Annotated in this window: 49 protein-coding genes, 1 tRNA gene and 2 rRNA genes (2 of these 52 cut by a window edge); 36 read left to right on the forward strand and 16 right to left on the reverse strand. The window is 62.3% G+C overall.

Annotated elements, in window-relative coordinates; translation table 11 throughout:
- From VZC39_RS00305 to VZC39_RS00315, 3 genes are all read left to right on the forward strand, one after another.
- Positions 1-2,882, forward strand: a 23S ribosomal RNA gene (locus VZC39_RS00305) (it extends 7 nt beyond the left edge of the window).
- Between the two features lie 119 nt (positions 2,883-3,001).
- Positions 3,002-3,116 (forward strand): 5S ribosomal RNA (gene rrf, locus VZC39_RS00310).
- A 47-nt stretch (positions 3,117-3,163) separates the two neighbouring features.
- A tRNA-Thr gene (locus VZC39_RS00315) sits at positions 3,164-3,239 on the forward strand.
- A gap of 41 nt (positions 3,240-3,280) precedes the next feature.
- Here the strand turns inward: VZC39_RS00315 and VZC39_RS00320 are convergent.
- A complete protein-coding gene (locus VZC39_RS00320) occupies positions 3,281-3,484 on the reverse strand; it encodes a hypothetical protein (RefSeq protein WP_349920496.1) in 204 nt (67 codons plus the stop codon).
- Between the two features lie 148 nt (positions 3,485-3,632).
- Between VZC39_RS00320 and VZC39_RS00325 the strand changes: the two genes are divergently transcribed.
- The 10 genes from VZC39_RS00325 (at position 3,633) to hemB (ending at position 11,999) form a co-directional block, all read left to right on the forward strand.
- Positions 3,633-4,898: a cytosine deaminase gene (locus VZC39_RS00325; protein WP_349920497.1), complete on the forward strand. Its 1,266-nt coding sequence runs from the start codon at positions 3,633-3,635 to the stop codon at positions 4,896-4,898.
- A gap of 90 nt (positions 4,899-4,988) precedes the next feature.
- Positions 4,989-5,366: a fluoride efflux transporter CrcB gene (gene crcB / locus VZC39_RS00330; protein WP_349920498.1), complete on the forward strand. Its 378-nt coding sequence runs from the start codon at positions 4,989-4,991 to the stop codon at positions 5,364-5,366.
- Between the two features lie 153 nt (positions 5,367-5,519).
- Positions 5,520-6,272 carry a bifunctional demethylmenaquinone methyltransferase/2-methoxy-6-polyprenyl-1,4-benzoquinol methylase UbiE gene (ubiE, locus tag VZC39_RS00335; RefSeq protein ID WP_434664873.1) on the forward strand — a complete coding sequence of 251 codons (753 nt, stop codon included), beginning with the start codon at positions 5,520-5,522 and terminating at the stop codon, positions 6,270-6,272.
- A gap of 8 nt (positions 6,273-6,280) precedes the next feature.
- The gene (locus tag VZC39_RS00340; RefSeq protein WP_434664875.1) at positions 6,281-6,889 is read left to right on the forward strand and encodes a ubiquinone biosynthesis accessory factor UbiJ; all 609 of its coding nucleotides are present in this window, start codon (positions 6,281-6,283) and stop codon (positions 6,887-6,889) included.
- On the forward strand, positions 6,889-8,529 hold the full coding sequence (gene ubiB, locus VZC39_RS00345; protein ID WP_434664877.1) for a ubiquinone biosynthesis regulatory protein kinase UbiB: 1,641 nt from the start codon (positions 6,889-6,891) through the stop codon (positions 8,527-8,529). The genes VZC39_RS00340 and ubiB overlap by 1 nt, the downstream gene beginning before the upstream one ends.
- A 54-nt stretch (positions 8,530-8,583) precedes the next feature.
- Entirely contained in the window at positions 8,584-8,832 is a 249-nt protein-coding gene (tatA, locus tag VZC39_RS00350; RefSeq protein ID WP_349920502.1) for a Sec-independent protein translocase subunit TatA, read from the forward strand.
- Between the two features lie 3 nt (positions 8,833-8,835).
- The gene (gene tatB, locus VZC39_RS00355) at positions 8,836-9,300 is read left to right on the forward strand and encodes a Sec-independent protein translocase protein TatB (protein ID WP_434664879.1); all 465 of its coding nucleotides are present in this window, start codon (positions 8,836-8,838) and stop codon (positions 9,298-9,300) included.
- Positions 9,297-10,052 (forward strand): twin-arginine translocase subunit TatC, encoded by a 756-nt coding sequence (gene tatC / locus VZC39_RS00360; protein WP_434664880.1) that lies wholly within the window; start codon positions 9,297-9,299, stop codon positions 10,050-10,052. Before tatB ends, tatC begins: the two co-directional genes overlap by 4 nt.
- Before the next feature lie 135 nt (positions 10,053-10,187).
- Complete coding sequence (locus VZC39_RS00365; RefSeq protein ID WP_434664881.1) at positions 10,188-10,973, forward strand: TatD family hydrolase; 786 nt, start codon at positions 10,188-10,190, stop codon at positions 10,971-10,973.
- A 3-nt stretch (positions 10,974-10,976) separates the two neighbouring features.
- Complete coding sequence (hemB, locus tag VZC39_RS00370; protein WP_434664883.1) at positions 10,977-11,999, forward strand: porphobilinogen synthase; 1,023 nt, start codon at positions 10,977-10,979, stop codon at positions 11,997-11,999.
- A gap of 52 nt (positions 12,000-12,051) precedes the next feature.
- Here the strand turns inward: hemB and VZC39_RS00375 are convergent, their stop codons facing one another.
- Positions 12,052-14,082 (reverse strand): protein-disulfide reductase DsbD family protein, encoded by a 2,031-nt coding sequence (locus tag VZC39_RS00375; RefSeq protein ID WP_434664885.1) that lies wholly within the window; start codon positions 14,080-14,082, stop codon positions 12,052-12,054.
- Between the two features lie 66 nt (positions 14,083-14,148).
- Positions 14,149-15,189, reverse strand: coding sequence for a TlpA family protein disulfide reductase (locus VZC39_RS00380; protein WP_434664886.1), 1,041 nt, complete (start codon positions 15,187-15,189; stop codon positions 14,149-14,151).
- 133 nt (positions 15,190-15,322) lie between these two features.
- On the opposite strand from VZC39_RS00380, the gene VZC39_RS00385 reads away from it, so the two are divergent.
- From VZC39_RS00385 to VZC39_RS00400, 4 genes are all read left to right on the forward strand, one after another.
- Positions 15,323-16,777 carry a PLP-dependent aminotransferase family protein gene (locus VZC39_RS00385; protein ID WP_434664888.1) on the forward strand — a complete coding sequence of 485 codons (1,455 nt, stop codon included), beginning with the start codon at positions 15,323-15,325 and terminating at the stop codon, positions 16,775-16,777.
- A 143-nt stretch (positions 16,778-16,920) separates the two neighbouring features.
- Positions 16,921-18,963, forward strand: a complete 2,043-nt coding sequence (gene prlC, locus VZC39_RS00390; protein ID WP_349920510.1) for an oligopeptidase A — start codon at positions 16,921-16,923, stop codon at positions 18,961-18,963.
- 205 nt (positions 18,964-19,168) lie between these two features.
- The gene (locus VZC39_RS00395; RefSeq protein WP_434664890.1) at positions 19,169-21,733 is read left to right on the forward strand and encodes a putative bifunctional diguanylate cyclase/phosphodiesterase; all 2,565 of its coding nucleotides are present in this window, start codon (positions 19,169-19,171) and stop codon (positions 21,731-21,733) included.
- A 51-nt stretch (positions 21,734-21,784) separates the two neighbouring features.
- Positions 21,785-22,543, forward strand: a complete 759-nt coding sequence (locus tag VZC39_RS00400; protein ID WP_434664892.1) for a class I SAM-dependent methyltransferase — start codon at positions 21,785-21,787, stop codon at positions 22,541-22,543.
- 54 nt (positions 22,544-22,597) lie between these two features.
- On the opposite strand, the gene VZC39_RS00405 is transcribed toward VZC39_RS00400, so the two are convergent.
- Genes VZC39_RS00405 through rhlB form a run of 3 tightly spaced genes read right to left on the reverse strand, consistent with a single transcriptional unit; the run spans position 22,598 to position 25,652 of the window.
- Positions 22,598-22,840, reverse strand: a complete 243-nt coding sequence (locus VZC39_RS00405) for a Rho-binding antiterminator (protein WP_434664894.1) — start codon at positions 22,838-22,840, stop codon at positions 22,598-22,600.
- A gap of 20 nt (positions 22,841-22,860) precedes the next feature.
- Entirely contained in the window at positions 22,861-24,351 is a 1,491-nt protein-coding gene (gene gppA, locus VZC39_RS00410; protein ID WP_434664896.1) for a guanosine-5'-triphosphate,3'-diphosphate diphosphatase, read from the reverse strand.
- A 14-nt stretch (positions 24,352-24,365) separates the two neighbouring features.
- Positions 24,366-25,652 (reverse strand): ATP-dependent RNA helicase RhlB, encoded by a 1,287-nt coding sequence (rhlB, locus tag VZC39_RS00415; protein WP_434664898.1) that lies wholly within the window; start codon positions 25,650-25,652, stop codon positions 24,366-24,368.
- Positions 25,653-25,765: 113 nt separating this feature from the next.
- On the opposite strand from rhlB, the gene trxA reads away from it, so the two are divergent.
- The 5 genes from trxA to fre all read left to right on the forward strand — a co-directional run bounded on the left by trxA (position 25,766) and on the right by fre (position 31,107).
- Positions 25,766-26,092, forward strand: a complete 327-nt coding sequence (trxA, locus tag VZC39_RS00420) for a thioredoxin TrxA (RefSeq protein WP_025328829.1) — start codon at positions 25,766-25,768, stop codon at positions 26,090-26,092.
- 206 nt (positions 26,093-26,298) lie between these two features.
- On the forward strand, positions 26,299-27,564 hold the full coding sequence (rho, locus tag VZC39_RS00425; protein ID WP_042079206.1) for a transcription termination factor Rho: 1,266 nt from the start codon (positions 26,299-26,301) through the stop codon (positions 27,562-27,564).
- Between the two features lie 122 nt (positions 27,565-27,686).
- Positions 27,687-28,691 carry a hypothetical protein gene (locus VZC39_RS00430; RefSeq protein ID WP_434664900.1) on the forward strand — a complete coding sequence of 335 codons (1,005 nt, stop codon included), beginning with the start codon at positions 27,687-27,689 and terminating at the stop codon, positions 28,689-28,691.
- Between the two features lie 30 nt (positions 28,692-28,721).
- The gene (ubiD, locus tag VZC39_RS00435) at positions 28,722-30,191 is read left to right on the forward strand and encodes a 4-hydroxy-3-polyprenylbenzoate decarboxylase (RefSeq protein WP_349920516.1); all 1,470 of its coding nucleotides are present in this window, start codon (positions 28,722-28,724) and stop codon (positions 30,189-30,191) included.
- Positions 30,192-30,408: 217 nt separating this feature from the next.
- Positions 30,409-31,107, forward strand: a complete 699-nt coding sequence (gene fre, locus VZC39_RS00440) for an NAD(P)H-flavin reductase (RefSeq protein WP_434664902.1) — start codon at positions 30,409-30,411, stop codon at positions 31,105-31,107.
- 224 nt (positions 31,108-31,331) lie between these two features.
- Here the strand turns inward: fre and ubiK are convergent, their stop codons facing one another.
- Positions 31,332-31,589: a ubiquinone biosynthesis accessory factor UbiK gene (ubiK, locus tag VZC39_RS00445; RefSeq protein ID WP_434664903.1), complete on the reverse strand. Its 258-nt coding sequence runs from the start codon at positions 31,587-31,589 to the stop codon at positions 31,332-31,334.
- A 303-nt stretch (positions 31,590-31,892) separates the two neighbouring features.
- On the opposite strand from ubiK, the gene VZC39_RS00450 reads away from it, so the two are divergent.
- On the forward strand, positions 31,893-34,313 hold the full coding sequence (locus VZC39_RS00450) for a VolA/Pla-1 family phospholipase (protein WP_434664904.1): 2,421 nt from the start codon (positions 31,893-31,895) through the stop codon (positions 34,311-34,313).
- An 80-nt stretch (positions 34,314-34,393) separates the two neighbouring features.
- On the opposite strand, the gene glpG is transcribed toward VZC39_RS00450, so the two are convergent.
- Positions 34,394-35,227 (reverse strand): rhomboid family intramembrane serine protease GlpG, encoded by an 834-nt coding sequence (gene glpG / locus VZC39_RS00455; protein ID WP_349922329.1) that lies wholly within the window; start codon positions 35,225-35,227, stop codon positions 34,394-34,396.
- Between the two features lie 29 nt (positions 35,228-35,256).
- Positions 35,257-35,580 (reverse strand): thiosulfate sulfurtransferase GlpE, encoded by a 324-nt coding sequence (glpE, locus tag VZC39_RS00460; protein WP_005330007.1) that lies wholly within the window; start codon positions 35,578-35,580, stop codon positions 35,257-35,259.
- Between the two features lie 267 nt (positions 35,581-35,847).
- Here glpE and VZC39_RS00465 point away from each other — a divergent pair, with 267 nt between their 5' ends.
- The 5 genes from VZC39_RS00465 (at position 35,848) to VZC39_RS00485 (ending at position 41,384) form a co-directional block, all read left to right on the forward strand.
- Positions 35,848-36,237, forward strand: a complete 390-nt coding sequence (locus tag VZC39_RS00465) for a hypothetical protein (RefSeq protein WP_349920520.1) — start codon at positions 35,848-35,850, stop codon at positions 36,235-36,237.
- A 22-nt stretch (positions 36,238-36,259) separates the two neighbouring features.
- On the forward strand, positions 36,260-37,114 hold the full coding sequence (locus VZC39_RS00470) for an AraC family transcriptional regulator (RefSeq protein ID WP_349920521.1): 855 nt from the start codon (positions 36,260-36,262) through the stop codon (positions 37,112-37,114).
- Entirely contained in the window at positions 37,101-38,906 is a 1,806-nt protein-coding gene (locus VZC39_RS00475; RefSeq protein WP_434664906.1) for an ABC transporter ATP-binding protein, read from the forward strand. The genes VZC39_RS00470 and VZC39_RS00475 overlap by 14 nt, the downstream gene beginning before the upstream one ends.
- Positions 38,907-38,908: 2 nt before the next feature.
- Complete coding sequence (locus VZC39_RS00480; RefSeq protein WP_434664908.1) at positions 38,909-40,651, forward strand: ABC transporter ATP-binding protein; 1,743 nt, start codon at positions 38,909-38,911, stop codon at positions 40,649-40,651.
- 136 nt (positions 40,652-40,787) lie between these two features.
- The gene (locus VZC39_RS00485) at positions 40,788-41,384 is read left to right on the forward strand and encodes a LysE family translocator (protein WP_434664910.1); all 597 of its coding nucleotides are present in this window, start codon (positions 40,788-40,790) and stop codon (positions 41,382-41,384) included.
- Here the strand turns inward: VZC39_RS00485 and VZC39_RS00490 are convergent.
- The 6 genes from VZC39_RS00490 to VZC39_RS00515 all read right to left on the reverse strand — a co-directional run bounded on the left by VZC39_RS00490 (position 41,350) and on the right by VZC39_RS00515 (position 47,207).
- Positions 41,350-42,201 carry a helix-turn-helix domain-containing protein gene (locus VZC39_RS00490; RefSeq protein WP_434664911.1) on the reverse strand — a complete coding sequence of 284 codons (852 nt, stop codon included), beginning with the start codon at positions 42,199-42,201 and terminating at the stop codon, positions 41,350-41,352. The genes VZC39_RS00485 and VZC39_RS00490 overlap by 35 nt on opposite strands.
- Positions 42,202-42,237: 36 nt before the next feature.
- Positions 42,238-42,939: an ABC transporter ATP-binding protein gene (locus tag VZC39_RS00495; protein ID WP_349920526.1), complete on the reverse strand. Its 702-nt coding sequence runs from the start codon at positions 42,937-42,939 to the stop codon at positions 42,238-42,240.
- Positions 42,940-42,950: 11 nt separating this feature from the next.
- Positions 42,951-43,724, reverse strand: a complete 774-nt coding sequence (gene livG, locus VZC39_RS00500; RefSeq protein WP_349920527.1) for a high-affinity branched-chain amino acid ABC transporter ATP-binding protein LivG — start codon at positions 43,722-43,724, stop codon at positions 42,951-42,953.
- A gap of 100 nt (positions 43,725-43,824) precedes the next feature.
- Positions 43,825-45,093, reverse strand: a complete 1,269-nt coding sequence (locus VZC39_RS00505; RefSeq protein WP_434668290.1) for a high-affinity branched-chain amino acid ABC transporter permease LivM — start codon at positions 45,091-45,093, stop codon at positions 43,825-43,827.
- The gene (gene livH, locus VZC39_RS00510) at positions 45,093-46,019 is read right to left on the reverse strand and encodes a high-affinity branched-chain amino acid ABC transporter permease LivH (protein ID WP_349920528.1); all 927 of its coding nucleotides are present in this window, start codon (positions 46,017-46,019) and stop codon (positions 45,093-45,095) included. The genes VZC39_RS00505 and livH overlap by 1 nt, the downstream gene beginning before the upstream one ends.
- A 66-nt stretch (positions 46,020-46,085) precedes the next feature.
- Positions 46,086-47,207: a branched-chain amino acid ABC transporter substrate-binding protein gene (locus VZC39_RS00515; RefSeq protein WP_434664912.1), complete on the reverse strand. Its 1,122-nt coding sequence runs from the start codon at positions 47,205-47,207 to the stop codon at positions 46,086-46,088.
- Between the two features lie 435 nt (positions 47,208-47,642).
- Between VZC39_RS00515 and VZC39_RS00520 the strand changes: the two genes are divergently transcribed.
- Positions 47,643-48,647 (forward strand): substrate-binding domain-containing protein, encoded by a 1,005-nt coding sequence (locus tag VZC39_RS00520; protein ID WP_349920530.1) that lies wholly within the window; start codon positions 47,643-47,645, stop codon positions 48,645-48,647.
- A 78-nt stretch (positions 48,648-48,725) separates the two neighbouring features.
- On the opposite strand, the gene norR is transcribed toward VZC39_RS00520, so the two are convergent.
- Complete coding sequence (norR, locus tag VZC39_RS00525; RefSeq protein ID WP_434664914.1) at positions 48,726-50,252, reverse strand: nitric oxide reductase transcriptional regulator NorR; 1,527 nt, start codon at positions 50,250-50,252, stop codon at positions 48,726-48,728.
- A 169-nt stretch (positions 50,253-50,421) separates the two neighbouring features.
- Between norR and norV the strand changes: the two genes are divergently transcribed.
- From norV to VZC39_RS00560, 7 genes are all read left to right on the forward strand, one after another.
- Complete coding sequence (gene norV / locus VZC39_RS00530; protein ID WP_434664916.1) at positions 50,422-51,915, forward strand: anaerobic nitric oxide reductase flavorubredoxin; 1,494 nt, start codon at positions 50,422-50,424, stop codon at positions 51,913-51,915.
- Positions 51,912-53,063: an NADH:flavorubredoxin reductase NorW gene (gene norW / locus VZC39_RS00535; protein WP_434664918.1), complete on the forward strand. Its 1,152-nt coding sequence runs from the start codon at positions 51,912-51,914 to the stop codon at positions 53,061-53,063. The genes norV and norW overlap by 4 nt, the downstream gene beginning before the upstream one ends.
- A gap of 52 nt (positions 53,064-53,115) precedes the next feature.
- Positions 53,116-53,457: a DUF1971 domain-containing protein gene (locus tag VZC39_RS00540; RefSeq protein ID WP_349920534.1), complete on the forward strand. Its 342-nt coding sequence runs from the start codon at positions 53,116-53,118 to the stop codon at positions 53,455-53,457.
- A gap of 155 nt (positions 53,458-53,612) precedes the next feature.
- Positions 53,613-54,830: a 4Fe-4S binding protein gene (locus tag VZC39_RS00545; protein WP_434664919.1), complete on the forward strand. Its 1,218-nt coding sequence runs from the start codon at positions 53,613-53,615 to the stop codon at positions 54,828-54,830.
- A gap of 128 nt (positions 54,831-54,958) precedes the next feature.
- Positions 54,959-55,066, forward strand: coding sequence for a tryptophanase leader peptide (gene tnaC, locus VZC39_RS00550; protein WP_434664921.1), 108 nt, complete (start codon positions 54,959-54,961; stop codon positions 55,064-55,066).
- Positions 55,067-55,267: 201 nt separating this feature from the next.
- Positions 55,268-56,734 (forward strand): tryptophanase, encoded by a 1,467-nt coding sequence (tnaA, locus tag VZC39_RS00555; RefSeq protein WP_434664922.1) that lies wholly within the window; start codon positions 55,268-55,270, stop codon positions 56,732-56,734.
- A gap of 70 nt (positions 56,735-56,804) precedes the next feature.
- Positions 56,805-57,671, forward strand: partial view of an aromatic amino acid transporter gene (locus VZC39_RS00560; RefSeq protein ID WP_434664923.1) — the 5' portion only. It continues 348 nt past the right edge of the window; the window shows 867 of its 1,215 coding nt (coding positions 1-867); it begins with the start codon at positions 56,805-56,807; its stop codon lies beyond the right edge, outside the window.

Genomic DNA, 57,671 nt, shown 5'->3' on the forward strand with positions numbered 1-57,671 from the left:
TGACTAAGCGTACATGGTGGATGCCTTGGCAGTCAGAGGCGATGAAGGACGTACTAACCTGCGATAAGCTGTGAGAAGTCGGTAAGAGACGCTATTACTCACAGATTTCCGAATGGGGAAACCCACCCAGCACAAGCTGGGTATCCGTTAGTGAATACATAGCTAACGGAGGCGAACCGGGAGAACTGAAACATCTAAGTACCCCGAGGAAAAGAAATCAACCGAGATTCCCTCAGTAGCGGCGAGCGAACGGGGATTAGCCCTTAAGCATCTTGGAAGTTAGTGGAACGGTCCTGGAAAGGCCGGCGATACAGGGTGATAGCCCCGTACACGAAAACAACCTTGATGTGAAATCGAGTAGGGCGGGACACGTGACATCCTGTCTGAACATGGGGGGACCATCCTCCAAGGCTAAATACTCCTGACTGACCGATAGTGAACCAGTACCGTGAGGGAAAGGCGAAAAGAACCCCTGTGAGGGGAGTGAAATAGAACCTGAAACCGTGTACGTACAAGCAGTGGGAGCCCTTCGGGGTGACTGCGTACCTTTTGTATAATGGGTCAGCGACTTACATTTTGTAGCGAGGTTAACCGTATAGGGGAGCCGTAGGGAAACCGAGTCTTAACTGGGCGTCTAGTTGCAAGGTGTAGACCCGAAACCGGGTGATCTAGCCATGGGCAGGTTGAAGGTTGAGTAACATCAACTGGAGGACCGAACCCACTAACGTTGCAAAGTTAGGGGATGACCTGTGGCTGGGGGTGAAAGGCCAATCAAACTCGGAGATAGCTGGTTCTCCCCGAAAGCTATTTAGGTAGCGCCTCGGACGAATACTACTGGGGGTAGAGCACTGTTTGGGCTAGGGGGTCATCCCGACTTACCAACCCCATGCAAACTCCGAATACCAGTAAGTAATATCCGGGAGACACACGGCGGGTGCTAACGTCCGTCGTGAAGAGGGAAACAACCCAGACCGCCGGCTAAGGTCCCAAAGTTCTGGTTAAGTGGGAAACGATGTGGGAAGGCTCAGACAGCTAGGATGTTGGCTTAGAAGCAGCCATCATTTAAAGAAAGCGTAATAGCTCACTAGTCGAGTCGGCCTGCGCGGAAGATGTAACGGGGCTCAAACCAGGCACCGAAGCCGCGGATTCACGCTAAGCGTGAGTGGTAGGGGAGCGTTCTGTAAGTCTGCGAAGGTGTATCGAGAGGTATGCTGGAGATATCAGAAGTGCGAATGCTGACGTAAGTAACGATAAAGGGGGTGAAAAGCCTCCTCGCCGGAAGACCAAGGGTTCCTGTCCAACGTTAATCGGGGCAGGGTGAGTCGACCCCTAAGGTGAGGCCGAAAGGCGTAATCGATGGGAAGCAGGTTAATATTCCTGCACGACTTGTAATTGCGATGGGGGGACGGAGAAGGCTAGGTGGGCCAGGCGACGGTTGTCCTGGTGAAAGTGCGTAGGTGGTGTTTCTAGGCAAATCCGGAGACACAACACTGAGACACGAGACGAACGCACTACGGTGCGGAAGCCATTGATGCCCTGCTTCCAGGAAAAGCCTCTAAGCTTCAGATTACAAGTCATCGTACCCCAAACCGACACAGGTGGTCGGGTAGAGAATACCAAGGCGCTTGAGAGAACTCGGGTGAAGGAACTAGGCAAAATAGAACCGTAACTTCGGGAGAAGGTTCGCTCTTGATGGTGAAGTCCCTTGCGGATGGAGCTGTCGGGAGTCGCAGTGACCAGATGGCTGGGACTGTTTATCAAAAACACAGCACTCTGCAAACACGAAAGTGGACGTATAGGGTGTGACACCTGCCCGGTGCCGGAAGGTTAATTGATGGGGTTAGCGCAAGCGAAGCTCTTGATCGAAGCCCCGGTAAACGGCGGCCGTAACTATAACGGTCCTAAGGTAGCGAAATTCCTTGTCGGGTAAGTTCCGACCTGCACGAATGGTGTAACCATGGCCATGCTGTCTCCACCCGAGACTCAGTGAAATCGAATTCGCCGTGAAGATGCGGTGTACCCGCGGCTAGACGGAAAGACCCCGTGAACCTTTACTACAGCTTGGCACTGAACATTGAACCTACATGTGTAGGATAGGTGGGAGGCTTTGAAGCGATGACGCCAGTTGTCGTGGAGCCGTCCTTGAAATACCACCCTTGTATGTTTGATGTTCTAACGCAGGGCCCTGAATCGGGCTCGCGGACAGTGCCTGGTGGGTAGTTTGACTGGGGCGGTCTCCTCCCAAAGAGTAACGGAGGAGCACGAAGGTTGGCTAATCCTGGTCGGACATCAGGAGGTTAGTGCAATGGCATAAGCCAGCTTAACTGCGAGACGGACAGGTCGAGCAGGTACGAAAGTAGGTCATAGTGATCCGGTGGTTCTGAATGGAAGGGCCATCGCTCAACGGATAAAAGGTACTCCGGGGATAACAGGCTGATACCGCCCAAGAGTTCATATCGACGGCGGTGTTTGGCACCTCGATGTCGGCTCATCACATCCTGGGGCTGAAGTCGGTCCCAAGGGTATGGCTGTTCGCCATTTAAAGTGGTACGCGAGCTGGGTTCAGAACGTCGTGAGACAGTTCGGTCCCTATCTGCCGTGGGCGTTGGATGATTGAAGGGAGTTGCTCCTAGTACGAGAGGACCGGAGTGAACGAACCTCTGGTGTTCGGGTTGTCACGCCAGTGGCACTGCCCGGTAGCTAAGTTCGGAATCGATAACCGCTGAAAGCATCTAAGCGGGAAGCGAGCCCTGAGATGAGTCATCCCTGACCCCTTGAGGGTCCTAAAGGGCCGTTGGAGACCACAACGTTGATAGGTGGGGTGTGTAAGCGCGGCGACGTGTTGAGCTAACCCATACTAATTACCCGTGAGGCTTAACCATACAACACCCAAGAAGTGTTTCTGGCCTTGTAGCAAGTGCATGAACTACTCAAATTCAGTGATAGCGACGAGCCAAGAGCGACATCGTTATTCACGTCAGCTTTCTAGATTAAGAATTTGCCTGGCGGCCATAGCGCCGTGGAACCACCTGATCCCATGCCGAACTCAGAAGTGAAACGCGGTAGCGCCGATGGTAGTGTGGCATTCGCCATGCGAGAGTAGGACACTGCCAGGCACCCATTTCAAGATTGCGCGATGAGCGTGGTCTTTACCGGTTAGTGTGCTGATATGGCTCAGTCGGTAGAGCGCATCCTTGGTAAGGATGAGGTCCCCAGTTCGATTCTGGGTATCAGCACCATTAAAAAGAAAGCCTCCCAGTCGGGAGGCTTTTTTGCATTCTCAATTCACCGATATCTTTCTGGCGTCGAGGTAGAAACGGGCTTGTCCCGACTTCTCTATCTGGATGGCCGCGACCAGCTTTTCACCGCGTTTGTATTCCCAGCTCCTTTCGATCGATGTCAAAGGGGGCTTGACGATACCCAGCGTCTGCAAGTACTCGTGAAACAGGCCGGCACTTCTTATTTCGGTCATTCCAGGTTTCATCCTCGTCACCTCTTTATTGTGTTGTTTATATATTTATCAATGGTGGCGATTTCATATGTATTCAATGTGAACGCTTTTCTAGTAAATTGATCCAAGCTAAGTTATGGGCTGAAAAAGGCGGAATTTTCCTAAAATAGGGAATAAAAACATGCTGATAAAGAATGTGAGCCTGGCCGGGCAGACGGGTTTTTGGCAGCTCCTTTGTGAAGGTGGCCATATCCGGGCCATCGAGCCCATGGGGACTCCTCTCCCCTCTGTTGCCGAACTGGACGGGGAAGGCGGTCTTGCCATCGCGCCCTTCATCGAACCTCACATTCACCTGGATACCACCCAGACGGCGGGCGAGCCGAACTGGAACCTGTCGGGCACTCTGTTCGAGGGGATCGAACGCTGGGCCGAGCGCAAGGCGCTGCTGACTCACGAGGACGTCAAGCGTCGTGCCATCCAGACGCTCAAGTGGCAGATGGCCAACGGCATCCAGTTCGTGCGCACCCATGTGGACGTCTCGGATCCTCACTTGGTGGCGCTGAAGGCCATGCTGGAGGTGCGCGAGGAGATGAAGGAGTGGATCGAGCTGCAGATAGTGGCCTTCCCGCAGGAGGGGATACTCTCCTATCCCAACGGCAAGGCCTTGCTGGAAGAGGCACTCAGGCTGGGGGCCGATGTGATCGGCGCCATTCCTCACTTCGAGTTTACTCGGGAGTACGGGGTGCAGAGCCTGCATCACATCTTCGTATTGGCGGAGCAATACGGGGTGCTGGTCGATGTGCACTGCGACGAGATCGACGACGAGCAGTCCCGCTTCATCGAGACCCTGGCCACCCTCGCATACGAGCGCGGCATGGGTCAGCGGGTCACCGCCAGCCACACCACCGCCATGCACTCCTACAACGGCGCCTATGCCTCCCGATTGTTCCGGCTGCTGCGCATGGCGGAGATCAACTTCGTGGCAAACCCTCTGGTGAATATCCATCTGCAGGGGCGGTTCGATACCTATCCCAAACGCCGGGGGATCACCCGGGTGAAGGAGATGCTGGAGGCGGGCATCAATGTCTGCTTCGGCCATGACGACGTGTTTGACCCCTGGTACCCCATGGGGACGGGCAACATGCTGCAGGTACTGCACATGGGACTGCATGTCTGTCAGATCATGGGCTACGAGCAGATCAACGATAGCCTCAAGCTCATCGGCGAGCACAGCGCCCGCACCCTGAACGTGCAGGACAGATACGGCATCCAGGTTGGCAAGCCCGCCAACCTGGTGATCCTGCCGGCGGAGAATGGCTTCGATGCGGTGCGGCGGCAGGTGCCGGTGCGCTACTCCGTCCGGGGAGGACGGGTGATCGCCCAGACCCGGCCCGCGCAGACGTCTCTGCACCTGCCGAGGGAAGAGGCGGTCGATTTTCGCCGTTAACCCTGGATGAATTGATCCTGGCCCTGTCATCCCTGACGGCGCTTTTGCATAATCCCCGAATACTGGCTTGGCACAACGGAATCCATCGATATGCAAACCTGGTTATGTGTGGCCGCCGGCGGGGCGATCGGCGCCTGTCTGCGTTTTGGCATGGGCGAGTTGATGGCATTGCTGCTGGGGCGCCATTTTCCCTACGGCACCCTGGCGGTCAACGTCATCGGCTCCTTCATCATGGGATTGGCCTATGCCCTGATAAGCCACGGCTATGTGCCGGATCACCCGATGAAACCACTGCTCATGGTGGGTATTCTGGGGGCGTTGACTACTTTTTCCTCATTCGCGCTGGATACCGTGCTGCTGGCCCAGCAGGGCGCCTATCTCAAGGCGCTGCTCAACATGGGCCTCAACCTCTTCCTCTGCCTGGCCATGGTGATGCTGGGTATGCAGTTGGTGGCAAGCCGGGGTTGAGGCATGCCTTGTCCCCTTGCCGGAAGATAAGGCTCACTCCATATCATCCGACCGGCCGCCCTCTGAGCGGGCAGTAAACAGGTTCCGAGGTGTCCGGACGCTGACTGCTCTGGTAAACTGACGGCCATTCTTTGCTCTATGGGTGTTTGAGGGATGTCGGAACAGACGAATACTACGCATTTTGGCTATAAAACCGTGGCGACGACCGAGAAGGAAACTCTGGTTGCCGGCGTCTTCCATTCGGTGGCGGCCAAGTATGATCTGATGAACGATCTGATGTCGTTCGGCATCCACCGCCTCTGGAAGCGCTTTACGATCGACTGCTCCGGTGTGCGTAAAGGACAGAAAGTGCTGGATCTGGCCGGTGGTACCGGTGATCTGACTGCCAAGTTCTCCCGCATCGTCGGTGAAACGGGCCAGGTCGTGCTGGCGGACATCAACGACTCCATGCTGAAGGTGGGCCGCGACAAGCTGCGCAACCTGGGGGTGGCGAACAACGTCTCCTACGTGCAGGCCAATGCCGAGGCGCTGCCCTTCCCGGACAATCACTTCGATGTCATCACCATTGGCTTCGGCCTGCGCAACGTCACCGACAAGGACAAGGCGCTGGCTTCCATGTACCGGGTACTCAAGCCAGGTGGACGCCTGCTGGTGCTGGAGTTCTCCAAGCCCGAGAGCGAGGTGATCGCCAAGCTCTATGACCTTTACTCCTTCAAGCTATTGCCCAAGATGGGCGAGATCGTGGCGAACGACAGCGAGAGCTACAAGTACCTGGCGGAGTCCATTCGCATGCACCCGGATCAGCAGACCCTGAAGGGGATGATGGAGAATGCCGGTTTCGATCAGGTGGACTTCTACAACCTGACCCAGGGCGTGGTCGCCCTGCACCGTGGTTACAAGTTTTAAGGTTGCCTATGCCGATGGATGCCATGGTCACCGCGGTGATCGAAACCAGCCTCAACCAGTTGCTGGCCCTCGACAAGCAGAGTTCTGAGCGGCTGCGCAAGCTGGCGGGCAAGGTGCTCAAGCTGGAGCTGCGTGAGCTCAAGCCACTCTGGTTCGTGTTCTCCGAGCGTCGCCTCGATGTGCTGGCCCGGTTTGAAGGGGAGGCCGATGCGGTGCTGAGCCTCTCCCTGACGGCCCTGGGTCTGCTCAAGGATCCCTCTTCCCTGACCCGCTATATCCGCGAGGAGCGGCTCGATCTGAGCGGCGATCCCCAGCTGGTACAGGCCTTCAGCGCTTTGCTGGGGGAGCTGGATATCGACTGGGAGGAGGAGCTCTCCCGTTACACCGGTGACGTGCTGGCCCATACCCTGTGCAGCGGTGCCCGTCAGGCGCGTCGTCTGGTGGGGCGCGAGCTGTGCCGCAGCCAGCGTCAGCTGGCGGAGTACCTGACCGAAGAGGCCAGAGTCGCGCCGGGTCCGCTGGAGGTCGCCAGTTTCAACGACGATGTCGAGTTGCTGGCCCAGCACATGAAGGCGGTCGAGTTGCGACTGGCCCGCCTCGAACAACGGGTGAGCTGATGACTCCGAAAGAGTTCAAACGCCTCTATCGCATCGTCAGCATTCTGCTGGAGCAGGGTATCGATGAGCTGGTGCCCGCCCGCTATCAACCCTGGCCGGGACGCCTGCTGCGCCGCAGCCTGTTCTGGCTCAAGAACAAGCAGCCGACCCTCAATCGCGGTGCCCGCATCCGCCTCGCCTTCGAGGCGCTGGGCCCCATCTTCATCAAGTTTGGCCAGATGCTGTCGACCCGGCGGGATCTGTTGCCGCCGGACATCGCCGAGGAGCTGGCGCTGCTGCAGGACAGGGTGCCTCCCTTCTGCGGTCAGGCCGCCCGCCGTCAGATAGAGGCGAGCCTGGGCTGCCCCATCGAGACCCTGTTCGACGACTTCGACGAGACGCCGCTGGCGTCCGCCTCTATCGCCCAGGTGCACACCGCCAGATTGAAGGAGAATGGCCGCGAGATCGTCATCAAGGTGATCCGCCCGGACATCGAACCCATCATCGAGGCGGACCTGCGCCTGATGCAGGCGGTAGCCAAACTGGCCGCGCGCTTCGTGCCCCAGAGCGCCCGACTGCGTCCGGTGGAGGTGGTGGAGGAGTATCGCAAGACCATACTCGACGAGCTGAACCTGATGCGCGAGGCGGCCAACGCCATCCAGCTGCGCCGCAACTTCACCGGCTCCGACGCCCTCTATGTGCCCGAGGTGTTCACCGAACACTGCCGCGAGCAGGTGCTGGTGATGGAGCGCATCTATGGCATCGCGGTGTCCGACATCGAGGCGCTGGCAGCCAACGGCACCAACATGAAGCTGCTGGCGGAGCGCGGGGTGGAGGTGTTCTTCACCCAGGTGTTCCGGGACAGCTTCTTCCACGCCGACATGCACCCGGGCAACATCTTCGTCTCGTATGAGCACCCGGAGAACCCCCTCTGGATCGGCATCGACTGTGGCATCGTCGGGACGCTGAACCGGGAAGACAAGCGCTACCTGGCGGAGAACTTCCTCGCCTTCTTCAACCGGGACTATCGCCGGGTGGCGGAGCTGCACGTGGAGTCCGGCTGGGTGCCTGCCGATACCAAGGTGGACGAGTTCGAGTTCGCCATCCGCACCGTGCTGGAGCCCATCTTCGAGAAGCCCCTGTCCGAGATCTCCTTCGGCCACGTGTTGCTCAACCTGTTCAACACCGCCCGCCGCTTCAACATGCAGGTGCAGCCACAGCTGGTGCTGCTGCAGAAGACCCTGCTCTACGTAGAAGGGCTGGGGCGTCAACTCTATCCCCAGCTGGATCTGTGGCAGACCGCCAAGCCCTATCTGGAGAGCTGGATGCATCAGCAGGTGGGCCCCAAGGCCGTGCTGAACGCCATCAAAGAAAAGGCGCCGTTCTGGGCCGAGAAGCTGCCGGAACTGCCTGAGCTGGTCTACGAGACCCTGCGTCAGGCGCGCCATCAGCAACACCATTTCGATCAGATGTTCGCCGATTTTCGTAAGCACAGCCGCCGCCAGGGGCAGGCGCGCTACCTCTTAGGGGTTGGAGCCAGCCTGTTGCTTGCGGGTGTATTCTTGCTGACCCAGAGACAACACATTGAGTGGGGACAAATAACGCTAGCCGGCGCCGGTGTATGCTGGGTACTCGGCTGGCTGAAGGCCCGCTCACACTAATCTTTCCGCTAAACGCTCAAATGCGCCGACTGGCGCCAATTTTGGAGAAATATCATGGGTGGTATCAGTATCTGGCAGTTGTTGATCATCGCAGTCATCGTGGTGCTGCTGTTCGGCACCAAGAAGTTGCGCGGGATCGGCGGTGATCTGGGTGCGGCGGTCAAGGGCTTCAAGAAGGCGCTGTCCGACGATCCGGCCGATGCCAAGCCCGAGCAGAAGGATGCGGAGTTTCCGCCAAAGCAACTGAACGAGACGGCCAACAGCGCCGACACCACCAAGCAGAAAGACAAAGATCAGGCCTAAGCCATGTTCGACATCGGTTTTTGGGAGCTGGTCGTCATCGCCGTGGTGGCCTTGGTGGTGCTGGGGCCGGAACGGCTGCCCGGCGCCATCCGTACGGCAGCCCACTGGATCAAGCTCATTCGCAGCACGGCCAACTCGGTGAAGTCCGAGCTGGAGCAGGAGCTCAAGTTGCAAGAGCTGCACAATGACCTGAAAAAGGCCGAAACCCTGAAGATGAGCAACCTGAGCCCCGAGCTGCAGGAGTCCATCGAGCAGTTGAAGACGGCGGCCCAGTCGGTGAATCGCCCCTACCAGCCGCAACCCGAGCCACAGAACGAGATCCGTCCCCCGGTGACGCCAGCGCCTGAGCCCATTACCGCTCCGGCGCCCCAGGCCCTGCCTGAGGCAGAAGCGGAGGCAGAGGCAGTTCCTCAGCTCGACGCCGTGCCCACTCCTCTGGTGAAAGAGAACCAGGAGGTGAAGTCATGAGTCAGGCCGAGCAACCCCTGATCAGCCACCTGGTGGAGTTGAGAACCCGGTTGATGCGCTCCATTCTGGCCATCTTGCTGGTGTTTGTCGGGCTCATCTACTTCTCCAACAACATCTATGACTTCGTGGCCCAGCCGCTGCTCAGCCAGCTGCCGGAAGGCACCAGCATGATAGCGACGGACGTGGCGACCCCCTTCATCACGCCCATCAAGCTGACCCTGATGGTCTCCTTCTTCGTGGCCATTCCCTATCTGCTGTATCAAGCCTGGGCCTTCATCGCGCCCGGGTTGTACCAGCATGAGCGGCGCATGGTCCTGCCGTTGGTCGCCTCCAGTGCCGTGCTCTTCTATGCCGGCATGGCGTTCGCCTATTACGTGGTGTTTCCGCTGGTGTTCGGCTTCTTCACCAGCACGGCTCCCGCCGGGGTCACGGTGGCAACGGACATCGCCAGCTACCTGGACTTCGTGCTGACCCTGTTCTTCGCGTTCGGGGTGGCGTTCGAGATCCCCATCGCCACCATACTGCTGTGCTGGACCGGAGTGACCACGCCCAAGAGCCTCAAGGAGAAGCGCCCCTACGTCATCGTCGGGGTCTTCGTGGTGGGCATGTTGCTGACGCCTCCCGATGTCTTCTCCCAGACCCTGCTGGCGATCCCCATGTGGGCGCTGTGGGAGCTCGGCCTCTTCTTCGCCCGTTTCTACGTGAAGAAGGACGATGCCGCCGAGCAGGCGCAGGTGGACGAAGAGCATTAATTGCCGACACAGGAGGGGAGCCCAGGCTCCCTTCCTCTTTTCATGCCCCCCGCACAAGCGTATGGTAAGGCCCCATCCTGTAGATGGTTTTCAAATGCCTGATATACAGCCTCTTTATCTGGAAATGCTCATCCCATGATCGACATCGGAATCAACCTCACCAGTCCCCAGTTTGCCGGCGAACAGGTCGAGCTGGTGAACCGCGCCCGCGCTGCCGGGGTCGAGGGGTTGATCCTCACCGGCACCTGCCTGGCGGGCAGCCGGGAGAGCGCCGCCTTGGCCGCCCGCTGGCCGGGCTACTGCTTCTCCACCGCCGGGGTGCATCCCCACGACGCGTCGAGCGTCGATGCGCAGACTCTGCCTGCCTTGCGTGAGCTGGCTGCCCTGCCCCAGGTGGTGGCCATCGGCGAGTGCGGTCTCGACTACAACCGCGACTTCTCGCCCCGGCCGGTACAGGATGCGGTATTCGACGCCCAGCTGGCGCTGGCTGCCGAGCTGAACATGCCGGTGTTCCTGCACTGCCGGGATGCTCACGGGCGTTTCATCGAGATCCTGCGGCCCTGGTTGCCGCGTCTGCCCGGCGCCGTGCTGCACTGCTTCACCGGCGCCGATGCCGAACTGGACGAGTGTCTGGCGCTGGGGCTGCATATCGGCGTGACCGGCTGGCTGTGCGACGAGCGCCGTGGTCAGCTGCTGCGCGAACAGGTGGCGCGGATCCCGGCCGGCCGGTTGATGATAGAGACCGACGCCCCCTATCTGGTGCCACGGGATCTGAAGCCCAGACCCAAACGCAACGAACCTGCTTATCTGCCGCACATCGCCAAGGTGGTGGCGGCCTGTCGTGGTGAGACGCCCGAGGCCTTGCTGGCCCACACCCGGGCCACCTCAGCCGCGTTCTTCCAACTTCCACTCCAGGAGTGACTCATGGCAACTACTCTTCCGGGCGCCTTCCCGGGCCGCCGCCTGCGCCGGGTGCGCAAGAATGACTTCAGCCGTCGTCTGGTACGTGAAAATACGCTGACCGTCGATGACCTCATCTATCCGGTGTTCGTGCTGGAGGGGGTGAACCAGCGCGAGGCCGTCGCCTCCATGCCCGGAGTGGATCGCCTCTCCATCGACCTGCTGCTGGAAGAGGCCGCGGAACTGGTGGCTCTCGGCGTGCCCGCCATCGCCCTGTTCCCGGTGACGCCGCTTCAAAGCAAGAGCCTGATGGCGGAGGAGGCTTACAGCCCCGACGGCCTGGCCCAGCGCGCCACCCGTGCCCTCAAGGCGCGCTTCCCGGAACTCGGGGTCATCACCGACGTGGCGCTGGATCCCTTCACCACCCACGGCCAGGACGGCATCATCGATGACGAAGGCTATGTGCAAAACGACATCACCACCGAGATCCTGGTGAAGCAGGCGCTCTCCCATGCCGCCGCCGGCGCCGACATAGTGGCACCGTCCGACATGATGGATGGCCGCATCGGCGCGATCCGCGCCGCACTGGAGGAGAACGGCTTCGTCAACGTGCAGATCATGGCCTACTCCGCCAAGTACGCCTCCTGCTACTACGGCCCGTTCCGCGATGCGGTGGGCTCCGCCGGCAACCTCGGCAAGAGCAACAAGGCCACCTATCAGATGGATCCGGCCAACGACAACGAGGCCCTGCACGAGGTGGCACTGGACATCCAGGAAGGGGCCGACAGCGTCATGGTCAAGCCGGGCATGCCCTATCTGGACGTGATCCGCCGGGTCAAGGACCAGTTCGGGGTGCCGACCTTCGCCTATCAGGTGAGTGGCGAGTACGCCATGCACATGGCCGCCATCCAGAACGGCTGGTTGAAGGAGAAGGAGTGCATCCTGGAATCCCTTGTCTGCTTCAAGCGGGCAGGGGCCGACGGCATCCTCACCTACTTCGCCAAGCGGGTGGCCCAGTGGCTGCAGGAAGACGCTCGCCGGAGCTGAACGGTTTGAGCGAATGAAAAAATGCCAGTCGATACGACTGGCATTTTGCTTTTCAGGGCTGGGCGCGAGCCTGATCGATCAGGCTGTCCGGGCCGAGCACCTGGGGAAGTACCCTGGGCTCGCGCTGGCCAGGTACATACCAGAGGTAGAGCGGCACACCGGAGCGACCGTGCTGTGCCAGGAAGGCGGTGATCCCGGGATCGCCTTGGGTCCAGTCCCCCCGCATCACCTCGACGCCCGCCTCGGCCAAGGCTTGTTCCGTGGCGCGGCGATCGATGGCGACCCGCTCGTTGACCTTGCAGGTCATGCACCAATCGGCGGTGAAGTAGAGGAACACCGGCTTGTCTCCCGCTCTCAGGGCTTCCAGCTTGGCTGGGTCGAAGGCGATCCTGTTTGCGGGTTGGGGCTGGGTGGCGCGCTCGCTCATCTGGCTCAGGCCGAGAGGGATGACGAGAACGGCAGCCAAGAGCGCAGGCAGCCAGGCCCGCGGCTTCATCGCTCGCTGGCGCAGGCCGGTCAGCCAGAGGCCGAACGTCAGCAGCATGGCACAGCCAAGGCTGGCGGTCAGCGCGTTGGCGGACACCTGTTGGCCGAGCACCCACGACAGCGCCAGCATGGTCAGGAACATGGGGACGGCGAGCAAGCGGCGAAGGGTCGCCATCCAGAGCCCTGGTTTCGGCATCCGGCGCTGCAGGGCCGGGACAAATCCCAGCAACAGGAAGGGCAGGGCTATGCCAAGACCCAGCCCGGCGAACACCAGCATGCCCGCCAGGGGTGGCAGGATCAGGGCTGTGCCGAGCGCCGCCGCCATGAAGGGGCCGGTGCAGGGGGTGGCGACGAAGGCGGCGAGGGCGCCGGTCCAGAACGCCCCGGCGGCGCCGTCGCGCCGGGTCAGTCCGGCTCCGGCGTCGAGAGTGCTCAGCTCAAACAGGCCGGCCATGTTGAAGGCGATGACGCAGGTCAGCAGCAGCAACAGCAGTATCATGCGTGGATCCTGCAGCTGGAAGGCCCAACCGAGCTGGGCACCGCCCGCCCGCATGACCAGCAGCACGCCACCGAGCAGCATGCAGGTCGCCATCACCCCGGCGGTGTAGGCCAGCGCCTCGCGCCGCGCGGCACGGGCGCTGGTTCCTGCCCGTGCCAGGCTCATCGCCTTGAGACTGAGGATGGGGAAGACGCAGGGCATCAGGTTCAGCAGCAGGCCACCGGCGATCGCCCCGGCCAGCGCCAGCAGCAGGGCGGTTGCACCGCTCCCACCTTTGGCCGGAGCGGCGGCAAGCCGGGCGTCCAGATCCAGCCCCAGGCCGTTGCCGAGCGTCAGGGTCGCCTCGAATGCCTCGGTCGGCTTGGCTCCTGCCCGGGTCTCGACGATGAGCAGATCGCCCCGGCGTTCAAACCGCTGGGGGGCGGCATCGACGATGGCCTGTCTGGTGGCGCTGAAGAGGTGCGGCTCGTCGACCTCTATGCTGGCGGGGAGCGGTACCTCGAGGCGCAGCCGTTGCTCATCGACAGTGAAGCCGACGGGGGAGCCGAGCGGTCTGGGCAGCGCCTGACGCCACTTGGCAAAGTCGGCGGCGAGGGCTGCGTCGGGTTCGCCGTGGCCGACGTGCAGCGTGATCTGCAGGCTGGCGCGCTCCGGGACGCAGGCGTCGTGACGGCAGGCCAGATACTGCATGTCGAGGCGGATCGGCAGTTGGGTGCCCAGGGCCATCCCCTCGGCGATGGAGAGCTCCGCCAGCAGCGCGTAGGGTTGGTCGTAGACATGGTTCATGATGCCGTCGATCAGCAGGGTCTGGGGGAGCGGATAGGCCACCTCGCCGACGCTGACGCCATCGGGCAGGTGCCAGGTCAGCCTGGGGGCCAGGCCGACATCCCCCGGCTGTTTCCAGTAGCCGTGCCATTCTCCTTGGGGGGTCATCCTGATCGCCAGGGTGGTGGTGCCGTTGGCGGCGGGGGTGGGGCTGGCGGCATGCAGGGAAGAGGCGATCAGCACCTCCTCGGCGCCGGGCATATCGGCTGCGGCCAGCATGGGGGCGCTCAGGCAGAGCCAAAGCAGCAACCGCTTCAGGGTGTCGAGTTTCATGGGTCTCTTCGTGCGGGAGAAAAAAAGACACCAGCCAGTGGGGCCGGTGTCCATGACGGCTGACGGTTACTTCAGGCCCTTGATTGCGTCGGCCAGGTCGCGATCCTGCGGGCTCAGGATGCGGGCGATACGGCCCTGGCTATCCAGCAGCACCACGCTGGGGATGTCGCGCACCCCGAAGGCACGGAACAGGGAATCATCTTCGTTCAGTGCCAGCGGCAGAGTGCTGCCCGCACTCTTCCGGTAATCCTGCAGATCGGCCACCGAGACCCAGAGTCCGGAGGAGACCCCCAGCCACTCGACGCCCTTCTCGTTCGCCATCAGCTTCTCGGCCTCTTCGCGCACGAACTGGCAGTTCTTGGCGGTCTGCGGACGGCTCTCGGCCAGGTAGGATTCGCACCAGGGGGCGAAGAAAACGATGGCGCGCGGCTTCTGGTTCGCGGCGCCTAGGTCCAGCTTGCGGCCGCCCAGCGTGGTGATGCCGAGACCGCTCACCTTGTCGCCCACGGCGAAGGTAGGGGCAGTGCTGGCGCTGGTGGCCCGGGCGATGGGCTGTGACTCTTCGGAGATAGCCTGTTGTAGCGCTGTGTGCAGTGCCTGATCCTCCAGATGGCCCACATGCATGATCTTGCCATCGCGCCCGATCACCACATGCTGGGGGGTGACCCTCAGGTTCAGCGCGGTTGCCAGGGTGCCGTCATCGATGGCGATGGGCATGGTCAGGCCCAGCTCCTTGCGGTAGGCACGGATGGCGTCGGCGTCGTCAGAGAAGCCGGTGTTGACGGCGATCACCTGGATCTGGTCGCCAAACTTCTGCTCTATGGCCTCAAAGCCCGGCATCTGCTGGCGACAAGGCACGCACCAGGTGGCCCAGAATTTCAGATAGACCGGCTTTTTCCCGTAGAGTTCGGTCAGATCGAGCTGTTTTCCGTCCAAAGTGGTCAGCTTGACCGCCGGGGCAGGTTGGCCGATCAGGGCGCTGCCTGCGCTCTTGGCGCGTCGCTCGCCTTCGGCGTCGTAGCTGTTGTCGTCCGCCCAGACTGGCTGGCTGATGCCGAGCAGGAGCAACAGGGTGGCGAGGGGTTTGGTCAGTGAGGGCAGGGGCAAGATGGACTCCTTACGACTTTCGAACATGTACCGAGGATGGTTTAATGACACATTTTAGTCAGTTTGACAGTCCATTAATAAGGACCATGAATGTCTGTTTTCACTGTACCGTCGCGGACATTGGCCAGTGCCCATGACTGAGCTGCACATAGCGCTGCGGCGCGAAGCCGGGAGCTCGCTGGCTGACCAGATCGCCACGGCCATCGGCCAGTCGATCCGCCAGGGCTCGCTCTACGCGGGGGCCAGGCTGCCCTCATGGCGGGATCTGAGTATCCAGCTCGGGGTCGCGCGGGGCACAGTCCGTGCCGCCTATGAGCGGTTGATCGATGAGCAGCTGATCGTCTCGCAGGGGGCGGCGGGCACCTTCGTCGGCCAGTGCCTGCCGATGGACTCGCCGCCCGATCTCGGGGGGCAATCCAACCCCTTGCCCGAGCTCTATCAACATCCCTTCGGCGAGCGCCCTCGGGTATTCCAGGTCGGCGTACCTGCGCAGGACGGTTTTCCCGGCAAGCTCTGGTCCCGGGTGGCGGCCCAGGCTGCCAGTCAGGCCGCCATGGCAACGGTCAGCTATCCGGATCCCCGCGGCGAGCTGACACTGCGCACCGAGATCGCCGCCTATCTGTCCGTGGCTCGCGGGATCAGCAGCTCACCAGCCCAGATCCTCATCACCTCGGGGTATAGCGGTGCCCTCGGACTGCTTGTCCACGGCCTCGGCTTGCAGGGGAAAGAGGCCTGGATTGAGGATCCTGGCTATCCACTGTCGCGGATGGCGCTCGCCATGGCGGGTGTGACGCCTGTGCCTGTCCCGGTCGATGCACAGGGGCTCGATGTTGACGAGGGGATAGCCCGTGCGGCGGACGCCGCGCTGGCCATAGTCACTGCCGGCCAGCAGGCGCCGCTGGGCATGACCCTCTCCCTCGCCCGCCGCCACCGGTTGCTGGAGTGGGCCGCCAGCCGCGGCGGCTGGATCATCGAGGATGATTACCTGAGCGAGCTGCAACTCACCGGCCGGGCGGCGCCAGCCCTGGCCTCCCTGGATCGCCATGGCCGGGTCATCTATGTCGGTACCTTCAGCAAGACTATCAGTCCGGGCCTGCGTCTCGGCTTCATGGTGGTGCCACCGGCCCTGGCCAGCAAGATGGGGGAGGTGGCCGCCGCACTCGCCCCTGCCGCCTCGGTGGCCAGCCAGTGGGCGCTCGCTGAGTTCATGCGCAAGGGACACTATCTGCGTCACTTGCGCAGGATGAAGCGTATCTACCGTGCGCGGGCGGCGGCGCTGCAACAGGCCTTGCCGGTGTCTGCCGAGACGGTCACCATGGCGGGGCTGGCACTGCTGCTTCACCTGCCTCAGGGCTGCGATGATGTCGCCATCGTGCGCCGGGCCCAGGCTGCCGGACTGGCGCCAGCCCCCCTGTCCGTCTGGTTCGCAGACCCGGCGCGAGCGAGATCGGGTCTGCTGCTGGGGATCACCAATCTGCCGCAAGAGGGGCTGGAGGCGTGCTGCACCCAGCTGATGCGACAGATCGAGCAAGGCGCAGGCCAGGAGGGTGCGCTTTCCCCGCCATCTATGCCAGATCGGACGGTTTAATAGGCAAGAGGTCGCGAAAAGTGGGTACTTGGCCCTGTTACTGGCGGCAAAGGCTTGATAAATGGGGTTTCTGCCTACATCTTAGATGGTCCAAGCAAGCTTCTGGACGGCAGGGGCTGCAGAGCATTTTAGAGGTACCGCAGATGAACAACCCTTTGCTGACCATGGACTCGCTGCCTCCCTTCAGCCAGATCCAGCCTGAACAGGTGCAGCCTGCCGTCATGCAGGCCATCGCCGACTGCAAACAGAAGATTGATGACGTGCTGGCCCGGCGCGAGCCCCACACCTGGGACAGCCTGATCGCCCCCCTGGAAGAGGTCAATGACCGGCTGGGACGCATCTGGTCGCCGGTGAGCCACCTCAACGCCGTGCAGAACAGCGAGGCACTGCGGGAGGCCCATGATGCCTGCCTGCCGCTGCTCTCCGAGTTCCAGACCTATGTCGGCCAGCATGAAGGACTCTATCAGGCGTATCGCGAGCTGGCTGAGAGCGATGACTTCCCCCTGCTGAGCGGTGCCCAGCGCAAGGAGATCCAGAATACCCTGCGTGATTTCCGCTTGTCCGGTATCGGTCTGCCTGCCGAGGCGCAGCAGCGCTATGGCGAGATCCAGGCCCGTCTTTCCGACCTGGCTTCCCGTTTCAGCAACAACGTGCTGGACGCGACCATGGGTTGGAACAAGTTGGTGACCGATGAGGCCGAACTGGCCGGTCTGCCCGCCAGCGCCCTGGCCGCCGCTCGCCAGCTGGCGGAGCACAAGGGTCAGCAGGGCTGGCTGTTCACCCTGGACATCCCCTCCTACCTGCCGGTGATGATGTATGCCGACAGCCGCACCCTGCGTGCCGAGCTGTATGAGGCCTTCACCACCCGCGCCTCGGATCAGGGCCCCAACGCCGGCAAGTGGGACAACTCCGCCATCATGACGGAACTGCTCACCCTGCGCCGGGAGCTGGCCCAGCTGCTCGGCTTTGGCAACTATGCCGAGCTCTCCTTGGCCACCAAGATGGCGGACAAGACTGAACAGGTGGTGGGATTCCTCACCGACCTCGCCGCCAAGTCCCTGCCCCAGGGCAAGGCCGAGCTGGAAGAGATCCGGACCTTCGCTGCCGAGCACTTCGGTCAGAGCGAGCTGGCGGCCTGGGACATCCCCTACTACGCGGAGAAGCTCAAGCAGCACAAGTTCTCCATCTCCGACGAGCAACTGCGCCCCTACTTCCCCGCCGGCAAGGTGGTGAAAGGGCTGTTCGAGGTGGTGCGCCGGGTATTCGGGGTCAAGGTGCGCGAGCGCCTCGGTATCGATACCTGGCATCCGGACGTGCGCTTCTACGACATCTTTGACGGAGAGGACGAGTTGCGTGGCAGCTTCTACCTCGATCTCTATGCCCGCGAGCACAAGCGAGGCGGCGCCTGGATGGATGTCTGCCTGGGTCGTCGCTATCGCCAGGATGGCTCCCTGCAAAAGCCGGTGGCCTATCTGACCTGCAACTTCAACGGCCCCGTGGATGGCAAGCCCGCCCTGTTCACCCACGACGAAGTGGTGACCCTGTTCCACGAGTTTGGCCACGGCATTCACCACATGCTGACCCAGATCGACGTGGCCGGGGTCGCTGGCATCAACGGCGTGGCCTGGGATGCGGTGGAGTTGCCGAGCCAGTTCCTGGAGAACTGGTGCTGGGAGTCCGAGGCGCTGGCCTTTATCTCCGGTCATTACGAAACAGGCGAGCCGCTGCCCGCGGATCTGCTGGAGAAGATGCTGACCGCCCGTAACTTCCAGGCGGCCATGCAGATGCTGCGCCAGCTGGAGTTCGCCCTGTTCGACTTCCGTCTGCACCAGGAGTTCGATCCGGCCAATCCCGAGCTGGTGCCGACCCTGCTGGATCAGGTGCGCAGCCAGGTCGCCGTGATGACGCCGCCGGCGTTCAACCGCTTCCAGCACAGCTTCTCCCACATCTTCGCCGGCGGTTATGCGGCGGGTTACTACAGCTACAAGTGGGCGGAAGTGCTCTCCGCCGATGCCTTCTCCCGCTTCGAGGAAGAGGGGATCTTCAACGCGGCCACCGGCCAGGCCTTCCTGAAAAATATTCTGGAGAAGGGCGGGTCGAAAGAACCCATGGAGCTGTTCCGCGCCTTCCGGGGCCGAGAGCCCCAGGTGGATGCGTTGCTGCGACACAGCGGTATCGCCGCCTGATGTGTCAGCCCTGCGCCGAGATGAGCTTCAAGCAGGTACTTGGCTTGGGCAGAGTGGGATCCCGGCATGATTTTTAAGATAAAAAGGGACCGCATGGTCCCTTTTTTCAAGGCTTTTTAATATCTTGCCGATAGCATGTTTGCACAGCCACCGCCTCTTCCAGTAGAGTCGGGTTCTAGTTTCCAAGGAGAGAAAGCCACTTGCCATGAGGCGAGCACTCGAGTCTGTCTATCAAATCATCTCCAGCTTGTCTCATCTGAGTGGCAAGGGATTTTTCGATACTTTTGTGAGTGAGATCGCCAGCTCGGTGGGGGCGGATCTCGTCCTGATTTCGGGACAGGACCAGACCGGCCTGTTCTTCACCATCCATGCCGCCTATCCCGCCTCCCTCGACATCGGCTCTTACAGTTTTCCCCTCGCCAGTACCCCGGGGGAGATCGTCATGCAGCAAGGGGAAGCCTGGTTCAACGATTGCACCTGCCAGCTGTTTCCCCATGCCGCCGTGCTGGAGTTCTGGCAGATCCGTGGCTATGCCGGCATTGCGCTGAAGAATGCCCAGGGGGAGACCCTGGGGCTGTGCAGCGTCATGTTCAAGCAGGCGATGCCGAGCATGGACAAGATCATGCAGCTGCTGAGGCTGCTGGCCCCCATCGCCGGTCGCGAGCTGGCCCTGATGTACCAGCAGCAGGCCCCTTCGCAATCCATGGGGCCGGGCGCCATGCAGGTGCTGGATACCATGATGTCCCACGCCCCCGTGGGCATCGGCAAGATGGACCTGGACGGGCGGATTCTCTGGATCAACCCGGCCATCGAGAAGATGCTGGGCTATCGTCCGGACGAGTTGCTGAACCGCACCGCCGCCGAGTTCAACCACCCGGAAGACTGGCAGGCGAGCCTCCCGCTCTACGAGGAGATCCGGCGCGGAGAACGCCCCGCTTTCACCCAGGAGAAGCGTTACCGACACCGGGATGGTTCGGTGCTGTGGGGGCGCGTGACCGTCACCCTCATTCGCAACGAGCAGTTGCACCCCGATTATCTGATGCTGGTGCTGGAGAACATCGATCCCATCAAGCGTCACAGCGAGCAGCTCAAGCTCTCCCACCGGGTCTATGACAACCTCTCCGAAGCCATCCTGGTGTGTGACGGGGAGAGCCGCATCATCTCGGTGAATCCCGCATTCGAGCGGATCACCGGTTACAGCGAGGAGGAGGCCTGCGGCCAGCGCCCCAGCCTGCTCAAATCCGGACTGCACGATCAGACTTTCTACGCCGACATGTACCACGCCCTGGAGCGGGTAGGGATCTGGCGTGGGGAGGTGTGGAACAAGCGCAAGAACGGCAAGCTCTACCCCCAGCAACTGATGGTCAGCGCCCTGCGGGAAGGGGGCCGGATCAGCCAGTACATCGCCATCTTCAGCGATCTCTCCCAGACCAAGCTGGCGGAGCAGAAAATCGCGGCCCAGGCGAACTACGACAACCTGACCGGCCTGCCCAACCGCTGGCTGTTTGGTCGCTGCCTTGCCCGTTTCTGCGAGCGGGGGGAGCGCTTCGCTCTCATGGTGCTGGACCTCAACAACTTCAAGGCGGTCAACAACAGCATGGATCACCACGTGGGTGATGCCCTGCTGCGGGAAGTGTCGGATCGGCTGGTGAGCCGGGTGCGCACCGAGGATCTGGTGGCCCGCATCGGCGGGGATGAATTTGCCTTCCTGGTGCCCGGCATCGTCAACCGCCGCCAGGCCGAGGTGTTCGCCAAACAGGTGATCGGCGGCTTCGCCAGACCCTTCATGCTGGCCAATCAGCACCTCTACGTGACGGCAACCCTGGGGATCACACTCTGTCCCTACGATGGGGCGGACAGCGACGAGCTGCTGCGCAACGCCGAACAGGCGCTGTTCGTCGCCAAGCGGCAGGGCCGAACCCTGGGCACCTACAGCGCCTCCATGCGGGAGGAGGTGAGCCAGCGCCACCAGATGCAGCAGGATCTGGCGGAGGCCATCAAGCTGTCGCAACTGACCATGGCCTATCAGCCCATCTGGGACAACCGTAGCGGCCGGGTGGCCAAGCTGGAGGCGCTGGTGCGCTGGTATCACCCCCATTGGGGCCAGGTGTCACCGGCGGACTTCATCCCGCTGGCGGAGGAGGCCGGGCTGATGCAGGGGCTGGGCGCTCTGGTGTTGTGGCAGTCGTGCCGGGATCTGGCACGACTGCAAAAATCCGGCTTCCCGGATCTGCAGATGTCCATCAACCGCTCCACCCTGGAGTTCCAGACCATAGATCCGGAGGCCAACGAATGGCTGCGGGTGATCCGTCACTTCGGCCTGGACCCCAGGGACATCATCATCGAGATCACCGAATCTCTCTTGATGGAGAGCAGCGATCAGCACAGGGTGCGGATCGACGCCCTGCGCGAGGCGGGTTGCAAGCTGGCCATCGACGACTTCGGTACCGGCTACTCGGCGCTCAATTATTTGCGTACCTTCCCGGTGGATCTGGTGAAGATAGATCGCTCCTTCGTGCGCCATATTCCCTTCAACGAGCAGGACAGGCTGCTGCTGGACGGCATCATCAACATAGTGCACAACCTCGGCATGCAGGTGGTGATCGAAGGGGTGGAAACCCGGGAGCAACTCAACTTCCTCTGTCAGAAAGGGTGCGCCTTCACCCAGGGCTATCTGCTCAGCCGGCCGCTGCCATTCGAGGATCTGACGGAGTACCTGACCCTCAACCGGCAGGGAATGAACCTGGCCAATCTCACCATCGTGAGCTGATCTTCCGCTTCTGTTATCATGCTCGGCTCCATGCCGCCATGAGTCATCGTTATGCCCCGTATTCAGGTTTTCAGTGAAGTGCCCGCCCGGGAAGGGGAGCTCGACGCCCTGCGCCAGCGCCTGGCCGACGTGGAGTTTCCCGCTCCCTTCGCCCTGGTACTGACAGAGGCGCGGCTGGAGCTGCGCAAGCTGGACGAGCCCAAGCTGGGGGCTGTCTACGTGGACTTCGTGGAAGGGGCGGTGGCACACAGGCGCAAGTTCGGTGGTGGTCGTGGCCAGTCCATTGCCAAGGCGGTAGGACTGAAGGCGGGGGCCATGCCGACCGTGGTGGATGCCACCGCCGGGCTTGGCCGTGATGCCTTCGTGCTGGCCTCTCTTGGTTGCAGGGTGACCCTGATCGAGCGCAGCCCCGTGGTGGCGGCCCTGCTGCAGGATGGGTTGACGCGGGCGGCCCGGGATCCCGAGATCGGGGGCTGGGTGAGCGAGCGGATGCAGTTGCTGCAAGGGCCGGCGGTGGACAACCTGCTGGCATTGAGCGAACGGCCGGAGGTTGTCTATCTGGATCCCATGTTCCCCCACAAGCAGAAATCCGCGCTGGTGAAAAAAGAGATGCGGGTGTTCCAGTCCCTGGTGGGGCCGGATCTCGATGCGGATGCGCTGCTGCCGGCGGCGCTCAAGATGGCGACCCGACGGGTGGTGGTAAAGCGGCCCGACTACGCGGGCTGGCTCAACGAGCACAAACCCAGCATGGCCATCGAGACCAAGAGCAACCGCTTCGACGTCTATGTGATGGCGGCGCTGGCCGGTTGACCGTGACCCCATACGAAGAGGGCCCGCAGTGCGGGCCCTCTTTACATTATCCGACTAGAAACGGACAAGTTTCTCTTCCCCCTGCCAGACGAGGGCCAGGGTCGCCAGCTCCGCCAGGCTGAGCCGCTCTCCGCTGGTCAGCAACAGGTATTCAATCCCCTCTTTCGCCACTATGGTCTGCACCTTGTCCTCCCACTGCCGGCCACTGCGGTCGGTGAGCGTCACCGGCAGTTGCCAGCGAGCGGCGATTTCGAGCCAGTCATAGAGGTCACAGCTGATGGGTTGATAATCCGTCATGGTGCTTCCTTTGGGAGTGTTCAGGCTTCCAGCAAACGGGTGGCCCAACCCATCTTCTGCTGGCGCTCCACTTCCAGGCGCAGCTCGCTGGCCCGCAGGTAGTGTTCGTCCAGCCAGCCCTTGGGCAGGGTCAGGGTCAGGGCATCCTCGCTGGCCTCCAGGGTGAAACGGGGGACCGTGCCCTGGGTGCGACGCATGCAGAGGATGAGGGCGATGCGCAGGATGCGGGCCAGCCGGATCGCCTGGCGACCGGTGACGGCCCCCTGCTTCTCCAGCTGCTCCAGCTTGAAATCATCCCGCTGGTTGAGCAGCAGGGCCGACAACAGCTTCTTCTGGGCCGGGGTGAAGCCCGGCATGTCGATGTTGTCGATGATGTAGGCCGCGTGTTGCGGGGCCTTCTTGTACTCGATGCAGAGCCCGATCTCGTGCAACAGGGCGGCATAACGGAGTATGGGGCGACCATAGCGTCGGGAGAGACGCCAGGCCGGCTGCAACTGGTTGAAGGCCTCGACGGCGGTGTCGCGTACCCGCTCGGCATGTTCCTTGTCGAGCTGATAGCGGTTGATCAGGCTGTCGGCGGTACGATCCCGGGCGTCACAGTCGTGATTGTTGCCGAGCAGGCCGTAGATCAGCCCCTCTCGCAATGCGCCACCGGCGAGGGTCATGCTCTCGATGCCGAGAGTCTCGAAGATGGCTATGAGGATGGCGAGGCCGGAGGGGAACACGGTCAGCCGTTCGGCTGCCAGCCCTTCCAGCTGAAGCTGGTCCAGCTTGCCGCAGGCGATGGCCTGACCCATCAGCTCCTGCAGCTTCGGCAGGGTGACTCGTTCGCTCTTGCCCTGGGCCAGCATGATCTCCTGCAGCGCCTGTACGGTACCGGAGGCACCGACGCAGGTGCGCCAACCGAGGGTCTTGTAATCCTCGGCCACGTTTTCCAGCACCGTCTTGGCGCTGGCGATGGCCTGGTTGAAACGGGTCTCGGAGAGCTCGCCGTCACCGAAGTGATTGTTGAGCCAGGTGACGCAACCCATGTGCAGGCTGTTGAGGAGTTTGGCCTCGCTGTGCTCGCCGATCACCAGTTCGGTGCTGGCGCCGCCGATGTCGATCACCAGCCGGTTGCCTTCCCCGGCGGAGGTCCAGGAGACCCCCTCGTAGATGGTCTTGGCCTCTTCCTCGCCCGAGATGATCTCGATGCTGTGGTTGAGCACCCGTTCCGCTTCGCTCAGGAACTCGTCGACGTTGGTGGCGAGGCGCAAGGTGGCGGTGCCCACCACCCGGATGTTGTCGGACGGAATGTCCTGCAACTGCTCTGAGAACAGGCGCAGACAGTCCCAGCCCCGCTCCATGGCGGCGCGGCTGAGGCGAAATTCCGAATCGAGACCGGCGGCGAGGCGAACCTTGCGCTTGACCTTGGTGACGGTGCGCAGAGCACCGGCGACCTCGCGCACCACCAGCATGTGAAAGCTGTTGGAGCCGAGGTCGATGGCGGCATAGAGCGGCGAGTTGTGCAACTGGGCCTGTCCTGTCAGTTCTTGCGGGGCGGACGGCGGCGGTTGTTGCTGTTGCCACCCTGGCGATCACGCATGTTGCGGTTCACCGGCTGACGATTGCGGAACACCCGTTTCGGGGCGGTCACATCATCCAGCAGCGCCTCGCGGTCATACTTGCTGACCGGGATGGGATGATGGATGTACTCCTCGATGGCCGGCAGGTTGAAGGCATAGTCTTCACAGGCCAGGCTGATGGAGTGACCGCTCTTGCCGGCGCGACCGGTACGACCGATACGGTGTACGTAGTCTTCGGCGTCGTCGGGCAGGTCGTAGTTGAAGACGTGGGTCACGTCCGGGATGTGCAGACCGCGGGCGGCCACGTCGGTGGCGACCAGGATGTCCAGCTGACCCTTGGTGAACTCTTCCAGGATCTTCATCCGCTTCTTCTGGGGCACATCGCCGGTCAGCAGACCAACGCGGTGGCCGTCGTTCTCCAGCCAGGCGTGGACGTCTTCACATACATGCTTGGTGTTGGCGAAGACGATGGCCTTCTCCGGCCACTCCTCTTCCATCAGGGAGAGCAGCAGCAGCATCTTGTCTTCGTTGGAGGGGTAGAACAGCTCCTCCTTGATGCGCACACCGGTCATCTGCTCCGGCTCGACCTGCACGTGTTCCGGGTGGTTCATGTGCTCGTAGGCCAGCTCCTGCACCCGCAGGGAGAGGGTGGCGGAGAACAGCATGCTCAGACGCTCGGTGGCGGGGGGCATGCGGCGGAACAGGAAGCGGATGTCCTTGATGAAGCCGAGATCGAACATGCGATCCGCTTCGTCCAAGACGATGACCTGGATGTTGCCGAGATCGATGACCTTGGACTTGAAGTAGTCGATGATGCGGCCCGTGGTGCCGATCAGGATGTCGACACCCTGCTCCAGCACGGCCAGCTGCTTGTCGTATCCTTCGCCACCGTAGGCGAGGCCGAGCTTCAGGCCGGTCGAGGCCGCCATGCTCTCGGCATCGTTGTGGATCTGCACCGCCAGCTCACGGGTCGGGGCCATGATGATGGCGCGTGGCTGGTTGATGAGGCGCGGTTTGGTCAGCGGATGGGTCAACAGATAGTTGAAGGTCGCAGCCAGGAAGGCGAGGGTTTTGCCGGTTCCCGTCTGGGCCTGACCGGCCAGGTCATGGCCTTCTACCAGCAGTGGCAGAGACAGCGCCTGGATGGGGGTGCAATAGTGAAATCCCTTTGATTCCAGACCAGCCAGAACTTCGGGTTCGAGGCCCATTTGGGCGAATTTTTCGGTCGTTAGATGTGTTTTGCTCATGGCGGTAGGTTATCAGGTTAGGCTTGCAATAATAAACAGGATCATTTCAAATAGGGCAACTATTGCCTTTGTTGATCCGTCAATAAAGCCTTAATTACTGACTGGAGTTGGAGATGAGTGACAAGATTGTTCAGCTGAGCGATGCCAGCTTCGAGGCTGATGTAATCAAAGCCGACAGCCCCGTTCTGGTAGATTTCTGGGCTGAATGGTGCGGTCCGTGCAAGATGATTGCCCCCATCCTGAACGAAGTCGCCCAAGAATATGCCGGTCGCGTGACCGTGGCGAAATTGAATATCGATCATAACGCCGACACGCCGCCCAAGTATGGCATTCGCGGTATCCCGACCCTGCTGCTGTTCAAGAATGGCGAAGTGGCAGCGACCAAGGTCGGTGCCCTCTCCAAGACTCAGCTGAAAGAGTTCTTGGACGGTAACCTGTAATAATCAAGAAGGAGCGCATTGCAATAATGCGCTCCTTGTGTTTTATCACCTAGACGCTCATCCCGATTGGTGCTAGTTTATCGCTCGTTTGCTAACCTTTTTGCCTGACTCTTTGCTTCACATCAGCCTGGCAAGTCAAATCCGATCAGCATCAATCCAGCAGACTGTCTCCTCATTTCAATCCTTGCTTACAGACTTTCACCACTATGAATCTGACTGAACTTAAGAACACTCCTGTGTCCGAGCTGGTCCAGCTTGGCGAATCCATGGGGTTGGAAAATCTGGCTCGGGCGCACAAGAAAGACATCATCTTTGCCATCCTCAAGGCGCACGCCAAGGGCGGTGAGGACATCTTTGGCGACGGTGTGCTGGAAATCCTGACCGATGGCTTCGGCTTCCTGCGTAGCGCAGACGGCTCCTACCTGGCCGGCCCGGACGATATCTACGTCTCCCCGAGCCAGATCCGCCGCTTCAACCTGCGCACCGGTGACACCATCTCCGGCAAGATCCGGCCGCCGAAAGAGGGCGAGCGCTACTTCGCTCTGCTCAAGGTCAACGACGTCAACTACGATCGTCCGGAAAACTCCCGCAACAAGATCCTGTTTGAAAACCTGACCCCGCTGCACGCCAACGAGCGTCTGCGCATGGAGCGCGGCAATGGCTCCACCGAAGACATCACCGCCCGTGTGCTGGATCTCGCATCCCCCATCGGCAAGGGTCAGCGTGGCCTCATCGTCGCACCGCCCAAGGCCGGTAAGACCATGCTGCTGCAGAACATCGCCCAGAGCATCGCCTACAACCACCCGGATTGTGAGCTGATCGTGCTGCTGATCGACGAGCGTCCGGAAGAAGTGACCGAGATGCAGCGGATGGTCAAGGGCGAAGTCATCGCCTCCACCTTTGACGAGCCGGCTTCCCGTCACGTCCAGGTCGCCGAGATGGTGATCGAGAAGGCCAAGCGCCTGGTCGAGCACAAGAAGGATGTGGTCATCCTGCTGGACTCCATCACCCGTCTGGCGCGCGCCTACAACACCGTCATCCCCTCATCCGGCAAGGTACTGACCGGTGGTGTGGATGCCAACGCCCTGCACAGACCCAAGCGCTTCTTCGGTGCGGCCCGTAACGTCGAGGAAGGCGGCAGTCTGACCATCATCGCCACCGCGCTGATCGACACCGGCTCCAAGATGGATGAAGTCATCTACGAAGAGTTCAAGGGTACCGGCAACATGGAACTGCACCTCTCGCGCAAGATCGCCGAGAAGCGCACTTACCCGGCCATCGACATCACCCGCTCCGGCACCCGCAAGGAAGAGCTGCTGACTGCGCCGGACGAGCTGCAGAAGATGTGGATACTGCGCAAGATCATTCACCCCATGGGCGAGATCGACAGCATCGAGTTCCTCATCGACAAACTCTCTGCCACCAAGACCAACGACGAGTTCTTCGACTCCATGAAGCGTCAGCAGAAGTGATGATGTAGCAGAATGACAAAACCGCGGCCCAGGTCGCGGTTTTTGTTTATCTATTTGCCGGTGCCCTTAGTACTATGGGGCCAGGACGCCACAAGGCCGGATGTCACAAGGATAGAGACGTCATGAAGCTGATTTTCTTGCTATGGATTGGGTGGCTGCTGGCCGCACCCGTGCAGGCCGATTCTCCCCCGCAACGCAATGCCCCCCTGGTGGCGGACGAAGGGCTGCAGGGGCACCTCGACTACCTGCACAGCCGGCTCGCGCTCGAACAGTTTGCCGCCATGGACTCCCTGCTGGAGACCCTGGCCCTGGGTCAGCGTGAATACCTGCAATATCAGGTGCTGGCGGGTCTCAAGACGGTCAGTCATCCGAGCCCTGCACTCCATGCCTGGGTGCGGGCGCAGGCCGCCAAGGCGCCGCAATGGCTGGTGGAAGGGGAGGTGGACGGCTTCCTGGTGCAGCTGCCCGCCTATGATTTCGCCGCCGAAGCGCGGCTGGTGCTGAACCGCTGGCAACAGCTCGCCTGGCAGGACAACTATCGCCAGCAGCTGGCGCGAGACAGCTTCGATTTCAAACAGCTCTACTACAGCCGCAACCCGGAGCTGGCGCAGCAACAGCAGGCGCTGCTGACGGTGCTGGACAGCCAGCCGACCGCCGTACAGCGTCGTGAGGCTCAGCGGCTGGCCGCCCTGACCCTCTTCCTGCCGGACAACCAGTTGCTGCTGCACCTCATCGAGCGGACCGGCAACCCTGACTTGTACCATAAACTGTGGCGTCAGCCAGTGGATAACGACAGCTTGGCTGCATTGAGCAGCATACCCCGCTTCTACCATGGTCAGATGGCGAGCGATATGCTGATCGCCGCCAGCCGCAATGAACGGCTGATGATCCCGGCCCTGCATCAGCTGAGCCGGCTCTCCCCCCTGCCGGACGAGGCCCGCCAATACCTGCTGGCGGAGCTCGGCAAACAGCAATACAGCGGGCTGGTGGCCGGCGTGTTGCTGCAACTGGACGAACCCAGGCTGTTGGCCCAGCTGGCGGACAGGCTCACCCATCAGGAGCGGCGTCACACCATGTCCGTCCTGCGGCCCGATACGGGTACACCAGATGGCCAGCCGGGGTTATAATGCCCCATCGCCTGCACACAGGGTACCCGCATGAAATACAAGGACTTGCGTGATTTTATCGCGCAGCTGGAACAGAACGGACAGCTCAAGCGCATCACGCGCGAGATAGACCCCTATCTGGAGATGACCGAGATCAGCGATCGCACCCTGCGTGCCGGTGGCCCGGCCCTGCTGTTCGAAAATCCCAAGGGTTATGCCATGCCGGTGCTGACCAATTTGTTCGGCACGCCGGATCGGGTTGCCATGGGCATGGGGCAGCCCAATGTCGGCGCCCTGCGCCAGGTGGGCACCTGGCTCTCCTACCTGAAAGAGCCCGAGCCTCCCCGTGGCCTCAAGGAGTTGATGGAGAAGCTGCCCATCTTCAAGCAGGTGCTGAACATGCCGACCAAGCGCCTCTCCTCGGCCCCCTGTCAGCAGGTGGTACTGGAAGGCGATGCGGTCGATCTCGACCAGATCCCGATCCAGCACTGCTGGCCCGGTGACGTCGCCCCCCTGGTGACCTGGGGCCTGACCATCACCCGCGGCCCCTACAAGAAACGGCAGAACCTCGGCATCTACCGCCAGCAGAAGATCGGCAAGAACAAGCTGATCATGCGCTGGCTGGATCATCGGGGCGGGGCCATCGACTTTCGCGAATGGCAGGAGGCGCACCCTGGTGAACGCTTCCCGGTGGTGGTGGCGCTCGGCGCCGATCCGGCCACCATACTCGGCGCCGTGACGCCGGTACCGGATACCCTCTCCGAGTACGCCTTCGCCGGTCTGCTGCGGGGGAGTCGCACCGAGGTGGTGAAGGCCCTGAGCTGCGAGCTGGAGGTGCCCGCCAGCGCCGAGATCGTGCTGGAAGGCTATCTGGAGCCGGGTGAGATGGCGCCGGAAGGCCCCTATGGGGATCACACCGGTTACTACAACGAGGTGGACGAGTTCCCGGTGTTCACCATCACCCACATGACCATGCGCCGCGACGCCATCTATCACAGCACCTATACCGGCCGTCCCCCCGATGAGCCGGCCGTGCTCGGGGTGGCGCTGAACGAGGTGTTCGTGCCGCTGCTGCAGAAGCAGTTCCCCGAGATCGTGGACTTCTACCTGCCGCCGGAGGGGTGCTCCTACCGGATGGCGGTGGTGACCATCAAGAAACGCTACCCCGGCCATGCCAAGCGGGTCATGCTGGGGGTTTGGTCCTTCCTGCGCCAGTTCATGTACACCAAGTTCGTGATCGTCTGCGACGACGACATCAACGCCCGGGACTGGAAGGACGTGATCTGGGCCATCACCACCCGGATGGATCCGGCGCGGGACACCACCCTGATCGAGCATACGCCCATCGATTACCTCGACTTCGCCTCACCGGTCTCCGGGCTCGGCTCCAAGATGGGGCTGGATGCCACCAACAAGTGGCCGGGAGAGACGAACCGCGAGTGGGGTCAACCCATCGTCCAGGACGAGGCGGTGAAGCAGAAGATCGACGCCATCTGGGATGAATTGAAGATCCTGGACTAGCCGCTGAGGCGGTCGGCGCGCCCGTTCGATGAAAAAGGGCGGTGCCGGGCCGGGTTGAATGATGCAATGGCGCCTGTTTCCGGCCAGTCGGTGCACAAAGAGCGGTATTGCCGACCTGAATTGGGTATGCTCGACTGACCGGACCCCTGGCGGGTCGCCAGAACACAGTGAATCAATGAGTGAAAACGGGCCGGGCTGGCCCGTCAAAAGGACAAGAATGCAACGTATCAAGTGCCGCGTAGAGGAACTGCGCGAATATGTCGACACCGTCTGGCATGTGGCCCTGGCGCCGCAGCAGGCTATCAGCTTCAAGCCCGGCCAGTATCTGCTGGTGGTGATGAGTGACTCGGACAAGCGCCCCTTCTCCATCGCCAACTCGCCGACCCGTGACGGTGTGCTGGAGTTGCAGATAGGAGCCACCCCGGAGAACGCCTACGCCGGCCAGGTGCTGGCGCGCATGCGTGAGCAGGGGGAGATCGAGATCGAACTGGCGGCGGGCAAGGCCTTCCTGCGGGACGAATCCCCGCGCCCCCTGATCCTGATGGCGGGCGGCACAGGTTTCTCCTATGCCCGTTCCATCCTGGAATATCTGATGGCGACCGGCAGCAAGCGCCCGGTGTTCCTCTACTGGGGCGTGCGTCAGGCGCACTGGCTGTACGAGCAGGCGCAGATGCAGCAGTGGGCGCAGGACTATGCCCCGCTCACCTTCGTGCCCGTGGTACAGGAGCCGGAAGGGGACTGGACCGGCCGCACCGGGCTGGTGCACAAGGCCATCATGGACGACTTCGTCAGTCTGCATGACTACGACATCTATGTGGCGGGTCGCTTCGAGATGGCGGGGGCCGCCCGGGAAGAGTTCAAGGTGCTGGGGGCCGAACCCGAGCGCATCTTCGGTGATGCCTACGAGTTCATTTGAGCGCCGACTGCGAAGCCGTGATCAAGGCTCAGGTGCTGCTCGTTTATGTGCGGTAAAGAGTGCTCATGTATATCGATACACTCCGGTTCCTGCGCTGCGCCTTGTTGACTGCTTCTCGCAACGGCCCTTGAACCTCTTCCCTGTTCCAGAAACAACAAACCCCAGCCTGGCTGGGGTTTGTTTTATGTGCGTCGAGGGCTGGGCCGTTCGCGCGCGGAAGGGGCTTACTCGCCCTTGGCGGCGAGCTGCTGCTCCAGCTGGACCAGCTTGGCCTCCAGGGCGGTCAGCTTTTCCCGGGTGCGCAGCAGCACCTTGGTCTGCACGTCGAACTCCTCGCGGCTGACCAGATCCAGCTTGTTCAGCTGGGATTGCAGCACCTGACGGGTCTTCTTCTCCACCTCTTCACCCATGCTGCGAATGCCGGGGGGCAGGGCGTTGTGTACCTGTTTGGCGATCTCTTCCAGTTTTTTCGGGTCGATCATGGGGTTCTCCTTAAGCGATGGGCCATTCTACCGACAAATCCCTCCCTTTGCCGAGATCGGGGCTGGCTTTTTGCGCCTCGCGGGCACGCTGGCTCTGGTCGGGTCTGGTGTTGCGCCGGATGCTGTTACTCTCCGCCGCCGGGGTGACAATTCCAATTCCTTGATGTTGTACACAAAAAAAGCAGATCAGATGACCGACCAGAGGCTTATCAATTGTTGCGTTGCTGTTAATATGTTTCGGTCGGGTTTGAACCCTACCCCGTCAGGCTCATCATGGATAACAACATAAAAAGAGATAAGGATATGAAAAAAAACCTGATTTATGCAGCCGTCCTCAGTGCGCTATTGAGCGGTTGTGGTGGCAGTGACGATAACAAAGGCGATACCTCCAGCTATCTCGACTACCTGCTGAGCGGCTCCAATGCCGTTCGCCCCAGTGCCCTGGCTGCCCGTGCCTCCGACGGCACCCTGAAGTTCTCCACCGAAACGGCGGATCTCTCCAACCCCGTCTCCGCCCTCTCCACCCTGGATGGCTGGTCCACGACCCAGGCCATCCAGGTCGTGCCCGTGACCGCCTCGGGGATCAGCATCAAGGCTCCGGCCGCGGCCGAGTTTTCGGCGTCCGTCGCCCCGCTCTACCTGCTTGAACTGGAGTTTGACAGTGCGGCCCTGCGCCCGAGCGGCGTGAAGAAGCAGCTGACCTACGGGGTGGACTTCGTGGTGGCCGAGGCGGGTGGCAAGCTGAATCTGGTGCCCCTCAAGCCGCTCAATCCCTCTTCCTATTACATGATCGTGGCGACCGATACCCTCAAGGACAGCAACGGCAATGCCGTGCGTGCCGGCTCCGATTACAGCAACTACAAGAGCAACCCGGGCAGCAGTGCCCAGGATCAGACCATCAACGGTCTGATCACCCTGCAGGAGGGGCTGTTCAAGGCCGCCACCGGCATCACCAGCGATCACGTGATCTTCTCCGACTGGTTTGGTACCCAGTCCGGCGCCGATGTGCTGGTGGCGGTGAAAGGAGCGGCGGCATCCGTGCTGAAGAGCCCGACCCTGGATGCGGCGGCCCTGTGGAAACAGGATGCGCTGGGCCATACCAGCCTGCCTGGTACCTACACTATCGCCAGTCTGGATGCTGGTACTGCCTTCCTGACCAAGCTGGAAGCCGAGCAGTTCCTGCCGCAGGAGCAGAAGGATGTCATTGCCGCCGCCTTTGGCTCCGGTACGCCTCTCCACAATCTGGCGCTGGGCACTACTGTCTATACCGGTGCGGTCAAGCTGCCCTACTTCCTCTCCTCTCCGGCCAGCGCCGGCTCCTGGGACAAGGCCAGAACCCAGTCCTGGCATGGGGCCATCCCCAGCCTGTACGCCATCGCCAATGCCCTGAAGGCGGGCGACAGCGAGGTGATCGGCGGTCTGGTGGGGGCGGGAGTGGATCCGGCCCTGCTGGGTACGCTCATCGCCGACCCGACCCGTCAGGCCGAGCTGCTGGCGGAGGCGAGCAAGCTGATCGGGGTGACCCTCACCTCAGGTGGCAAGGCGCTGGATCCCGAGATGAACATCGGCCGTTTCAACTCGCTGCCCAAGCTGGAAGAGGTGCAGTCCGTGCCGATGCGCATCTTCGCCGCGGCGCCGCTGTCGGCTATCACCGACGTCATCATCTATCAGCATGGCGTCACCTCGGTGAAGGAGAATGCCTATGCCCTGGCCCTGGGTCAGATCGGTGCCGGTGCCAAGGCAAGCAAGAACGTCGCCGTGGTGGTGATCGATCATCCGCTGCACGGGGAGCGTGGCTTCGCCCTGACCGGTAGCCTGGACTCGGTGACCACCTCGGACAACCCGACCCCCTATCTGAACCTGAGCTATCTGACGGTGGCGCGGGACAACCTGAAACAGAGCGTGGCGGATCTGCTGGGCCTGCGTCTGGCGGTGGGGCTGGCCAATGCCAAGGGTGTCATCGGCACCGCCGGCAGCCTCAAGGTGCACTTCCTGGGTCATTCCCTCGGCGCCATTTCCGGGGCCAACCTGTTGGCGGTGGCCAACCAGCCGCTGGGCAACCCGACGGCCGATGCCCTGTTCAAGTTCACCACCGGCGGCCTGGCCATGCCGGGTGGCGGCATAGCGCCGCTCTTGCTGAACTCCCCCACTTTCGGCCCGACCATACAGATGAGCGTGCTGACCGACGGCAGTCCCGAGTTGATGACGGCCTTCACTGCCTATGCCCCGACCTGCAAGAGCGCGGTGGCAAGCTGCTTCGTCAACGAGTTCCTGCCGAGCCTGGATGGCACCACGCAGGCAAGCGCCGCCAGCACCCTGCAGAGCTACGTCTTCGCGGCCCAGTCGGTGCTGGACTCGGCTGATCCGATCAACCTGGCGAGCGGCATCAAGGCGGACTTCCCGCTGTTTGCCACGGAAGTGGTGGGTGATGGCGCCCTGAGCCTGCCGGATCAGGTGATCCCGAACAGCGTCGCCTCTGCGCCGCTGGCGGGGACCGAGCCGCTGTTCAAGGTGATGGGGTTGCAACCCCTGACCGCGACGGGGGCGGCCAACCACCATGCGGCCCGCTTCGTGGCGGGTGGTCACAGCTCGCTGCTGGCTCCGGATGAAAACTTCGATCAGACTGGCGCCGTGACGAGCGAGATGCAGACCCAGTTCGGCAGCTTCTTCGCCAGCGGCGGTGCGGCCGTCGCGGTGACAGACGCCAGCCTGCTCAAGCAGTAAGCGTCAGCCAACCATATAAAAACGCCGCCCTCTGGGCGGCGTTTTCGTTGTCGGCCATCAGAACACAGGATGGCAGGGCATCAGGCGGGCCTGTGATGCCTGTCCAGCCAGCCCTGCAACAGACCCACCAGCAGGCCGGTCAGGTGGGCGATGTTGGCGGTGGGCGTGCCGAGCAAATCCATGAAGCCGAGTACCAGCCAGAACAGCATGAAGCCCATCAGCGCCGGTGGCAGGCAGAGGCCGCAGTCCGGCTGCAGCCTGGCGCGCAGCCAGCAATAGCCGAGCAGGGCATAGACCACGCCGGAGAGACCCCCAAACAGCGGGCCGCTCGCGAAGAACTCCGCCACGTTGGGCAGCGCCGCCCCGACGATGAGCAGGATGAACAGCTTGCCGCTGCCGAGTCGCTGCTCTATCTGCCCCCCGAGATACCACCACCACAGCAGGTTGAACACCAGGTGCAGCACCGAGAAGTGGATGAAGGCGGGGGTGATGTAGCGCCAGGCCTGCCAGTCGGTGAACTGGGCCAGGGTGGGGTGGAACGCCAGCTCGTCGAAGATGGGCAGGCCGATGGCATCGAGGGCATAGACCGCCAGACAGGCGATGATGACCACCAGGGTCAGGGGCCCCGCCTGATGCAGAAAATCGGTGACCGGATCCGTCATTCCCTTGCTGTAGTCGATGCGGGCATCCGCCCGACCGGACTGCCAGGACGCCTCCATGTAGCGGGGGTGATTGGGCTCGCTCAGGAAGCGTTTGACTTCCAGCTGGGCCTGGGCGAGGCGCTGCTCGTCCGCCAGCCAGACCGAGACTCCGAGCTCGGACTGGGTCAGCTCGCAGGAGATCCCCAGGGTGGCCAGATAGTCCACCAGGGCCTGGGCCATGCGGGCATTGTCCAGCACCAGCAGCTGGATCATGCCGGCCGGGGAGGCACTGCCAGCTCCTGTCATGCGTCGCCCGCCTGGATCGGGAACTCCCTGCGCCAGGCCTCGAAGCCACCGTCCAGACTGTAGACGGCGTCATAGCCCTGTTGCAGCAGGTACTGGGCGGCCCCCTGGCTGCTGTTGCCGTGATAGCACATCACGATCACCGGGGTATCGAAGTCCACTTCATTCATGAAGCGGACCAGGGTGCCATTGGTGAGGTGGAAGGCGCCGACCGCGTGGGCCGTCTCGAATGACTGGGGATCGCGAATATCCACGAGGCGGGCCTCACCGGCCTCCAGCTTCTGGTGGGCATCCTGGGCGCTGATATGGGCAAACTGGTCCATTGAGATGTCCTGCAAATAGATGATTGGGGGTCAGTTTACCCCAAGCGAACTCAATAAAGCAGAGGGAAGGTAGGAAGCTGCACTTGGGTGGCTTGGTCTGGGTGACGGCACAAGAGATGCGGGCTGGGGTTCTGGGTGTGCAGGTGAGTCGCGTTGGCTGGATTGAGAACTTTAATGTCCGAATTCGCCAATGAAGCACACCACAGAGGTGGATATAATAATAATTATCATTTAGGTGCCGTTATTGCCTGCACCCAGGAGCCAGTCATGAACATTGATGCAACAGAGTACCCCATCGTCTGGATGGATTACGAACCGGCCCGGGGGGTATCCGTGGAAGCGGCACTTGCCGACATCTCGACCCTGCTTGTCCGCGGCCAGCCCCTGGTGTTTCTCGCCACCGGGGAGCCGGGCAATGGCAACGACAAGGCCAGGGCCGAGGATCGCCGGACGGTCGCGCTCTGGATGAAGAGCAACAAGCACGCGATCCGGCGGTTTGCCCTTGGCCACGTGCAGATAGTACCGGAGGCGACCAAGCGCGTGGCGATGCGGGCTTTCGCGGTCGTCTTCGCCAAATTCTGGGGTTACCCCATGTTTGTCGTTGCCAGCGAAGAAGAGGCGCGGGCCAAGGCCAGCGCCTTGCTGGCCAATGCCTGAACCGGATAGCGGAGAGTCTCCCATGTACATCACCGATAACAATGACATGACCGATATCGAGTCCGACTATCCCGACAAGATTGAGCGCCCCGTGGTCGTGATCGGCCTGGGCAGGGTCACGGAAAACTGGGAGCTGCCGCTCCATCAGCACCGCAAGGCACAGCTACTGTTTGCCGACAGCGGCTTGATCACGCTGGAGACGGATACGGGATTCTGGGTCGTGCCGCCGCAGGGGGCGGTATGGATCCCAGGTGGCATGGTCCACCGGGCCAGCAGCAGCGGTGAACCGTGTGGCTTTGTGGCATTCGTCGAGCCGGATGCCGTGCCCGGGCTGCCGGACTGCTGTTGCACTATTTCGGTCTCTCCCTTCATGCGAGCACTGCTGGAGCGCACCGCGGCGCTGCCCGAGCACTATCGGATCGAGGGAGCACCGGGACGGCTGATGTCGGTGTTGCTGGACGAGCTCATCGCCGCCCCACTGGAGTGGTTGCACCTGCCGATGCCCGCCGATCTGCGGCTGCGCAAGCTGGCGGACGGTATGCTGGCCGCCCCCGCCGACCGGGCGACGCTCGAGCAATGGGCATCCAGGATCGGCATGAGCGAGCGCAACATGTCGCGCCTGTTCAGTGCCGAGACCGGTCTGAGCGTGAGCCGCTGGCGCCGTCAGATGCATGTGATCACCGCCTTGCCGATGCTGGCCCAGGGTCGGCTGATCCAGGCCATTGCAGACGAGCTTGGTTACGACAGCTCTGGTGCCTTCATCACCATGTTCCACAAGGCGGTCGGGGCTCCGCCAAAGCGCTTCCTCGCCGAGCGTACCGCCCAGATCCATGCCCCCTTGCACAAGCCTTCAGGAAGTTCCTATGAGTACCAGTAACCTGGCAGAGACGCTGCCAAACACCCCGGATCCACTGGGTCAGATATTGAAGCCCATCAATGGTCGTCTCATCGTGGCCGCCCTGCTGGCAGGCCTGGGCGCGGCGCTGACCTTGACCCCCCTTGCTGGCATAGCCCAAATCGCCCGGTTCGTGCTCGGCGGCGAGGAGTCTGTGGTACAGAGCCTGGCCCTGCTGAAGGGAGAGGTGTGGCTGATGGTGATGTTCAGCCTCGTCGGCCTGTTCCTCGGTCTGTTGCTGTCGCTGGTAGCGGAGACCTGCGCCCATGTGGCAGACAACAGGATCACCCGTCATCTGAGGCTTGCCGCGGCGCGCCGTCTGGCCCGGGTGCCTCTCGGCTGGTTCACCTCCCACGCATCCGGTGAAGTGAAACAGGCGATGCAGGACGACATCGGCACCCTGCACGAGCTGACTGCCCACTTCTACACCACCCTGGGCCGAGCCCTGGGGGCCATCCTGGCGTCACTCGTCTATCTCTTTGCGATGCATTGGGGGTTGGCTCTGGTCGCCATTCTGCCCTACGTCGCCGGCTTTCTGTTGATCGGTTCGGCCATGAAGTTCAGCGAGGCGCAGACCCGTGCCTTTGGTGAAGGCCAGGCCAGGGTGAACGATGCCGTGGTGGAGTTCGTCAACGGGATCCCGGTGATCAAGACCTTCGGCACCAGCGGCAAGGCGCACGGCAACTACCGGACGGCGGTGGAGAGCTTTCTGGAAGCCTTCCTCGGCCTGTTGAAGCCGATGCTGGGCATCATGGCCATCGCAAATGCCCTGATGTCCCCCGTCGCCGTGCTGGGGGTCGTGCTGGCTGCCGGTACCCTCTTTGTCGGTCTCGGCTGGATGGCGCCGGTGGAAGTGTTGCCGTTCGTGCTGGTCGCCCCCTGCATCTCGGCACCCCTGATGCTGCTGGTGTTTGTGGCCCACGGGCTGGAGCCCGCCAAGGCTGCCGCGGGGCGGGTCCAGACTCTGTTGCAGACGCCGCAGTTGGAGCAACCCGCTTATGACGAGGTTGAGCACCCGAGGGGGGTAGAGGTTTGCGCCGAAGAGGTGAGTTATGCCTATGACGGTGGCCACAAGGTGCTCGACAAGGTGAGCTTCACCCTGGCCGCCGGAACTGTGACGGCCGTGGTGGGGGCATCCGGTGCGGGCAAGTCCACGCTGGCCCGCCTGCTGCTGCGCTTCTTCGATCCGAGCGAGGGGCGCATCACGTTGGGTGGGGTGGATTTACGCAACCTGGATACCCGTGAGCTGTATCGACACATAGGCTTCGTGCTGCAGGAGGTGCGTCTGATCCACGCCAGCGTGCGTGACAACATCGCGCTCGGTCTTCCCGACGCGACCTATCAGCAGATTGAAGAGGCCGCCAGGGCCGCCAATATCCACGAGCGCATCCTGAGCCTGCCACGGGGCTATGACTCCGTCATCGGCGAGGATGCTCAGCTCTCCGGCGGTGAGGCCCAACGGGTCAGCATAGCCCGCGCCGTGCTACTGGATCCGCCCGTTCTGGTGCTGGACGAGGCGACCGCCGCAGCCGACGCCGAGAACGAGGTGGCCATCCAGCAGGCCCTTTCCCACTTCGCCAAGGGGCGGACTCTGATGGTGATCGCCCACCGGCTCGATACCGTGATGCATGCCGATCGCATCCTGGTGGTAGAAGACGGAGCCATCGTCGAGCAGGGTCGTCACGACGCGCTGCTGGCGCAGGGTGGCCGCTACGCTCGCCTGTGGGCGCTGGGTGGACATGAACAGCAAGATCAACAACGGATGGCGGTATAACCATGCTCATGACTTTCCTTCGACTGTTGGGTGAAGATGCCCATGTTTTCCGTCGTTATGGCTGGATGGCCATCACCCTCGGCATCCTGAACGGCCTGACTCTCACGCTTCTGGTGCCCGTGCTCGAACGCCTGCTGGCGCATGATGTGCGGGGGGCCGGGTTCTGGTTGACTGCGCTGGCGGCAGGGCTGCTGCTCTGCTGGACCTGGCGTCGTCGGGTCGAGCAGGCCAGCGTGGCGGTTCGGGTGGCGGTGTTGCAGGGTTGCCGCCACCGGATTGGCGATCACATCGCCCGTCTGCCGGTGGGCTGGTTTACCCCGCAGAACACGGCACGGCTCAACCATGTGATGACCCACGGCATGTTTGAGCTGTCCGAACTGCCCGGCCACCTGTTTACCCCTATTCTGAGCGGTCTGGTCACGCCGCTGGTACTGGTGCTGGCCCTGCTGGTTCTGCACTGGCCCCTCGGCCTCACCATGCTGGTGGCCCTGCCCATACTGGCCGGAGTCTTCGTCATCAGCGCTCGCCTCGGCAGCCGTGCCGACGCCGCATTCCACAACCATGCAGCGCATACCAGCCAGCGCATTGTCGAGTTCGCCCAGGCCCAGTCGATGCTGCGGGCCTTCAGTGGCAAGGGGGACAGCATGGGCTTTCTGGAGCGTGCCATCGACAAACAGTACGCGGCCGGCTCGCGGCTGATCTATGTCTCTACCGCCTCTGTGGTGCTCAACAGCTGGGCGGTGCAGGCCGTGTTTGCGGCCCTGTTCATCACGGCTGTCATGTGGCTGAACAGCCAACTGGGAACGCAGTGGCAGGGCGAGGTGGCGATCACCACCATGGTCTCCCTGTTGTTGGTCAACCGGTTCATCGATCCGCTGCTGGACATCGCCGGTTATGGGGAAGTGCTGCGCAGTGCACGGGGTCAGCTCGAGGCAGTCGCCGAGGTGATGGACGAGCAACCCCTGCCGGAGCCGGTCAACGGCGAGGCGCCGTCCGATGGCTCCGTGGAGCTGCGGGATGTGCGCTTCTCCTATGGCGCCGGGGCGCCCGAGGTGCTGCGTGGGGTGGACTTGTGCATCGCGCCTGGGCAGATGGTGGCGCTGGTCGGAGCATCGGGTTCGGGCAAGAGCACCCTGATGCAGCTGATCGCGCGCTTTTTCGACGTGGATGAGGGGAGTGTGCGCATCGGTGGCACCGATGTGCGCGCCATCGACAGCGCCAGCCTGGCTGGCCAGATCAGCCAGATTTTCCAGAGTACCTATCTGTTCCAGGGCAGCATTGCGGACAACATCCGCATCGGCAAACCGGATGCAACGGATGCCGAAGTCATGGAGGCGGCCCGACAGGCAGGAGTGGCCGAGATCGTCTCGCGCCTGCCGCAGGGGCTGGATTCGCAGGTCGGGGAGGGCGGTGCCCGCCTCTCCGGTGGCGAGCGGCAGCGCATCTCCATCGCCCGCGCTCTGATCAAGGGAGCCCCCATACTGCTGGTGGACGAAGCAACCGCCGCGCTGGATGCGGAGAATCAGGCCGCCATCGCCGAGACGCTGGCACGATTGCGTGGCAGACACACACTGATCGTCATCGCACACCAGTTGTCGACCGTGGCCATGGCCGACCAGATTGTGGTGCTGGAAGCCGGCAGGGTGGCTGAGTCCGGCACCCACGAACAGCTCTGTTCGCTACGGGGTCGCTACGCCGACTTCCTGAACCAGCGCCACAGCGCCAAGGGATGGCAGATCGCCTGAGCCTGGCGCTGATCCCGCGCAAGCCCCGCCCTCTGGCGGGGCTTTTTGTGAATGACCGCTTGAGCGCAATTTCCTTCAATATCGCACCTGGGTGGATGGATAGGCTGGGACTCTATCCCTTGCATGAGCTTTATCCATGGAAACGAGTCTGTTACTGTCGATGTGCGGGTTTGCTCTCGCCATGTCCATCTCCCCCGGCCCGGTTAACCTGGTCGCTCTCGGCAGCGGGACTCAGCACGGTTTTCGTGCCAGTCTGCGCCACGTGGTCGGGGCCACACTCGGCTTCATCCTGCTGCTCCTGTTGATGGGGCTGGGGCTGGGGGCCCTTCTGTCCCGCTGGCCCCTGGTGGTCGGTGCCTTGCACTGGGGTGGCATTCTCTTCCTGGGATACATGGCCTGGCAGCTGGTCAGGAGCGGGGGAGAGCTGGAGGGGGAGTCAGGACAACGGCCCGCCTTCTGGTATGGCGCCCTGATGCAGTGGCTCAATCCCAAGGCCTGGCTGGCCGCCAGCATGGGTATGGGGGCCTACGGCGGCGCGGGTGGGTGGGGGCAGATGGTGGTGTTCACGGCGCTGTATCTGGTGATCTGTCTCGGCTCCATCGCCTGCTGGGCCTATGTCGGCAGCTGCCTGCAACAGGCGTTGCTCAGCCCCCGGCGATTGCGCTGGTTCAACCGCGTCATGGCCCTGTTGCTGCTGCTCAGTGCCGGCTATCTGCTGTTTGCAGAGGGTTGAACTGCAACCTGTATTGCCCCGGGGTGGCGGCGACCCGCCGTTTGAACTGGCGCTGGAAGTGGGCCTGATCGGCAAAGCCGCTTGCCAGCGCCACCTCGGCCAGGGGGTGCCCCAGTCTGAGCAGCTGGCGGGCGTGGCGCACGCGCCTGTCGAGCAGATAGGCGTGGGGGGTCATGCCGTAATGGTGATTGAAGGCGCGCACGAAGTGGGAGGGGCTGAGCCCGGCGACGGCACTCAGCTGCTGCAGGCTGAGCGGATTGGTGCTCTCATCCTGCATCAGTTCGGCGGCGCGCTGCAGGTGCAGTGGCGGTCTGTCATCCCAGCGGGCAGGGGTGAGCCTGGTCAGCAGCTGGTGGCCGAACATCTGGCAAGCCACTGCCTTGGCCAGCGGGTCCCGACCCTCCACCAGCTGGTGATGCAGCTGTTGCAACCCCAGATACAGCACGGGGTCACGGCTGGCGGTCATGTCGAATGGACGAAAGTCACCGCCGAGCCCCGCCTCCTGCTGCAGATCGTGCAGCCAGCGGGTGTCGAGATAGAACATCAGATAGGACCAGGGATGATCCGCGATGGGATTGCAGGCATGCACCTCTTCCGGGTTCATCAGCACCAGGCTGCCGGTACCGACCTCCTGTCGGCTGCGCTGGTTGAGGTAGTGGCTGTGGCCACCGGTGATGGCGCCGATGGAGAAGTGGGGATGGCTGTGCTTGTCGTAGCAGACCTGACGGCCATCCTGCACCGCCCGGGTCTCGATGAATGGCAGGGCCGGATCGCACCAGAAGTGATGGCGATCCGGCCCTGAAGGGGAGCGGCTCATCCTGGCTTGGCGACCCGGATGAACCGATCTGGGCGGTCAGCCACCGAGGTAGGCCTGGCGCACCGCCGGGTTGGCCAGCAGGGCCGCGCCGGTGTCTTGCAGCACCACCCGGCCGTTCTCCAGCACATAGCCGCGATCGGCGAGCCGCAGGGCCTGGTTCGCATTCTGTTCCACCAGGAAGATGGTCATGCCCTGATCCCGCAGCTTCAGAATGATGTCGAAGATCTGCTGGATGATGATGGGGGCCAGCCCCAGGGAGGGTTCATCCAGCAGCAACAGGCGCGGCTTGCTCATCAGGGCGCGGCCGATGGCCAGCATCTGCTGCTCGCCCCCCGACATGGTGCCGGCCCGCTGCTCCAGTCGCTCATGCAGCCGCGGGAACATGGTAAACACCTGATCCAGCAGCCCGTTTTGTTCCTGTTTGTCGACGAAGAAGGCCCCCATCATCAGGTTCTCCTCCACCGTCAGGCGGGAGAAAATGCGGCGCCCCTCCGGCACCACGGCGATATCCTTGCGCATGATGCTGGCGGTGGTGAGGGAGTCTATCTGCTCCCCCTCGAACCAGATGCTGCCACTGCTGGGTTTGGGTTCCCCACAGAGCGTCATCAACAGGGTGGTCTTGCCGGCGCCGTTGGCGCCGATCAGGGTGACTATCTCGCCCTCTTTGACTTCGACGCTGACATCGTGCAGCGCCTGGATCTTGCCGTAATGGGTCGATACGTTGCGAAGTTCTAACATCTTGCTTCTTCCTATGACTCGCCCAGATAGGCCTTGATCACGTCCGGGTTGCTGCGGATCTCATCCGGTTTGCCGTGAGCCAGCGGCGTGCCCTGGTTGACCACGAAAATGCGGTTGGAGATCTCCATCACCAGCTTCATATCGTGCTCGATGAGCAGCACCGAGACCCCGAACTCGTCCCGCAGATTGGAGATAAGCTCGTTGAGCTCATCGGTCTCCTTGGGGTTGAGGCCGGCGGCCGGCTCGTCCAGCATCAGCAGGTCGGGACGGGTAGCCATGCAGCGGGCGATCTCGAGGCGACGCTGCTGACCATAGGCCAGGTTGCCGGCGGCGCGGTTGGCGAGCTCCTTGAGGCCCACCTTCTCCAGCCAGAAGGCGGACTGCTCCAGCCCCTCTTTCTCGGCGCGGCGGAAGGACGGGGTCTTGAACAGACCGGCGATGAAGCTGGTATTGAGGTGGCGATGCTGGGCTACCAGCAGATTTTCCACTGCCGTCATCTCCTTGAACAGACGAACGTGCTGGAATGTCCGCACTATGCCCTTGCGGGCGATGAGATGGCCGGGCAGCCCCTGGATCTCCTCTCCCCGGTAGCGGATGACGCCGCCGCTCGGACGGTAGAAGCCGGTCAGGCAGTTGAAGATGGTGGTCTTGCCCGCGCCGTTGGGACCGATGATGGAGATCACCTCTCCCTTGTCCACGTCCAGCTTGACGCCGTTGACCGCCAGCAATCCCCCGAAACGCATGGACAGATCAGAGACTTCCAACAACTTCTGATGATTGTTCATTTGCGGATCTCCAGCATACGGGGGGCACGGCTCATGGGCAGCACTCCTGCAAGGGAGCGCATCGACAGTGCGGAGACTGTCGGCAATCTTTGATGGCGGCTCATTTGCGGATCTCCAGATGGGGACGGCTCATGGGCAACAGACCCTGGGGTCGCCAGATCATCATGAACACCATCAGCAGGCCGAACATCAGCATGCGGTATTCGTTGAACTCACGGGCCAGCTCCGGCAGCACCGTCATGACGATGGCGGCCAGCACCACGCCGATCTGGGAGCCCATGCCGCCGAGCACGACGATGGCGAGCACGATGGCGGACTCGATGAACACGAAAGACTCCGGGCTGATGAAGCCCTGGCGCGAGGCGAAGAAGCTGCCGGCGAACCCCGCGAAGCAGGCGCCGATGGTGAAGGCGGTCAGCTTGATGATGGTGGGGTTGAGGCCCAGGGACTTGCAGGCGATCTCGTCTTCCCGCAGCGCCTCCCAGGCGCGGCCGAGCGGCATGCGCAGCAGGCGGTTGATGACGAACAGGGTGGCGATCACCAGCACCAGCGCCATCAGGTAGAGGAAGATCACCTTGTGGTTGGCGTTGTAGGCGATGCCGAAGAACTCGTGGAAGGTCTCGAAGCCCCCGTCCTTGACGGTGCGGTTGAACTCCAGGCCCCCCAGGGTCGGTTTGGGAATGCCGGAGATGCCGTTCGGGCCGCCGGTCAGGCTGGTCATGTTGTTGAGCAGGATGCGGATGATCTCGCCAAAGCCCAGGGTGACGATGGCCAGATAGTCCCCTCGCAGCCTGAGCACCGGGAAACCGAGCAGGAAGCCGAAGGTGGCCGCCATCAGACCGGCGATGGGCAGGCACTCCCAGAAGCTCAGACCGAAGTAGGTGTTGAGCAGGGCATAGCTGTAGGCACCGACCGCGTAGAAGCCGACGTAGCCGAGATCCAGCAGGCCGGCGAGGCCCACCACCACGTTGAGGCCCAGACCCAGCATGATGTAGATGAGCGCCAGGGTGGCGAGATCGATGGCCCCGCGGGAGGCCATGAAGGGCCAGCTCACCGCGAACAACAGCACCAGCACGGCGGTGAGGTTGTAGAGCTTGGGCGCTTCCTCGGGGCTTGGCAGCACCAGCTTGGTGAAGCCGACGGAGAAGCCACTGATGGAAGCCTGGAACAGCTTGGAAATCTGGCCGCGCAGCATCTGGAACCAGAAGACGATGGTGGCGCCCCCCAGCAGCCAGGCCAGGGAGACATCGAGGCGACTCACCAGCAGCAGGCGGGAGCCTTCCGTCTCGAGCTTGAAGCCGAGCAGCCAGAAGGAGAGCACCAGCAGCATCAGGCTGGAGATGCAGGCATGGATAAATTGACGTTTCATCATACCTTCTCGACCTCCGGGCGACCCAGGATGCCGGTGGGCATGAACAGCAGCACGAAGATGAGCAGGGCGAACGCCATCACATCCTTGTATTCGGTGCTGAGGTAGCCAGCGGTGAGGGCTTCCACCACCCCGAGCAGCAGGCCGCCGATGACGGCGCCAGGAATGCTGCCGATGCCGCCCAATACCGCGGCGGTGAAGGCCTTCAGCCCGGCCATGAAGCCGAGGTAGGGATTGATCACGCCGTAATACATGCCGAGCAGCACCCCGGCCACGGCGGCCAGGGTGGCCCCCAGCACGAAGGTGATGGAGATGACCACGTGGGTGTCTATCCCCAGCAGGTTGGCCATCTTGATGTCTTCCGAGCAGGCGCGGCAGGCGCGGCCCATGCGGGAGCGGCCGATGAACTGGGTCAGCGCCAGCATGGTGACGAAGGTCACCACGAAGATGATGAGCTGCATGTAGGAGAGGCTGGCCTGGAAGCCATCCTCGGCGCCGAGGGACCAGCCCCCGGAGATCAGGTTGGGCATGGCGATGTCACGCGAGCCCTGGGCCATCCGCATCATGTTCTGCAAGAAGATAGACATGCCGATGGCGGAGATGAGAGGGATGAGGCGGTTGCCGCCCCGCAACGGGCGATAGGCGACCCGCTCTATGGTCCAGCCATAACTGCCGGTGATGATGATGCTGACCAAGAAGGCGCCCCCCAGCAGCAGGACAGTGCTGTCGATGCCCATCATCATGAGGGCGGCCATCACCATGAAGGCGACATAGGACCCGATCATGTAGACCTCGCCGTGGGCGAAGTTGATCATGCCGATGATGCCGTAGACCATGGTGTAGCCGATGGCGATCAACGCATAGGTGCTACCTATGGTCAATCCGTTCAGCAACTGCTGAACCAGATAAAGAAGGTGTTCGGACATACTGCGTTCCCTGTACTTGCCCGCAAAGAAAGGAGGGGGTGACGCTTGTCACCCCCGACCGGCAGATTATTTGAGTTGAGTGGAGGTGCCGTCGGCGTGCCACTGGAAGACGCCGAACTCGAAGCCTTTCAGGTCACCGTTCGGTGCCCAGCTCAGGGGGCCCATGACGGTGTCGATCGGCGCGGCCTTGATGGCGGCCGCCACGGCAGCGGGATCATCCTCACCCGCCTTGGCGATACCGGCAGCCAGGGTCTGTACCGCGGCATAGGTGGTCCAGACGAACGGACCGGAGGAGTCCTGACCCTTGGCCTTGAACGCGGCGACGATGGGGGCGTTGGCCGGCACCAGGTCGTACTTGTTCGGCAGGGTGACCAGCAGGCCTTCGGAAGCCGGGCCGCCGATGGCGGAGATGTCCTTGTTACCCACCCCTTCCGGACCCATGAACTTGGCCTTCAGACCCTTCTCGCCAGCCTGGCGCAGGATCAGACCCAGTTCCGGGTGGTAGCCACCGTAGTAGACGAAGTCCACGTTCTCTTTCTGCAGCTTGGCGATCAGGGCGGAGAAGTCCTTGTCCCCGGCGGTGATGCCCTCAAAGGCCACGACCTTGACGCCGGCCTTGTCCAGCGCGGCTTTCACGCTGGAGGCAATGCCTTCACCGTACTGCTTCTTGTCGTGGATGACGGCCACGCGCTGGGGTTTGACCTGCTCGATGATGTATTTGGCGGCGGTCGGACCCTGATCGCTGTCCAGGCCGATGGTGCGCATGGTCAGCTGGTAGCCACGTTCGGTGATCTTGGGGTTGGTGGAGGCCGGGGTGATCATCAGCACGCCTTCATCTTCATAGATGTCGGAGGCGGGCAGGGTGTTGTCGGAGCAGAGGTGGCCGACCACGAACTTGACGCCGTCGTTGATCACCTTGTTGGCGATGGCCACGGCCTGCTTGGGATCGCAGGCGTCGTCATAGATGACGGCTTCGATCTGCTTGCCCTTGATGCCACCCGCCTTGTTGATCTGCTCGACCGCCATCTTGCCGCCGGTGAACTGCATGTCACCGTACTGGGCGACCGGGCCGGTCAGGGGGCCGGCGATGCCGATCTTGATGGTATCGGCGGCATTGGCCATGGAAACCGAGCCAAACAGAGCCAAAGAAACCGCTGCTCTGACTGCAATTTTGCTGAAGTTATGCATTGATTCGTCCCTTAATCAGTGAATTGTTTCGTTTTATGGGCATCATTCCGAGCCTGTATCCGGCGGGCCCGGTAATAGATAAGGTTCTATCATTCCTCGCCAGGCAATAACAAGATGTTAAAGATACTAACCGGAGCGGGTCGGGCAGGGGTTTTATGAAACAAAAGCCCTGTGTAGGTTTTGTTTTTAGAATTTAATATCGCACAAGCCAGTTAACATACTGACAACAAATTGTCATGGTGACAATTTTCAGAGTAAAAAACTGACGACATTTCGTTCTGCGCTTGCTCTCATTTTGACCAAAATTCGTTTGCGCAAATAGAAACGACCGCCTAGATTAGCCGAGATTGACAATTCACTGGCAGTGCCCGTTAAAACCAAGCCTTTATTCGGGAAATCTGCTACTGTTCCGCCTTTGTTATTCAGGAGACAGAGATGGCAACTATCAAGGATGTCGCCTCGCGCGCAGGCGTATCCATCTCCACCGTCTCACATGTACTCAATCACACCCGCCGGGTCAGCGAAGACGCGACCCAGAAGGTGCTTGAGGCGGTGGCAGAGCTGAACTACGCGCCCAACTCGGTGGCGCGCAGTCTCAAGATCAATTCGACCAAGACCATCGGCATGCTGGTGACCACCAGTGCCAACCCCTTCTTCGCGGAAGTGGTACAGGGAGTGGAAGCCTACTGCTTCGAGCAGGGTTACAGCCTGATCCTGTGCAACACCGAGAACCAGCCGCCCCGTCAGCAGCACTATCTGCGCATGCTGATGGAGAAGCGGGTGGATGGTCTGCTGGTGCTGGGGACCGACATCGATACCCAGTTCCGGGACATGCTGCGGATCCACAAGAATGTGCCGCAGGTGGTGCTGGACTGGGGCAACGAGTGTGATTTTGCCAACGTGATCAACGACAACGCCCGCATCGGCGCGCGTCTGGCGGTGAGCCATCTGCTGGAGCTGGGCCACCGGGAGATCGTCTGCATCACCGGCCATCTCGCCAAGCCCACCACCCAGCAGCGGCTGGACGGGGTGCGCGACGCCCTGGCCGAGCAGGGACTGACCCTGAAGGACGAGCAGATCTTCGAGGGGGATTACGAGAGCCAGAGCGGCTACGATGCCATGCAGCGCATCCTGGCACTCCAGCCGCGTCCCACCGCCGTCTTCGCCTTCGACGATCCCATGGCGATCGGTGCCATCTGCGCCGCCTGGGAAGCCGGGGTCAAGGTACCGGACGACATCTCCATGATCGGCTATGACGACATCGAGATGGCGCGCTTCTCCAGCCCGCCGCTGACCACCATCCGTCACCCCAAGGCCGAACTCGGTCTGCTGGCGGTGCAGCAGCTGGTGAGCCGGATCCGCAACAAGGAGCTGGAAGTGGAGTCCATGACGGTGCAGCCCGAGCTCATCGTGCGCAGCTCGGTCAAATCCCTGCGCTGACCCCACCCCGGTTGCCCCAGACCCCCTCCCTCGCGAGGGGGTTTTTGTTTTTGGGATTTATCGTCTGCTGCAGGACGCTCAGGCCTTGAGGCCGAGCCGCCGGGCGAGGCGGTGCAAATTGCCGCTGTCGAGTTCGAGGGCCCGGGCGGTGGCGGCCCAGTTGTCATTGTGGGCGGCCAGGGTGCGCTCGATCAGGGCGAGCTGGAAGGCGTCGGTGGCGGCGCGCAGTCCCTGGCCTGCGGGCAGGGGTGGCTGGATGGGCGTCACACTGGGGCTGGTGGACGGCGGGGTACCGTTTCCCAGCGTGAAGTGGTGGCTGGCGAGACTGGGAGTCTGGCTGCCCTGTTCGGCCCGCGCCAGCACGGCGGCGCGGTGGATGGCGTGTTCCAGCTCCCGCACGTTGCCCGGCCAGTCGTGGTGCTCGAGCAGTTGCAGGGCCTGGGGCTGGATGCGCAGCCGCTCCAGCCCCAGACTGACCCGGCAGCGTTCGCAGAAGTAACCCGCCAGCAAGGGGATGTCGCCGGTGCGCTCCCGCAGGGCCGGGGCATGGATCGGGAACACGCTCAGCCGGTGGTAGAGGTCGGCCCGGAAGGCCCCCTCCACCACTGCCTGCTTCAGGTCCCGGTTGGTGGCCGCCAGGATGCGCACGTTCACCTTGAGGGGAGTATCGTCGCCGATGCGCTGCAGATCGCCGTATTGCAGCACCCGCAACAGCTTGGCCTGCAGCGCCAGGGAGAGTTCGCCGATCTCGTCCAGAAACAAGGTGCCCCTGTCCGCCAGTTCGAACTTGCCCGCCCGGTTGTGAATGGCGCCGGTGAAGGCCCCCTTCACATGCCCGAACAGTTCGCTCTCCGCCACCGATTCGGGCAGGGCGGCGCAGTTGAGGTAGACCAGGGGATTGTCCGCCCGCTGGGAGCCCTGATGCACCGCCTTGGCGATCAGCTCCTTGCCGACCCCCGTCTCCCCCAGGATCAGCACGTTCAGCTCCGAACTCGCCACCACTTCTATCTCGTGGCGCAACCTCGCCATGGCGGGGGACTGGCCGATCATCTCCGGCTGGCCCTGGCCGGCCTGCGGGCCCGGCGCGATGGGTTCGCTGCTCTGGCGGGCGAGCCGCTCCAGCAAGAGGGCGTTGCTGAGGGCCGCCGCCGCCAGGGCGCCCACCAGCCGCAGCTCCTCGTCGCTGATGTCGTCGAATTGGGTCGGGTTCATGCCGTCTATGGTCAGGGCGCCGATCAGCGTCTGATCCGCGAACAGGGGCAGGCCGACACAGGCGTGCACCTTGAAGTCGTCGTGATCCGGGATCAGGCCGTCATAGGGGTCGGGCAGCAAGCTGTCGGCGGGGAAGCGCACCACGTCGCCGGCGCGGGCGATGGCCTCCATGCGCGGATGATCCCGCAAGGCGAAACGGCGCCCCAGCACGTCCTGCATCAGGCCGTCGATGGCGAGCGGCACGAACTGCCCCCCCTCGTAGCGCAGCAGGGCCGAGGCATCGGAGTTCAGCAGGCTGCGCACGCTCTGGATCAGACGATGGAATCTGTCCTGATGGGAGATGCCGAGTTGTAGGTCGAGGGCGATGCGCGCCAGGCTGTCGGTCGAGATCACTATAATTGTCCAAATGACAGTGTATTTGTTGTTTTGACTATATTCGTGATGTGTCTTAATGACAATCATTGATATGGGTGTTGTTTAAAAACAATGGGTTACAAGTTGGCACGTCCTCTGCAATAGCCAGTTCAGTCGAACATACACTTTGCATTCAAGGAACAGCCAGATGAGCATTCACGTCAAGAACAACATCCACTGGGTCGGTCAACGGGATTGGGAAGTGCGCGACTTCCACGGCACCGAGTACAAGACCCACAAGGGCACCAGCTACAATAGCTACCTCATCCGTGAAGGGAAGAACGTGCTGATCGATACCGTCGATCACAAGTTCAGCCGCGAGTTCGTGCAGAACCTGGCCGCCGAGATCGATCTCGCCTCCATCGACTATGTGGTGATCAACCACGCCGAAGAGGATCACGCCGGCGCCCTGACCGAGTTGATGGCCCGTATCCCCGGCACCCCCATCTACTGCACCCACAACGCCATCGACTCCATCACCGGCCACCATCACCACCCGGAGTGGAACTTCCAGCCGGTCAAGACCGGTGACAGCCTGGATATCGGCAACGGCAAGCAGCTGGTGTTCATCGAGACTCCCATGCTGCACTGGCCCGACAGCATGATGACCTACATGACCGAGGACGCCGTGCTCTTCTCCAACGATGCCTTCGGTCAGCACTACTGCGACGAGCACCTGTTCAACGACGAGGTGGATCAGACCGAACTGATGGAGCAGTGCCAGCGCTACTACGCCAACATCCTCACCCCGTTCAGCCCCCTGGTGACCGCCAAGATCAAGGAGGTGCTGGGCTTCAACCTGCCGGTGAGCATGGTCGCCACCTCCCACGGCATCGTCTGGCGCGAGGATCCCACCCAGATCATCCTCAAATACCTGGAGTGGGCGGACAACTACCAGGAGGATCGCATCACCCTGTTCTACGACTCCATGTCCAACAACACCCGCATGATGGCCGACGCCATCGCCCAGGGGATCCACGAGGTGGACCCGGGCGTGGCGGTGAAGATCTACAACGTGGCCCGCCACGACAAGAACGAGATCCTGACCCAGGTGTTCCGCTCCAAGGGCATTCTGGTGGGCTCCTCCACCATGAACAACGTCATGATGCCCAAGGTGGCGGGCATGCTCGAAGAGATCACCGGCCTGCGCTTTAGAAACAAGCGTGCCGCCGCCTTCGGCAGCTACGGCTGGACCGGCGGTGCCGTGGATCGCATCCAGACCCGGCTGATGGACGCAGGCTTCGACATCAGCCTCTCCCTCAAGGCCAAGTGGCGCCCTGACGGTTCTGCCCTGGCTGAATGCCGCGAGCACGGCCGCCATATCGCTCGCCAGTGGGCGCTGCATCCCCTGGACGCGCCCCGCCCGATCACCACAACCCAGGCCGAAAAGGCACCGGCTCCCGCGATGGCGGCTGCGGTGACCCCGGCGCCGCAAGCCGCACCGGTGGCAGCAGAGTGGGATGACGACCAGGCCATGCTCTGCACCGTCTGCCAGTGGGTCTATGACCCGGCGTTGGGTGAGCCGGATCAGCTGGTGGCGCCGGGTACCCCCTGGGCCCAGGTGCCGGACTGCTTCCTCTGCCCGGGCTGCGGCATCGGCAAGGAGGTGTTCGAACCCTGCGCGGTGGAGGCCTGCGTATGAGCCCGCTTCCCAAGAGTGACGAGATAGTAGTGATCGGCAGCGGTTTCGCCGCCCAGCAGCTGGTCAAGAGCCTGCGCAAGCTCGACGGTGAGAGGCCCATCCGCCTCATCACCGCCGACGGTGGTGACGAGTACAACAAGCCCGATCTCAGCCATGTGGTGAGCCGGGATTGCAGCGCCGCCGCCATGACCCGGCTCTCCGGAGCCGAATTCGCCGAGCAGCAGCGCATCACGCTGCTGCCCCACAGCCCCGTGCTCGCCATCGACCCCGTTCGCCGTCTGGTGCAGACCGCCGCGGGGGAGCATCCCTACGGCAAGCTGGTGCTGGCCACGGGGGCCAGTGCGGTGCGTCCCGACATTCCGGGCAGCGACTACCTGGTCACCCTCAACAGCCAGCAGGAGTATGCCGCCGCCGAGGAGCGGATCCGCGGGGCCAACCGCATCCTGGTACTGGGCGCCGGCCTCATCGGCTGCGAGCTGGCGATGGACATGGCGAGCGCAGGGAAAGCGGTCACTCTGGTGGATATGGCTCCCAGCCCGCTCGCCAGCCTGCTGCCAGCGACCCTGAGTCAGCCGCTGCAACAGGCGCTGCGCGCGCTGGGAGTGAGCCTGAAATTGGGGCAGGGCATCAGCGGGATCGACCCGCTGCCCGGTGAGGGCTTGCGAGTCACCCTGGATGACGGCCAGACCAGCTCGCAGGATCTGGTGATCGCCGCCATCGGCCTGCGCCCCAATCTTGCCCTGGCCGAGAATGCCGGACTCGAGGTGGGACGGGGCATTCGGGTCGATGACAGCCTGGGAACCAGCGATCCCCATATCTATGCCCTGGGGGATGGCATCGAATGGCGGGGTGAGCTGCTACCCTTCCTGCAGCCCATCGTGCTGGGGGCCAACGCCCTGGCCAAGACCCTGCTCGGCACCCCGACGGCGCTGACCCTGCCCCCCATGCTGGTGAAGGTGAAGACACCGCACTACCCGCTGCAACTGGCGGGCCGCACCCGGGGCGACGATCTCGCCTGGCAGTGCCGCTGGAACCACCTGGGTATGGTGGCCGAGGCCCGCGGTGCCGATGGAGAGCTGTGCGGTTTCGTGGTGGGAGGCGATCAGATGAGCGCGGCCTTCCCCCTGCTGCGCCAGTTGCCCCGTTGATTGTTCAATATGCCAAGGCCGGGATGACCCGGCCAGATTGAGGAGAATGACCATGTCCATGAAACTGATCCCGTCCCACTGGGTGGTGCGTCGCTCCACCCCCTTCTTCACCCGTGACAACGTGCCCGCCGCCCTGCTGACCCATCACAACACCGCCGCCGGGGTGTTCGGTCAGCTCTGCGTGATGGAGGGCAGCGTTACCTACCACGGTTTCGCCGACGAGCAGGCCGAGGAGCCGGAGATAAGCCTGGTGATCCGGGCCGGGGAGTTCGCCACCAGCCCGCCCCAGTATTGGCACAGGGTCGAGCTGTCGGAGGATGCCCGCTTCAACATTCACTTCTGGGCCGAGCAGGCCGAATCGGATCAGCCGCTGTTCAATAGCCGAAAAGCATAGGGTTCAACAGCCGCCAATAACCGCGTTCGGCCGTCACAAAGCGCGAGCGTGGGGCAGGGGGATAAATCGCTCCCCCTGCCCATGCAGATCAAAATTGTCAATTCAGATGTTCGTTATCCTGCCCCCTCGATTCGGATGAGCACTGTGAGGGAAACATGAGCCTGTTGGAAGCCCTGACCATGACCACTGGTCTGGTCTATCTGATCCTGCTGCTATGGCAGCGTCGCCGTGGTTGGGGCTGGACGCTTTCCCTGTTGCTGGCCGCTGTCCTCTGGTTGCTGGCGGCGGACTCGGTGCTCTGGCTCGCGCTGGGGCTGGTCGCCACGGGGCTTGCTTTGTGGCGGCGCCATCAACCCCTGCCAATCCTGGCTTCCATGGATAGCCAGCGTCTTAGAACCACGACCAGGCAGTTGTTGCTGCTGTACTGGGGATTGGTGGCAGTGCAATATGTCGTCCATATCGAGCGACTCGGGCCGGGGATGACCCCCTGGTTGATGCGTCCGGACGTGGTGGACGGCTTCCTGCCCATTGCCGGCGGGCTCGGGTTGCGGGCCTGGCTGACCCAGGGGCTGGTGGATCCCCACCATCCGGCGGCCACCGTCACCGTGCTGGTGCTCTGTCTGTCGGCCCTGCTGCTGGGGCGGGCTTTCTGTGCCTGGTTCTGCCCCCTCGGGCTGGTGGGGGAGTGGCTGCACGGCCTGCGCGCGCGCCTGCTGCCGGGAGAGTGGACGCCGCCGCGCTGGCTGGATCTCGTCCTGCGTGGCCAGAAATTCCTGGTGCTGGCTTTCCTGCTGTTCATCGTGCTGATCGCGGTGCCGACCGCCGCCCTGCCGGGCTATCTCGCCAGCCCCTATCACCAGGCCGCCGACATGAAGATGGGGGCCTTCTTCTTCAACCTGACCCTGATCTCCGGCCTCTGCCTGGGCTGGGTGCTGCTGCTCACGGCGGCCTTCAGGCAGGGATTCTGCCGCTACCTCTGCCCCTATGGCGCCTGGCTGGCCCTGCTCGGGCTGCTCACGCCCCTGCGCATCCGCCGTGACCCGGCTCGTTGCCTGCGAAGCCAGGGTCACGACTGTGACAAGTGCAGCCGGGCCTGCCCGTCACGCATCCAGGTGCATCAGCTGATTGCGGTGCGAAGCCTGGAGTGCACCAGTTGTATGAGCTGCGTGGCCGCCTGCCCCAAGCGAGCCGATGCGCTCCACCTCGGCACCCGGCAACGCCGGTTCAGCCCAGCCTGGCTGTTGGCCCTGCTCTGCCTGTTGTTGCTGGTGCTGCCACTGCTCTCCCATGGCCTGCTGGATACCTGGGTCAGCCAGACTCCCTTGTCCGATCGCGCCTACCTGCTGCAGATGTTGCCCGGGTTGAGCCACTGACTGGACACTCGCCGCCCCAGGGGGCGGCGAGGAAGATCAGCGGCGCCGATAAAACTGTTAGCGTCATCCCAAATTGCTCATTTCATAATTGCCAATCAATTAACGTACACCATAATGGAGTACGTTAATTGAGCGTTATTCATTCCAACCAGATGAGCAAAAACATGGCTACCATGATCGCCTCACCGAAATGGTTCACCCTGGATCACAAGATCGCCTTCTTCTTCCCGCTGTAATATCCCGCGGTGTCTTTCATATTGCTGACAATATGATGGTCCGCACCCATCCCGATTTTAAATAGCATTCAAGCTTGCTCGCCAAATAGATTGGCGAGACGCTGACGTGCCCCTTTATCTCATTCATATATATCTGCCTGAATCTTATTTCTGGTGGAGGGTGAGATTCATCCTGAATATTGAAATATGGATCTTCATATCATGGAAAACTTCAAGCATCTGCCCGAGCCGTTCCGTATCCGTGTCATCGAACCGGTCAAGCGCACCACCCGCGCCTACCGGGAGGAGGTGATCGTCCGCGCAGGCATGAACCCCTTCCTGCTGGACAGCGAGGATGTGTTCATCGATCTGCTGACCGACAGCGGCACAGGTGCCATCACCCAGGACATGCAGGCCGCCATGCTGCGCGGTGACGAGGCCTACAGCGGCAGCCGCAGCTACTACGCCCTGCAACAGGCGGTGCAGGCCATCTTCGGGTATGCCCTCACCATCCCCACCCACCAGGGGCGCGGCGCCGAGCAGATCTACATTCCCGTGCTCATCAAGAAGCGGGAGCAGGAGAAGGGGCTGGATCGCAAGAAGATGGTGGCGCTCTCCAACTACTTCTTCGACACCACCCAGGGCCACACCCAGATCAACTGCTGCGTGGCCAAGAACGTCTACACCCAGGAGGCGTTCGATACCTCGGTCACCGCCGACTTCAAGGGCAACTTCGATCTGCTGAAACTGGAGGAGGCGATCCTGGAGGCGGGTCCGGCCAACGTGCCCTACATCGTCAGCACCATCACCTGCAACTCCGCCGGCGGCCAGCCGGTGTCGATTGCCAACCTCAAGGCGGTGTACGCGATCGCCCGCAAGTACGACATCCCGGTGATCATGGATTCGGCCCGCTTCGCGGAGAACGCCTACTTCATCCAGCAGCGCGAACCCGGCTACGCCGACTGGTCCATAGAGGCGATCACCCTGGAGTCCTACAAGTACGCGGACGGTCTCGCCATGTCTGCCAAGAAGGATGCCATGGTACAGATGGGCGGCCTGCTCTGCTTCAAGGACGACAGCATGCTGGACGTCTACACCGAGTGCCGCACCCTGTGCGTGGTGCAGGAGGGCTTCCCGACCTACGGCGGCCTGGAAGGGGGCGCCATGGAGCGGCTCGCGGTGGGACTGCGTGACGGCATGCGCCAGGACTGGCTGGCCTATCGCATCGGTCAGGTGCAGTACCTGGTGGATGGCCTCGAGGCCATCGGCGTGGTGTGCCAGCAGGCCGGGGGCCATGCGGCCTTCGTGGATGCGGGCAAGCTGCTGCCCCACATTCCGGCGGATCAGTTCCCGGCCCACGCCCTGGCGTGCGAGCTCTACAAGGTGGCCGGCATCCGGGCGGTGGAGATTGGCTCCCTGCTGCTGGGGCGCGACCCCGCCACCGGCAAGCAGCATCCCTGCCCGGCGGAGCTGCTGCGCCTGACCATCCCCCGTGCGACCTATACCCAAACCCACATGGACTTCGTCATCGAGGCCTTCGGCGAGGTGAAGAAGAACGCCCAAAACGTGAAGGGTCTGGACTTCATCTACGAACCGGCGGTATTGCGCCACTTCACCGCCAGGCTCAAAGAAGTCGACAATCATCAGAAAACGACCGCCAGCAAGAGCGAAAAATTAATAGAAGCATAACGAGTCAGGGGCACCTTATTGGGTGCCCCTTTTATTTCACAGCTCTGTGAATATTTGGGAGTAACACAAGATGACAGCCAAACCATCCGTTGCAGGAGGGGCCTGTATTATTGCCAGCGTGTGCGTCGGTGCCGGCATGCTCGGCCTGCCGAGTGCGGGCGCCGGTGCCTGGACCACCTGGTCATCCCTGGCCATTATTCTGACCATGATAATAATGACGATTTCAGGCTGGATGTTGCTGGAGGCATTCAAGCGTTATGAGTTGAGCGCCTCTTTCAATTCGGTGACCAAGAATCTGCTCGGCCATAAAATAAATATCTTCAACAATATGACCGTCTATTTCGTCGGCGGTATTCTGCTCTACGCCTATATCACGTCGTCCGGCCTCATTCTGAGCGGCCTGTTCGACATCGGCAGCCAGCTTGCCTCCGTGTTGTTCGTGCTGGCGTTCTCCTGGTTTGTCTGGCATTCGACCCGGGCGGTGGATCGCATCTCGGTGGTGCTCATCGTCTTCATGGTGTTGAGCTTCGTGTTCGGGGTGTCGGGCCTGGCGGCCAAGATAGACACCGCCCTGCTGTTCAACAGCCTTGCCGAGGAGATGCGCCAGGCCCCCTACGCCCTGGCCATGCTGCCGGTGGCCCTCACCTCCTTCGGCTATCACCACTCGGTCGCCTCCATGCGGGCCTACTACGGGGAGGAGCACAAGGCGAAGCAGGCCATCCTCGGTGGCACCCTGATCGCGCTGGCGCTCTACCTGCTGTGGCTGCTCAGCATCTTCGGCAACCTGCCCCGCGGCGACTTTGGCCCCGTCATCGCCAAGGGCGGAGACGTGGATGTGCTGCTCAAGGCGCTGGCCTCGGTGGTCGAGTCCAGCCAGGTGTCCCAGGCCATCCATCTCTTCTCCATGGCGGCCATTCTCTCCTCCTTCATCGGGGTG

The sequence above is a fragment of the Aeromonas sp. NJAU223 genome (assembly GCF_051125555.1).
GTDB classification, from domain to species: Bacteria; Pseudomonadota; Gammaproteobacteria; order Enterobacterales; family Aeromonadaceae; genus Aeromonas; species Aeromonas veronii_G.

Coding starts and splice junctions, on each gene's coding strand:
- VZC39_RS00320 (WP_349920496.1), bottom strand. CDS start 3,484: ATGAAACCTGGAATGACCGAAATAAGAAGTGCCGGCCTGTTTCACGAG.
- VZC39_RS00325 (WP_349920497.1), top strand. CDS start 3,633: ATGCTGATAAAGAATGTGAGCCTGGCCGGGCAGACGGGTTTTTGGCAG.
- crcB (WP_349920498.1), top strand. CDS start 4,989: ATGCAAACCTGGTTATGTGTGGCCGCCGGCGGGGCGATCGGCGCCTGT.
- ubiE (WP_434664873.1), top strand. CDS start 5,520: ATGTCGGAACAGACGAATACTACGCATTTTGGCTATAAAACCGTGGCG.
- VZC39_RS00340 (WP_434664875.1), top strand. CDS start 6,281: ATGCCGATGGATGCCATGGTCACCGCGGTGATCGAAACCAGCCTCAAC.
- ubiB (WP_434664877.1), top strand. CDS start 6,889: ATGACTCCGAAAGAGTTCAAACGCCTCTATCGCATCGTCAGCATTCTG.
- tatA (WP_349920502.1), top strand. CDS start 8,584: ATGGGTGGTATCAGTATCTGGCAGTTGTTGATCATCGCAGTCATCGTG.
- tatB (WP_434664879.1), top strand. CDS start 8,836: ATGTTCGACATCGGTTTTTGGGAGCTGGTCGTCATCGCCGTGGTGGCC.
- tatC (WP_434664880.1), top strand. CDS start 9,297: ATGAGTCAGGCCGAGCAACCCCTGATCAGCCACCTGGTGGAGTTGAGA.
- VZC39_RS00365 (WP_434664881.1), top strand. CDS start 10,188: ATGATCGACATCGGAATCAACCTCACCAGTCCCCAGTTTGCCGGCGAA.
- hemB (WP_434664883.1), top strand. CDS start 10,977: ATGGCAACTACTCTTCCGGGCGCCTTCCCGGGCCGCCGCCTGCGCCGG.
- VZC39_RS00375 (WP_434664885.1), bottom strand. CDS start 14,082: ATGAAACTCGACACCCTGAAGCGGTTGCTGCTTTGGCTCTGCCTGAGC.
- VZC39_RS00385 (WP_434664888.1), top strand. CDS start 15,323: ATGACTGAGCTGCACATAGCGCTGCGGCGCGAAGCCGGGAGCTCGCTG.
- prlC (WP_349920510.1), top strand. CDS start 16,921: ATGAACAACCCTTTGCTGACCATGGACTCGCTGCCTCCCTTCAGCCAG.
- VZC39_RS00395 (WP_434664890.1), top strand. CDS start 19,169: ATGAGGCGAGCACTCGAGTCTGTCTATCAAATCATCTCCAGCTTGTCT.
- VZC39_RS00400 (WP_434664892.1), top strand. CDS start 21,785: ATGCCCCGTATTCAGGTTTTCAGTGAAGTGCCCGCCCGGGAAGGGGAG.
- VZC39_RS00405 (WP_434664894.1), bottom strand. CDS start 22,840: ATGACGGATTATCAACCCATCAGCTGTGACCTCTATGACTGGCTCGAA.
- rhlB (WP_434664898.1), bottom strand. CDS start 25,652: ATGAGCAAAACACATCTAACGACCGAAAAATTCGCCCAAATGGGCCTC.
- trxA (WP_025328829.1), top strand. CDS start 25,766: ATGAGTGACAAGATTGTTCAGCTGAGCGATGCCAGCTTCGAGGCTGAT.
- rho (WP_042079206.1), top strand. CDS start 26,299: ATGAATCTGACTGAACTTAAGAACACTCCTGTGTCCGAGCTGGTCCAG.
- VZC39_RS00430 (WP_434664900.1), top strand. CDS start 27,687: ATGAAGCTGATTTTCTTGCTATGGATTGGGTGGCTGCTGGCCGCACCC.
- ubiD (WP_349920516.1), top strand. CDS start 28,722: ATGAAATACAAGGACTTGCGTGATTTTATCGCGCAGCTGGAACAGAAC.
- fre (WP_434664902.1), top strand. CDS start 30,409: ATGCAACGTATCAAGTGCCGCGTAGAGGAACTGCGCGAATATGTCGAC.
- ubiK (WP_434664903.1), bottom strand. CDS start 31,589: ATGATCGACCCGAAAAAACTGGAAGAGATCGCCAAACAGGTACACAAC.
- VZC39_RS00450 (WP_434664904.1), top strand. CDS start 31,893: ATGAAAAAAAACCTGATTTATGCAGCCGTCCTCAGTGCGCTATTGAGC.
- glpG (WP_349922329.1), bottom strand. CDS start 35,227: ATGATCCAGCTGCTGGTGCTGGACAATGCCCGCATGGCCCAGGCCCTG.
- glpE (WP_005330007.1), bottom strand. CDS start 35,580: ATGGACCAGTTTGCCCATATCAGCGCCCAGGATGCCCACCAGAAGCTG.
- VZC39_RS00465 (WP_349920520.1), top strand. CDS start 35,848: ATGAACATTGATGCAACAGAGTACCCCATCGTCTGGATGGATTACGAA.
- VZC39_RS00470 (WP_349920521.1), top strand. CDS start 36,260: ATGTACATCACCGATAACAATGACATGACCGATATCGAGTCCGACTAT.
- VZC39_RS00475 (WP_434664906.1), top strand. CDS start 37,101: ATGAGTACCAGTAACCTGGCAGAGACGCTGCCAAACACCCCGGATCCA.
- VZC39_RS00480 (WP_434664908.1), top strand. CDS start 38,909: ATGCTCATGACTTTCCTTCGACTGTTGGGTGAAGATGCCCATGTTTTC.
- VZC39_RS00485 (WP_434664910.1), top strand. CDS start 40,788: ATGGAAACGAGTCTGTTACTGTCGATGTGCGGGTTTGCTCTCGCCATG.
- VZC39_RS00490 (WP_434664911.1), bottom strand. CDS start 42,201: ATGAGCCGCTCCCCTTCAGGGCCGGATCGCCATCACTTCTGGTGCGAT.
- VZC39_RS00495 (WP_349920526.1), bottom strand. CDS start 42,939: ATGTTAGAACTTCGCAACGTATCGACCCATTACGGCAAGATCCAGGCG.
- livG (WP_349920527.1), bottom strand. CDS start 43,724: ATGAACAATCATCAGAAGTTGTTGGAAGTCTCTGATCTGTCCATGCGT.
- VZC39_RS00505 (WP_434668290.1), bottom strand. CDS start 45,093: ATGAAACGTCAATTTATCCATGCCTGCATCTCCAGCCTGATGCTGCTG.
- livH (WP_349920528.1), bottom strand. CDS start 46,019: ATGTCCGAACACCTTCTTTATCTGGTTCAGCAGTTGCTGAACGGATTG.
- VZC39_RS00515 (WP_434664912.1), bottom strand. CDS start 47,207: ATGCATAACTTCAGCAAAATTGCAGTCAGAGCAGCGGTTTCTTTGGCT.
- VZC39_RS00520 (WP_349920530.1), top strand. CDS start 47,643: ATGGCAACTATCAAGGATGTCGCCTCGCGCGCAGGCGTATCCATCTCC.
- norV (WP_434664916.1), top strand. CDS start 50,422: ATGAGCATTCACGTCAAGAACAACATCCACTGGGTCGGTCAACGGGAT.
- norW (WP_434664918.1), top strand. CDS start 51,912: ATGAGCCCGCTTCCCAAGAGTGACGAGATAGTAGTGATCGGCAGCGGT.
- VZC39_RS00540 (WP_349920534.1), top strand. CDS start 53,116: ATGTCCATGAAACTGATCCCGTCCCACTGGGTGGTGCGTCGCTCCACC.
- VZC39_RS00545 (WP_434664919.1), top strand. CDS start 53,613: ATGAGCCTGTTGGAAGCCCTGACCATGACCACTGGTCTGGTCTATCTG.
- tnaA (WP_434664922.1), top strand. CDS start 55,268: ATGGAAAACTTCAAGCATCTGCCCGAGCCGTTCCGTATCCGTGTCATC.